Source organism: Anaerolineae bacterium, from assembly GCA_013178015.1.
Classification (GTDB): Bacteria; Chloroflexota; Anaerolineae; order DRVO01; family DRVO01; genus Ch71.
Window position 1 is genome coordinate 1 of record JABLXR010000012.1, and the last position, 57,671, is coordinate 57,671.

The following is a 57,671-nucleotide window of genomic DNA, read 5'->3' on the forward strand; positions in this document are numbered from 1 at the left end:
CAGCTCAGGATCGGGGGGACACATGCCGACCAGCGCCGTCGCTGCGCTCGGATTAGGCGAGCCAGCCCCGACTGCACCGCAGGTACACCTTCCTTGGAGGAGTGCGCGCGCCCACGCGCGCTGTCCCTCCAAGTGCCTACCGCGCCTGGGGGCGCGGACTCCTCAGGAGGAGGCTGGAACCTGCCAGGATGCTGGCGCTTTGTCCTCCTAGCCGGCCGAAGAGCCTGCCGCGAAAGCCTGTCAGGAAACCACCTGCGTGTGACTGCCGGCTGAACACACTCGTCCCCCCGATCCTGAGTTCTTGCGTCGGGCTTTGTGAGCCCCCACGAGACCAGTGTATCATGGCTTGTGGGCGCAGCCCGGCCAGGACCGGATCACGGCCCGTCTCGTTTGGCACCCTGGTGCAACGCCGGTTCTGCTCCGATCGGGAAAGTAGGGTCGCCCTCTCAAAGCGACCGCGCGGTTCCGCCGGGCAGCGATCCGCCTGCGTCTCCGCCTAGCACCAAGTATGGTCTGGGAGGCAAGCATGGTAGGCGACGCGGGTCGCTCCGGCGGGTCGGAGGTCGTGACCTATGCCGAATCACATAGAGCGTGACAGCGCACCGCTCCCTGGCACGCGACCTTCGCGTCCCAGAGCGACGGGAAGCTCCGGCTACAGGGCCTTCGACTTCATCATGGCCCTGTTTGTGGCCGTCTTGCTCATCAGCAACGTGGCCTCCAGCAAGATACTGCGATTGGGGCCATTCTCGTTCGATGGCGGCACCCTCCTCTTCCCCGTCAGCTACATCTTCGGGGACATTCTAACCGAGGTATACGGCTATGCTCGCTCTCGCCGGGTAATATGGGCCGGTTTCTTCGCCGCGCTGCTCATGGGAGCCACCCTAGCCATGGTCGGCTGGCTTCCCCCGGCCCAGGGCTGGGAGCACCAGGAGGCGTACCTGGCCATCCTAGGACAGACTCCGAGGATCGTGGTCGGTTCGGTGATCGCCTACTTCGCTGGCGAGTTCTCTAACTCCTACACTCTGGCCCGCCTGAAGCTCGTCACCCGTGGCCGGTTCCTGTGGCTGCGCACCATCGGCTCCACCGTGGTGGGCGAGGGCGTGGACACGGTGCTCTTCGTGCTGATTGCTTTCGCCGGCGTGCTGCCAGCTCCGCTCCTCACCGCCGTGATGGCCAGCAACTATGCTTTCAAGGTCGGCATAGAAGTGCTCGCCACTCCGGCTACCTACCGCCTGGTCAATTACCTCAAGCGTATCGAGGGCGAGGATTACTACGACTGGGATACGGACTTCAGCCCCTTCACCCTGGCAGGCGCGTAGATGGGCCGACGCCCAGATTCGGACCCGCTCAACATGGCCGTAGAGCCGACCACGGAGTGGCCCGAGGGGCACCGCTCCGGATACGTGGCCGTGGTGGGAGCACCCAACGTCGGCAAGTCCACCCTGATCAACGCCATCCTGGGGCAGAAGCTGACTATCGTATCGCCTAAGCCTCAGACTACTCGCCACCGCATTCTCGGCATCCTCACCCGCGACCGATATCAAGTCCTGCTCATGGACACCCCCGGCTTACACCGTCCCCGCAGTCGCTTCGGTGAGTACATGGTGGGCACGGCCGAAGAGGCTCTAGAGGAGGCCGACATCATCCTCTGGCTGGTGGACATCACCCGGGACCCCGATGACGATGACCGCCGGGTGGCGGAGTCGCTTGCGGCCGCCGCGGGGGGCACTGCCCGCGAGGGGCGTGTCACCGTGGCGCTCGTCCTCAACAAGACGGATGCGGTTGACGAGAGCACACGCAGAGCCAGGCAGGCCCTCTACGCCGAGCTGGCTCCCGCAGCCAGCGCAAGCTTCCGGGTCTCAGCCCTCACCGGTGAAGGGGTGGATCGCCTGCTCGACTGGCTGGTGGAGGAGCTACCTGAAGGGCCTCGCCTCTTCCCCGAGGAGCAAGTGACTGATCGGGAGGAGCGCTTCCTGGCAGCCGAGCTCATACGGGAACAGGTGCTCCTGCACCTTCGGGAGGAAGTCCCTCACGCCGTCGCCGTGAGTGTGGACGATTTCATCGAGCGGACCCAGGGCAAGACCTACATCCGCGCCACCCTCTACGTGGAGAAGGAGTCGCAGAAGGGCATCGTCATCGGAGCAAGAGGCGGCACCTTACGTCGCATCAGCACGGCCGCCCGGCAGGAAATCGAGAGGATGCTGGCGAAGCCAGTATACCTGGAGCTCTGGGTCAAGGTGCGACCCAACTGGCGCCGGAACGAGGCCTATCTACGCGAGTTGGGCTTCCCGGTCCCGCGCCGACCGGGGGGCGCGAGTAACCGGGCCGGCTAGGAGGCTCAGAGCAAGGTATGGAGGGGACTCATGCTTGTCGGTGACCGCATGACGAGGGAAGTCATCGTGCTTGCAGCCGGCGCCACTGTCGCCGAAGGTCTTGGCCTCATGAACGAGCGCGGCGTCCACCGTCTCCCCGTGGTGGATGCCGAGGGCGACCTTCAGGGCATCGTATCCGATATGGACCTTCGCATTGCCGAAGCCGCCGGGCGACTCGCCGATCCCGTGAGCTCGATAATGACCAGACGAGTGGTCACGGTGGGCGAGTACTGCCCCCTGGAGGAGGCAGCCACGCTTATGCGACGCAAGGGCGTGGGCGGGCTCCCCGTGGTGCGGGGTAACCGCATCATCGGCATCATAACCGACGGAGATATCTTCGACGTCTTCGCTCACCTCCTGGGCGTCGGTGAGCCAGGCGTGCGCCTGACCGTCGCCGTGTCAGCGGCTCGCTCCACCTTGATGACCCTGCTGAACGAGTTGGTGGAGCGCGGGGGAGACATCGTCGGCCTTGGCACTGTCCGCGAGAAAGACCAACGCCTGCTGGTGGTTAAGGTTGGGGGGCTGACTCCAACTCAAGCGCAGCAAGCCGTCGAAGTGGCCGGAGCTGAGCTGCTGGACCTTCTGGAGGAGGGCTGATCGTGGCCTTCTCCTGCCCTACCATCCCCTGCCTCCGCTGCCGCACCAAGATCGTCTGTACCCTTGGCCCTTCCACCGACGCACCTGGGGTGGTGGAACAGATGGTGGAGGAGGGCATGGCCGTGGCCAGGATCAACTTCTCCCACGGCACGGCGGAGGAGAACATCCGACGCATCCGGCAGGCCAGGCAAGCGGCCGCTCGTTATTCCATGCCCATAGGTATTCTCGCAGACCTCCAGGGACCGAAACTACGCGTCGGTAGCTTCCGCCAGGGCAAGGTGGACCTGACGGTGGGGCAGGAGTTCCAGTTGCTCTACCAGCCCGCTGAAGGAGACGCGACCCGGGTGCACGTCCCGCACCCAGAGGTGCTGGACGCCATCGCCGAGGGAGCGCGCATACTCCTGGGCGACGGGGACATCGAGTTGGTCGCCCGACACCGCACCGCCGAGGGCATCGTGTGTGAGGTCGTGGTAGGAGGATCCCTGGCCTCGCGCAAGGGCATAACCGTTCCCGGCGTCAGAGTTCATCTTCCCGTGGTCACTGAGAAGGACCGTGCCGATCTGCTGGTGGCTCTGAGGGAGAAGGCAGACTACGTCGCCATCTCTTTCGTCCAGGAGGCCGCGGACATAGAGGTGTTGCGGCGGATAATGCACGAAGCCGGGGCCGAGGTTCCCATTGTGGCCAAGATCGAGCGGCGCAGCGCTATCGAGGGGTTCGACCCGGTGCTGGAGGCCGCCGACGCCATCATGGTGGCCCGGGGCGACCTCGGACTCGAGGTACCGGCGGAGGAAGTGCCGGTGTACCAGAAGATGCTCATAGCCAGGAGCAGGGCTGCCGGCAAGCCGGTGATAACGGCCACCCAGATGCTCGAATCCATGATGACCAACCCGCGCCCGACTCGGGCGGAGGCCAGCGACGTGGCTAACGCCATCGTGGACGGCACCGACGCCGTGATGCTGTCGGGCGAGACCGCGGCCGGACGATACCCGGTGGAGGCCGTCCGTATGATGCGCCGTATCGCCAGCTTCACCGAGGCCAACCTCCCCAACCGTCAGCCGCCCCGGTCTCCGGCCGACGCGCCGTCCTCGGTCACCGAGGCTATCAGCCAGGCCACCTGCCACATAGCGCAGCAGGTGGGGGCCCGGGCCATAGTTGCAGCTACCATGTCCGGCTGGACGGCGCGGATGGTGGCCAAAGAGCGGCCAGAGGTGCCCATCGTGGCCGTGACCCCGAGCCCTGAAGTGGTGGGCCGCCTCACCCTGGTCTGGGGGGTGGCGCCGGTGCTGGTAGAGACGTACGAGAGCACCGACGCGGTTACGTCCGCCTCGCTAGAGGTGGCCCAACTCCTCAACTTGGTGAAGAAGGACGATCTCGTAGTGCTCACGGCCGGGATGCCTCTCGGCGGTCCAGGCCGCACCAACATGATTCGGGTACACCGCCCCTTCGAGGTGATCCAGAGGGAAGGAGGCAGCTAGGCCGCCGACCGACCGCGGCTACCGTTGCGGCTCCAGTTCCGGCCGTGGCTGCGCTCCCTCGCGCCGGGCCAGCGGTGCCTGTACGTCGGTGGCGCAGTAGGGGCAGACCGTCCACCGCAAGTCGAGAAGCCGGGCGCACTTCGGACACTTGCGCCGCAGCCGCGACTGGCATTCGGGGCATATGACGAACTCCCGCTCCACCGGCGCCCGACAGCTGGGACAGGTCAGCCGCTCTTCCACGTCCCGCAGAAGGGCCTCCTCCTCCAGTGCCCGCTCGTAAGCCTGCGCCAGGGTCTCCTTGGGCCTGAGGATCAGGTAGAGGAGCAGCCCCGGTAGGTTGAAGACCACTACCAGCAGAGTGGCCAGGAGTTGGGCAAACACGTCTCGGGTACGGGAGCGGATGTCCCGGAAGGTCCAGATCACCAGGCTTAGGTAGAGCGAGATGAAGAACGCACTCAGAAAGCCTATCGTGATCTGGAGGATGCTGTTGAGGTTCAGCTCGGTGCCCGGCATTGGCCAGCAGACTCCCCGGTTGGCGTTGGGAAAGCAGCGCGATTATACCACCCGCCTCCGCCCCTGTCACCTCGGCGACATAACCGGGTAGGGCTTTCTCAAAGTCGGGGAGGTGAGCGGAGCAAGGGGTGAGCCGGAGGGGATGCGAAGCGAGCCTCACTTGGTTATTGTAAAGCTGAGAAGCAAGCACTAACCAAGGAGGCTCAAGGTGCAGTATAGCACACTCTCCTCTGATCAGATGACAGCGGTGGGTCCGGTGGTAGGGCTTTCTCAAAGTCGAACCAGCGTTGGGCGAGCTGCCACGTGGCCTGGCCAGCAACCACGGCCGGCCAGCGAGCAGGCGAGGAACAGAGGCGATGCAGCATCCGATAGCGCCCAGACTGGCTCTGATAGGCATCTCTGGTCGCTTGCCATAGGACTTTGAGAAAGCCCTGCATAACCGGGTGCACCTCCCGTCCTAACCCGGAGTGCCTAGGCAACCCACCCAGGAGGCCGAGCGCACCCCATGCGCCCCGACACACGCCGCCCGTGCACAGCGGCCCTAGAAAAGGGGTGGCTGCGCGGCCCCGCTGTCCTTAGGCACCGGAAGGCCGAGATGGTTGTACGCCAGCGCGGTAGCCACCCGGCCCCGGGGAGTGCGGTGTATCAGGCCTTGCTGCAGGAGGTACGGCTCACACACGTCCATGATGGTATCCGGCTCCTCCGAGACCGCAGCCGCCAGCGTCTCCAGACCAACTGGACCGCCCGAGAACTTCTCCACCAGAGCCCTCAGCACCCGCCGGTCCAGGTCGTCCAGCCCCGACTCGTCCACCTCTAGCAGCTCCAGCGCCTGAGCCGCCACCTCACGGGTAACCTTTCCCTCGGCCCTCACCAGAGCGTAGTCGCACACTCGTCGCAATAGGCGGTTCGCTACCCTGGGGGTGCCCCGCGACCGACGGGCGATCTCTGTCACTCCCTCTTCATCGGCCTCGATACCCATGATACGGGCCGAGCGAATCACGATGCAGCGCATGGCCTCCTGATCGTAGAAGTCCAGCCGCTGCACTGCCCCGAACCGAGACCGCAAGGGCGAACTGACTAGGGCAAGCCTGGTGGTGGCTCCTATCACGCTGAACCGTGGCAGGGAGAGGCGTATGCTTCGAGCCGCCGGCCCCTTGCCAATCACGATGTCCAGGGCAAAGTCCTCCATGGCCGGGTATAGCACCTCTTCCACTACCTTGCCCAGCCGATGGATCTCGTCAATGAAAAGAATGTCGCCCCGATGCAGGTTGGTCAGGATGGCGGCCAGGTCCCCGGGCCTTTCGATGGCGGGGCCCGAAGTCACCTTTATGTTGACTTCCATCTCATTGGCTACCACATGCGCTAAAGTCGTCTTCCCCAGACCGGGGGGCCCGTACAACAGCAGGTGATCGAGAGGCTCCCCCCGAGCTCGGGCCGCCTCCACCAGGACGCGCAGGTTCTCGACCACCTTGCTCTGCCCGATGTATTCATCTAGCATCCGGGGGCGCAAGCTGCCCTCGGACAGGCTTTCCGCTTCTCGCGCCTTCGGCGATACAATGCGCTCGTTCACATTCCTTGCCTCTATCGGAGTATATCAGAGGCTACCCGAGCGGGCTATCGGGGCCCACGGCATGTCATTGGGAGATGCATCGGTGAGCGCGATGTCCACCGGTTGGGACTTCCAGAAGCTGGCGAAGGCAGCCGGCCTGCCATCCCAGGGCCTTCCCAGACAGCCCATTCGCGACCTACAGACGGACTCCCGTCGGGTATGCCCCGGCTCCCTATTCATCGCCTACCGTGGGCTCCAGGCCGACGGTCACGACTACATCGCTGCGGCGGTGCGAGCGGGAGCGGTAGCCGTGGTGGCCGAGCGCACGCCTCCTGAGGCCCCCAATGTGCCGCTCCTCCTCGTGCCCGACGGGCGGATAGCCTGGGCCCACTTGGAGGCAGCCTGGCACGGGTTTCCCTCCCGCGAGCTGCGCCTGGCCGGCGTCACCGGCACAGATGGTAAGACCACCACCACCACCCTCCTGCATCACATCCTCACCCAGTGCGGCGTGCCCACCGGCCTCATCAGCACCGTAGAGGCGCACTTGGGCCAGCGAGTGGTGGACACGGGGCTGCACACCAGTACCCCACCCCCGTCCCAGGTGCAGCCATTGCTGAGGGAGATGGTGGACGCCGGCTGCCGCGCCGCGGTCTTGGAGGCCACCAGCGAAGGGCTGGCACAACGCCGACTCGAGGCTTGCGAGTTCGACTTGGCCATCATCACCAACATCACTCATGACCACCTGTACTTTCACCGCACCCTCGAATCCTACCGCGAGGCCAAAGCTCTCCTTTTCCACTACCTCTCGGCAGGCGCCCGCAAGCCCGGCGTCACCAAGACGGCAGTGCTCAATCGCGATGACTCGTCCTACCAGTACCTGCGCGCCATCGAGACTGACAGACACCTCTCGTACGGTGCCTCGCGGGCCGACACCATCATTGAACAGGCTCGAGACCGCGCCGGTGGGCTGAGCCTAGCCCTTAGCACTCCCTGGGGCCGAACCGAGCTCGACGTGCCTCTTCTGGGTCAATACAACGCCTGGAACGTTGCCGCCGCCCTCACGGCGGCCTGTGCCTGGGGCATTCCCCTACAGAGGGCAGCCCACGCCTGTTCCACCTTCCCGGGCGTCCCCGGCCGGATGCAGTTCATCCAGGAGGGCCAGCCTTTTAGCGTCATAGTGGACTTCGCCCACACCGCCAATGCCCTGGAACAAGCCCTGCGTGCCGTCCGTCCTATAACGAGAGGGAGGCTGATCGTCGTCTTTGGCTGCGCCGGAGAGAGAGACGTGCTCAAGCGAGGTCCGATGGCCACCGCAGCCATCCGGCTGGCGGACTACGCCGTCTTCACCGCCGAGGACCCGCGACGCGAGGATCTCGATAGCATCCTGGCCCAGATGGAGAGCGCAGCTCTGGCCGCAGGCGGCAGGCCCGGGGTGAACTACAGCCTCGTGCCCGACCGGGGAGAAGCCATTGGCCATGCCATCTCGGAGGCCCGGCCCGGGGACACTGTCATCATATGTGGCAAGGGGCACGAGCAGTCCATGTGCTTCGGGTGCGAGGAGCGCCCGTGGGACGACCGAACCGCCGCCCGCGCCGCCCTGCGAGCGCGCGGGCACATTAGCATCTGATGAATTCTTTATCCTCTTACGCAGTACTGCTATACTGCTGGCGATTGGGGACCATCCACAAGCCGTGGCATAGCTGCAGGAGATGACGCTGTGAGACGCAGAGCTTTCCTGGCCCTGGTGTTGGCGCTGTCGCTGGCGCCCGCTGCAGGGCCGTTGTTGGCCCAGGAACGGGAGACGTCGCCCGACTGGTACGTGGGCAGGATCCTATTCAAGTCCGACCGCGAGGGCCAGGAGGCCTTCTTCGCCGTCAACCCCGACGGCTCCGGCCTGGTGCGGGTGGACGACCCTAACGTGGGCTTCTACTACGCCGAGGCCCGCTCCCGCGACCTTACCTCCGCCGACGGCCGCTACCGCCTCTTCGTCCGCCAGGTCGGCAACGACCTCCAAGTCTGGCAGCAAGATACCCAAACCGGCGATATCTCCTACGTCGCCGGCGGCGGCCCCGGAGCCGATTACGAACCCGCCTGGGCCCCCGATACCCGCTTCGTGGCCTACGTCTCCCAGGTCGACGGCAACGACGAAATCCACCTCTACGACCGCCAGACCAACACCGACCACCGCCTCACTAGCAATACTTGGGAGTGGGACAAGCACCCCTCCTTTGGCCCCGATGGCTCCCAGATCGCCTTCTGGTCCAACCGCCAAAGCCGCTTCAAGCACATCTGGATCATGAACTCCGACGGCTCCAACCCCCACAACATCAGCGGCTGGGGCTCCTACAACGACTGGGACCCCGTCTGGGTCAAACACCTGCCCTCGGCACCGTGACGCCCGGGGGGCAGAGACTAGTGTTCACTTCCGGGCGCGCCCGGAAGCGGCACGAGGAGGCCTGAATGTGAAAGAGAAGGCGAGTCACCTGCCCAGGTGGCGACAAGGGAGAGCGTCGCGCTGGCTGCGGGGGGCTGCAGCGGCTGCCCTGCTGCTGGCGTTCCTCCTGCCCCAGGCTGCAGCCGCCGAGCCCTCCTACGTCGTCCAGAGCGGCGATACGCTGACTCAGGTGGCGATGACCTACGGCACTACGGTGGAGGAGCTGGCGCTCCTCAACTCCCTTAGCGACCCTGACTTCATCTACATCGGGCAGGTGCTCCGCCTGCCCGATCCGCGCCCGGCCGCACCCCCTGCCGGAGTGGCGGAGCCTCCCTCGGAGCCTCCGGCGGAGGCTGCCACCGAGACCGGCGATTCCAGCTGCTCCGAGCTGGTGCATGTGGTCTCGGCGGGCGAGACCCTGGGAGGCATCGCGCTTCGCTACGGCGTCAGCGTGGCTGAGCTGGCCGCCTTCAACGGGGTGATCAACCCGTCCCTGATTCACGTCAATCAGGTGCTGCGAGTGCCAGGGGCGGCATGTCCTCAGCCCCTGGTCCTTAACGAGCCCTTCGTCTCCATCTCCTGGACGCCTGAGACACCCCACCAGGGCGACACAGTCAAGCTGGTGGTCGAGACGCGCTCCGCCCTGAAGGGCTTGACGGGCACCCTAGGCGAGGCTCGCATCAGATTCATTTCCGATGGCGCCACCCACACGGCCTATGTGGGCATCCCCGCCTTGGCGCAGCCAGGGTACCGGCAAGCTCAGCTCCTGATAGAGGGACGCCCGGCTCAGGTCTTGGCCATCCCCGTGCTCCCGTGGGAATACGACGTGGAGCGCCTGCAGCTCACTCCGGAGACCACTCGGCTTCTGGCGCCTGAGATCGTCCAACGGGAGAACGATTTGCTCGCCCGCGTCTCCAGCGGCTTCACGGCCCAGTGGTACTGGGACGGCACGCTGTCCCTGCCTCTGTCCGGGGATCCTCGGGTGACTTCGGCCTTCGGCACCCGGCGGGCCTATAACGACGGGCCCGTGGCCTCATACCACGGTGGAGCGGACTTCCCAGCCGAGGAGGGGACCCCGGTCATGGCGGGCGCCGCAGGAGTAGTCGTCCTGGCGCAGCCCCTGGACGTGCGTGGCAACGCCGTGATCGTGGACCACGGCGGCGGGGTGTTCACCATGTACTGCCACTTGAGCGAGATTCTGGCCGCCACTGGTGACACGGTGAACCCGGGTGATGTGGTGGGCCTGATAGGGAGCACCGGCCTGTCCACCGGCCCTCATCTGCACTGGGAAATGCGAGTTCAGGGCGAGCGGGTGGATCCCATGCGCCTCGTCAGCGGTCCGTATGGATGAGTTGTCCCGGGCAAGCCACGCACCCTAGACAGCCGGAGGGCCGGCCTCGACCCGCCCTCCGGTCCGCCTGAGCACTCGGCTCGCTAGTCCTCTTCCTCGCCTTTCTCGCGTGCCTGAGCCCCGGCTCGCTGGGCATGCCGGGCCTCGGCCCTGTCCGCCGAGATGACCTCAACCTCCTCCAGCTCGGGAAGGAGTCCCTCCCCCACTTCCTCCTCTTCCTCGGGCCGCTCGGCCACCACTCGCGCCACCATCGCCTCGGCTGGCGTAATGACCTCGACTCCCTCGGGCACAGCTAGGTCGCGGACATGAATGCTATCGTTGAGATGGGCGAGCGAGGTTACGTCAACCTCGATCTCGGTCGGTATGTCAGTGGGCAAGCACTCGACCTCCAAGGCGTCCAGCCCCTGGATCACCACTCCGGGAGGAGGCGCCTCCTCGTCCCCGACCGCAGCCTGGGGGAGCGCAGCAGGGGCTTCGCCCACCAGCACGAGGGGCACGCTGATGCGAACCCTCTCGGTGAGGTCCACCTGCAGGAAGTCAATGTGCTCCACGCGCTGTGTCAGCACGTGCCGCTGAACGTCTCGGATGATGGCGGGCCGGGGGGCGTCCTCCCCCCTAATCGCCACCTCGATAAGAGAGGAAGCACTGGCCCGGGAGAGGAAACGCCCGAGAGTATGCTCATCCACCTGCACGGCACGGACCTCGGCCCTGTGCCCGTACACCACCCCCGGGACGATACCGTCACGGCGAAGTGCCTTGACCTTCTTGCCGACGACCTCCCGAGGCTCTACTTCAAGGGAAAGCATTTCGGGCATCGTAAGTTCGCTCCTTGCACGCTGGCTAACGGCCCGACATTATAGCCACCGACTAGGCGGCGCAGCAAGAACCAGGCCGGGGTTCACCCGGTTCTTGGGGTTGCACTTTGCCCAGCAAGACCTTGTAGGATATGATAATGATGCAATTCTCGCGGAACGGCCGCTCTTCCCAGAGAAGCCGGACTTGACGACCGCGCAGATGTAGTTGCCGGTTCGGAGTGGGCCCAGGTCCTTCTTGTCGCCCTCGCTCTCGTCGAACAGCAGCCTCAGGGCAGGCCGGTTGGCCCGGTGGGCTCACGTGGCAGAGTCAGCACACCGCCGGCCGTCGCCAACTCAGGGTTCTGGTTGATCAGCCCTTCGTCCGTGGAGTCAGGACGCAAGGCTCATGCTGACGGGGGGATCCCCGTCGCACATGGGCAGCAAAGGTGTGGCAGACGTGCTGAAGGCCGGCTTGCTGATATGTCCGCTGTGATTGCCGAACTCCGACCGCGAGCAGCACTTGTTACTGAAGCAGGCTTAGGCCTGGGGTCTGTTTCGTGAACCAGCTGGGAGGCCGGGCTCGGCCTCCCAGCATGCTACACGGGACGGGAATGGGGGATGCTCGCCGCAGGGCCGATGGCCTGCACGCTGGTGTTCCCCTCTACTCTCATAGGGTAACATAGCCCTAGGCAAGGAATCATCCCGAGTCCAGACGCGAGAGAGCGAGGTATAGATGCTGGAGTACATCGGACGACGTCTGCTCCTGATGGTCATGACGCTGATCGTCATCTCAGTCCTCTCCTTCGCCATCATTCAGTTGCCTCCCGGCGACTTCCTCACCGCCTACATCGAACGGCTGGAGGAGAGCGGGCTCACCCGAGATCAGGCCGTCATCGAGAGCCTGAAGAAGCGCTACGGGCTGGACCAGCCCATATACGTGCAGTACGGCAAGTGGGTTTGGGGAATGCTTCACGGCGATTTCGGTCAGTCGTTCCTCTTCAACCGCCCGGTTGGCGAGTTGATTTGGGAGCGCCTCGGGCTGACTATGGCCGTCTCCTTCGCCGCCATGGTGTTCAACTGGGTTGTGGCGCTTCCCATCGGGATCTACTCGGCCGTCAGGCAGTACTCCATTGGGGACTACGTGGCCACCTTCATTGGCTTCATCGGGCTGGCAATACCCAACTTCATGCTCGCCCTGATATTGATGTGGCTGGCTTTCAGCCTCTTTGGCGCCAACGTGGGAGGCCTCTTCTCCGCCGAATACGCCGACGCGCCCTGGACCTGGGCCAAAGTGGTGGACATGCTCAAGCACCTGTGGCTGCCCATGGTGGTCTTGGGGATGGCAGGAACCGCTGGCCTCATCCGTATCATGCGCGCCAACCTGCTAGACGAGCTCCGGCGGCCTTATGTGATCACTGCACGGGCCAAGGGGCTCCCGGAGACTAGGCTGATCCTGAAGTACCCCGTCCGGGTGGCTCTGAATCCCTTCGTAAGCACCATCGGCTGGTCCCTCGCAGGGCTGGTGGCCGGCGAGACCATAGTCTCCATCGTGCTGGGCCTTCCTACCACCGGTCCCCTTCTGTTCCGCGCCTTGATGATGCAGGACATGTATCTGGCCGGCACCTTCATCATGATGGTCAGCGCCCTCACGGTCATTGGGACGCTGATCTCCGACATCCTTCTGGCCTGGATAGACCCGAGGATCCGCCAGTCCATCTAGCGCGAACAGCTAGCTCAGACGCCGGCCGACCGCGGGACCTTAGTGTGAATAACCTGGAGTGACGGGCCAATATGGCGGAAGATACCAAGACTACTCTTGAGCAGGTTCCAGAGAAGGAGCCGGAGGTAGCGCCCGAGGAGGCCGAGCGCCTGTTCGTGGCTTCGCAGTGGCAGCTGATGTGGTGGCGCTTTCGCCGTCACAAACTGGCGCTCGTCAGCGTCGTGGTGGTGGTCCTGCTTTACTTGATAGCCATCTTCGTCGAGTTCCTGGCCACCTACGACCCTTACCGTCACCAGACCCAGTGGGTCTTTGCCCCGCCGCAGGTCCCCCGGGTGGGAATGGTGGACGGGCGCCTGTCCGTCTACGTTCTCGGGCTCGACCTTGAGCGGGACCCGGTCACCCTGAGGCCGGTCTACACCGCCGACCCTGAACGCCGCTATCCGGTCAAGTTCTTCGTGGAGGGCCGCGAGTACAAGCTGCTGGGCCTGTTCCCCACCAACATCCATCTCTTCGGCCTGGAGCCGGGCAGCGACGGGACCTTCTACCTGCTGGGGACGGACCGCTTGGGCCGCGACATGTGGTCTCGGATCATGTACGGCACCCGTATCTCGACCTCTATCGGGCTGGTGGGGGTGTCCCTGAGCTTCATATTGGGCCTGATCCTCGGCGGCTTCTCCGGCCTCTACGGCGGCGTCTTCGACACCATCGTCCAACGTGTGATCGAGGTGCTGCGATCCATCCCCACTGTTCCCTTGTGGCTCGGGTTGAGCGCCGCCATCCCCAAAGACTGGCCCCAGGTCAGGGTCTACTTTGCCATCACCATCATCCTGTCCCTGGTCGGCTGGACCGGGCTGGCCCGCGTAGTGCGGGGGCGCTTCCTGTCCCTCAGGGAGGAGGACTTCGTCATGGCAGCCCGGGTCTCAGGTGCTGGGGACGGGCGCATCGTGTTCACTCACCTCATCCCCTCCATCCTCAGTCACATCATTGCTTCCATCACCATCAGCATCCCCGGCATGATACTGGCCGAGACGGGCCTCTCCTTCCTTGGCTTGGGGTTGAGGCCGCCGACTATCAGTTGGGGCGTCCTCCTTCAGGAGGCGCAGAATGTGCGCACGGTTGCGCTGGCCCCCTGGCTCATGATACCTGGCTTCTTCGTCATCATCACCGTGTTATGCTTCAACTTCATGGGCGACGGGCTGCGAGACGCAGCTGACCCCTACTCTCGCTAGACTCGCTTCCAGGCGCATCTCTGGAGGAGGGCACTGCCTGTAGTGCCCTCCCTTGATTCCCGTGGCGTTCCCGACCGGCCAGAGAGCGTCACGGCCATGACACCGGAGGCAAGCAGTGATAGCCCGCGATCGGACGCTGACGCTGTCCGCCTTGGCGGATCGTTTGATCGAGGCCTGCGCCGACCCTAGGTATGTCGAGCGCAAGGCGATGTGGACGAGGCATCAGCACCTGCAGAAGGTGGAGAAGGTGCCGGTCCACGTACACCTCCCCGTCAACGGTGGATACTCCACCGTATGGCAGGAGATCATCCCCGCCGAGGAGCTGACCTACTCGGAGGGGTTGGCCCGCAGCGTGGAGCTGCAACTCCGTCAGCGCCTCTACAAGCACGAGATGATCCCAGATGATGATGTGATCCTGCCCGTGATCAGCGTGTCCGCCGTGTTCCGGACGCCCGTGGACGAGATGTGGGGAGTGCCGCTGCGGCGCCGCGAGGCGGACATGAGCTATGCCGTCGGAGGCGCCTACAAGCCCGTTCCCATCATCGAGACCGAGGCCGACCTGTATCGGCTGAGCTATCCCCCGGTGGATATTGACTTCGACGAGACCCGGCGCCGGGTAGAGGAGGCCCAGGAACTGGTGGATGGCAAGCTCCCGGTCATCGTCTCTGCCAACCGCGTCGGGGCTAGCCCCTTCGAGGTGGTGGTGCGGCTCCGGGGGATGGATAGCCTGCTCTTCGACTTCGTGGACAACCCCAGCCTAGTGCACCGGCTCATGGACCTCGTCACCACCGGCATGGAGAAGTTCCTGCTGGAAGTGGACCGGATGAGACTCTTCGACGTACCGGCCTCCTGGCTTGGATGCCGGGTGCACTACGAGGAGCTCGGGCCTGAAGTCCTGCAGAGCTCGAGTGGGATAGACAAGGCCTGGGTGTACATCTCGGCGCAGAGCGCTGCTTCCATCTCTCCAGCCATGTTCGATGAGTTCCTGCAGCCCTACCACGAACGCCTCGCCCGCCTCTACACCCCCGGCCGCGTCTACTTCCACGGCTGCGAGGACCTGACCCACAAGTACAGGGTGGTCAAGAAGACGCCGGGCCTGCGCCGCTTCCACGTGTCACCTTGGTCAGACTTCGCTTCGCTGGGCCCCGAGATCGGCCGCGACTGCGTCATCGAGAAGCACGTACACCCGGCGGATAACATCCTCACCTTCACCGAGGAGCAGATGCGAGCCGAGCTGGAGGCGCTCATGCAGGTGGGCGCTGGCCTCATCATGGACGTCAACTTGAGCGACATCCATACCGTGGGCCACCGGCCCGAGCGCCTCGCCCTCTGGGCCCGAGTGGCCCAGGAGGTCACGCAGAAGTACGCCCGGTAGTGACGCGGAGAGGGGGAGAGGGGGAGACACGGAGACAGGGAGAGGGGGAGACAGGGCCGGGAGCGATGCCAGGGCACACAGGCGGTTGCCCGCCGGTTGTCCTTGATGCCCACTACCACAGGCTGTGCCTCTGCTCGAGCTTCGCCCTGTCCGCGCCTACCTCCCTGTCTCTCACCCCCTCTCCCCGTCTCCCTGTCTCCCCCTCTCCCTTGATGCCACTCACCATCTGCGCTAACCTGCGCCCAGTCTCTCCGCGGCGATGAGACTCATCTGCTCCTAGGAGTATCAGCAATGGTTCGCATCGGTATCGTCGGTTCCGACAACTCCCACGCCATCGCCTTCTCCAAGCTCTTCAACCTCTCTCCCCCCGGCAGCGAGGTTGCGCCCGAGGACTTCCGCGTGGTCGCCCTCTACGGGACGGACGCCGCCCGCAATCAGGAGGTGGCGGAGGCCGGCGCCATCGAGACCATCGTAGATAAGCCGGAAGACATGTTGGGAATGGTGGACGCGGTGATGGTGGTCTGGCGACATGGCGACTTGCATGCCCAGTACGCCCTGCCCTTCATCAACGCCGGCATCCCCACCTGGGTAGACAAGCCCTTCGCTATCAAAGTAGAAGACGCCAAAGCCATGATCGAGGCCGCAGAGCGGAGGAACACCCCCCTGAGCGGCGGCAGTACCCTCAAGCACTCGCTGGACATGATGGCCTTCCGGGCACGGCTGTCGGCGGAGGGCGGGCGCTCCATCAAGCCCATCGTCGCTGGCACCATCAACTACTACGCCGCCCTGGAGAACGAGTACGGTGGCATTTACTTCTACGGGTCGCACCTAGCCGAGATGACCATGGCCATCTTCGGCTACGATGCCCGCTCGGTGACCGCGGTGGAGCACAAGGGCAACGTGGCTGCCGTAGTCAAGTACGACGACTACCACGTGGTGATGAACTTCCTGGAGAAGGCTAAGAGCATTCCCTACGTGCTCGTCTTCGGCGAGAACGGCACCCTGGTGCACGAGCTGGACGGCACCACTGGCTACCAGATGGGCGTGGCCAACTTCGTCAAGATGGTGCAGAACAAGCGCGCGCCCTTCCCCCTGGACCACCTGCTTCAGCCTGTGGCGCTCCTGCAGGCGGTGGACGTCTCCATGCGCGAGAAGCGCGAGGTGGCCCTGAGCGAGCTCGTCTAGGGCCGAGCCGTCGCCCGCGGGCCATGGTGAATGCCCGCGGGCGATCCTCCGTCCGGCAATCATTTGACGCGCTGACTGCGCATTGCTAGAATGGGGTTGTCAGTGGCCCCACCTGCCGAGGTAGCTCAGTTGGTAGAGCACTTGACTGAAAATCAGGGGGTCCCCAGTTCAAGTCTGGGCCTCGGCACCACACAGACGGCCGACTCCGCGTCGGCCGTCTTGTCTTGCTACCTCGGGCGCGCCAACATGACCCTGTGAGGCACTACCCATGACCCAGCCCGTCACCCTCACCGTCGGCCCCCGGAGCGCCGACCTCTGCGGCTCCGATCACCGCGCCCTCCAGGCCGCCGTGGACTACGTCGCCGGCTTCGGCGGCGGCCTCGTCCGCGTCCTCCCCGGCACCTATCTCATGCGCGACTCCCTCCACCTGCGCTCCGGCGTCCGGGTGGAGGGCAGCGGCGAGGACACCATCCTCCTCAAGGATGCCTCCCGCACCTCCCCTCTCTACCTGGACGGCGACTACGGCGAGGAGCAGATCACCCTGGTGGACGCCACCGGCTTCGAGCCGGGCATTAGTGTCACGGTCACGGACGATCGCAGCGGCGGGTTCCATGTCACCGTTGCCCGCGTCACCGGCCGCGAGGGGAACACGCTCCTCATCGACAGACCCCTCCAGGCCGACTACCTGGTCTCGGCCGGGGCCGTGGCCCACACTACCTTCCCCGTCATCAGCGGCTACCATATCCGTGGCGCCTCGGTAGCCCACCTGACCGTGGACGGCAACCGGGAGGCCAACGTCCCTCTCACCGGCTGCCGCGGGGCGGGCATCTTCCTCTATCGGGCCCATGGGACGGTGATCGAGGGCTGCGCCGTCCGTCGCTACAACGGGGACGGCATTAGCTTCCAGCAGTCCAACGATGTAATCGTGCGCGACTGCGAGTGCGCCCACAATGCCGAGCTGGGCCTTCACCCGGGCAGCGGCTCCCAGCGGCCGGTCATCTCCGGCTGCCGCTCCCATCACAACGGGCGCATCGGCCTGTTCCTCTGCTGGCGCGTGCGCCACGGCAGGTTCACTGGCAACGTCCTTGAGGCCAACGGCCAGTACGGCATATCTATCGGCCACAAGGACACAGACAACCTCTTCGAAGACTGCACCGTGGTGGGCAACGGGCGACATGGCATCTACTTCCGCCCCGAATCCGAGCCCATGGCCGGCCACCGCAACACCTTCGTACGCTGCACCATCCTGGGAAACGGCCCCGAAGACGCAGGCGGAGGGGCCGGCGTGCGCGTGGAAGGCTTCACCCGAGGGATCGTCCTACGGGACTGCGTCATCGGCGATGATGGCAGCGGCAGGCAGCACTACGGAGTGAGCGTCGGGCCAGACGCGGAGCCGGTGGCCCTGGAGTCAGTCACCTTCCGAGGTAACCTAGTGGCCGAGATCCACCACGAGGGCAGCCAACGAACCTCGCGCGCGAACTCGGCCTAGAGCGCACAAGGGGGGCGGCTCTCGGCCGCCCCCCTTGTGCTGATGGCAGCCGGCATCACCAAGTGCGCTGGAAGATCACCTCGTAGCTGTAGTGGTAGAGGGAGTTGGCCACCGGGTTGCCCGTCTCCTCGCACTTCTGGTCCTCCCCGATGTCCACCGTGAGCGGCGGAGTGGTGTCGCTGGTGCCCTCGTTCACCCTCACCCAGTAGGTCCCCCGGTACATGTCGAATACGGCCCACCCAGGACCTAGCTCCGGCTTCCCCCCAGTCGTGATCACCGCCCCATCCGGCCCTCCCCAGTGCACGTGGAGCGGCACCCCGGGGATGCCGTTCCCGGCCGGGTCCAACACGTTGATGAAGATGTTGTGCATTCCGTGGTTCTCGCAAGGCGTGAGTTGCCGCCACGACACCAACCGGTAGTCCACGCCCGCTCTGGCCGGGACCGGAGTGTCCGTCGGAGCCGGAGCCGCCGCATCCTGGGACGCCGCCGGCGCCGCGGGCGGGGCCGGAGTGGACGTGGGGGGCACGGGCGTATCCGTAGGCACCGCAGTCTCAGTAGGCACCGGCGTCGCCGTGGGTGGCACGGGAGTGTCCGTCGGCACCGGGGTGCTGGTCGCCGCAGGCGTGGGCGAAGGGGCAAACGTCGGCGTGGAAGTGACGTCCTGGGCCAGCACCATCGGCGTCAGCGCCCTAGCCGTGGCCTGTAACTCCACGTAGCCAGCCCACCCTCCACCCACCGAGGCCATCACTCCCACCGACCGCAGCAGCCCCACAACCCCCGAGAGCAGAACCCAGAGCACCAGGAGGGCGGCCAGAGCCAGGCGCACCCGCCCCCCGACCGACAGCCTGGGGCCAGTGGACGCCGCTCCCGAACGGCCCCGGGCGCGAGCAGCCCGCTCCGGCACCGCCGCCTCGAGCACGGGCTCATCTACGCAGGCGCCCCCGAGCCCGACACTCTCCTCCACCGGCTCCGTCGCTTCCACAAGCTCTCGCAGGACGCTCAGCCCTTCCGCCTGCAGGCGGGCACAAGTGCCCGCCGGAAGGTACCAGGCCATTGTCGGCGCCACTGCCTTGGCCCCCTGGGAAGGCATCCCACCGGAAAGCAGGCTCCGGTCCACGTACAGGAAGCAGCCTTCGCGGATCGCCGGCCGATCCAGCTCGTCCCTGAGCTCGATCGAGCCCTGCTCGATGATGGCAAAGCCGGACTCGCTCCGCAGGGAGATATCCTCTCCCGGCTCTAGCCATGCCGGTTCCAGGTGGCCGGCCAGCCGGCGCAAGTCAGCACGGCTGACGCCCTCGAATTCCGCCATTCCTGCCAGCCAGTCGGCGAAACCTTCGGCTGCCACCTCGGAGCGAAAGCCCAGGGCCGAGTCTAGCGCGATGAGCGAGGCCGGGAACTGGCGCACCATCTCCTGGATGTTCGACACGCTCAGGGTCCAGGCGCGCACCTGCGTCACCGCCTCGGCCTGTACCGAGTACGTCTGGCCGCTCAGGGCGTCCGCCTCACCTACCACGCTTCCCGGCCCCAGGCGGGCCAACTCGTGACCACCGCTGCTGAGCAGCCGCACCCATCCCCGCGCCAGGATGAACACGCGATCCGCCTTCGACCCGGACTGCACTAGCGTGGCCCCGGGATCGAGCCTCACCTCTTCCAGGCGATCCTCGAGGAAGGCGCGGTCTCCCGGGTTAAAACCGCTGAACAGCGGCACGTTGCTGAGGCTGGGTCTCTCCACTTGGCGACCTCCGTTAGCTCACCGGGTGTGGCTTAGGTGGTGGGCGGAGTGGCCTCACCGCTCAGGCGGGTGAGGTCAATTAGCCAGACGGCCCACTCATCCCCACCACAGCCGGCCGCGGCCACCGACAGCTCCACTGCGCGACTCACCGCCTCCCCCCCAGCTCCCACAGCGTACAGCCGGTAGACCGCGCCCGGACTCAAGCGGAAGTCGGCGTAGCCCGGTTGCCCAGGCTCCTTTAGGCCCGTAACGGCCACCTGCGAACCCCTCTGCCACTCCAGGCGGATTCTCTGCCCGGCCACGCCCTCGCCCTGAGGCCCGAACACCCGTACCTGAACTGCGTCCTCCCGCGCTGACCTGTCGCAGGCGGACTGAAGCCGCGTGACAACGTAGAACGGCTGACCAGCGCCAGAACGTGGGGTAGCCTCGGAGACCGAAGGGACAGCCGTGTCCTCTGCTTGCACCTGCGATAGGGCCTCCAGAGTCGCGGCGTATACTAGCAGATCGGGCCGCTGCCGGCCAAACACCGAGGCCAGGCTTACCAGAGCCCGGCCCGTCGTCCGATCCCCGGCCGCCATGGCCTGCGCCGCTGCTTCCTCCGCCATCGTGGCAATCGCCAGATCGTCCAGCTCGGGAAACGCACACCGCGCCTCCTCCCGGGTGGTCGGACGGGCCAACGCCACGCACCCCAGATACTCCCATAGGTATGGCGGAGACATCTCCCCAAGGTCGCAGCCGCCCGGGCCTATCTGCCAGGCCCATCCCAGCAGCAGCCCCGCGGCAAGCCCCGCAGCCAGGTAGGCAACCGCGAGCACGCTGAACAGCCTGCGACTCATGGGGATCGATCACTCCTCACATCTGATCCCCAACGCCCGAGCCAGCTCCGCCCCGGCGGTTGCCTGATCTGGCCGGCAGGTAGGACAGCGTCCGGTCGCCAGGGCGCAGAGCGTGTCGGGCAGCTCCTCGCCGAGCAGGACCACGCGACCTCTGGCGCGATTGAGGTCTTGGTCCTTGACGTAAGCATCGGCAGACCAGGCTATCCAGAGGCATCGAGAGCGCTGGCTGAGCTCGTGGGGTAGAGCGTAGCTGCAGGTAGCGGGCCAGGCCTCAAGCGACAAGAAGACACCCAGACCCACCCCTCCCAGGAGCACCAGAGTCAAAGCCACGGTCTGGAGGACAGCACGAAGGGACATCTACAAGCACCGGCCGGAGGTGGATCGTCATCCGGCGCCAAGTTTGACAGAAGACAGGCCACCCGGCAAACTGATGCCGACGGGTCCCTGCGCCACCAGCCAGCCCAAACGACAACGGGTCCTGCGCGATAGCTGATCAGGACCCGGTACCAGTTGCCGCCGATATGCCGAAGGTGGGATTCGAACCCACATGGGGTATGATCCCCAACGGTTTTTGAGACCGCCGCGTCTGCCATTCCGCCACTTCGGCCGACCTCATTCGATCAAGTATAGTGAGCGTGTCTATCCCGGTCAAATCAACTTCGTCTGATCCTGACCTGGCCTCGCTGGCACAGCAGGGCGACCTGGCGGCCTTCAACGTCCTGGTTCAGAGGTACCAGTCTCTGGCCTACAACGTCACCTACCGCATCACTGGCGACGCCGACCTGGCCAGTGACGCTACCCAGGAAGCTCTCATCTTGGCATATCGCAAGATCGGGCAGTTCCGTGGCGGCTCCTTCCGGGCCTGGCTGGCCCGCATCGCCACCAACTGCGCTTACGATCAGCTGCGCTCCCGTCAGCGCCACCGCGCCTCCTCCATCGAGGACCTGGTCGAGGAACACGATAGGGTGGCAGAGCTGGTGGACGACCGGGTCTCGCCCGAGGATGCTGCCCTGGGCGCCGAGCTCTCGCGCGCCATCGCCGCTGCTGTCCTCAAGCTTCCTCCGGACCAGAGGTCGGTGATCGTCCTGGTGGACTTCAACCAGTTCAACTACGACGAGGCGGCGGACGCCCTGGGCCTATCCCTCGGCACTGTCAAGTCTCGCCTCAGCCGCGCCCGAGGTAGGGTGCGCGAGATGCTGCTCGAGCACCCGGAACTACTCCCTGCCGGACTACGTCCTTAGGTTGTGATGGCTAATACCCGACGCTTCCCTACGCCAGACGCCCAGCACGTAAGTCACCTGCTCTCTTCGTACCTGGACGGCCAGGTGGAGGAGGGCGAACGAGTGCTGGTCGAGCGACACTTGGCCACGTGCCCAGTCTGCCGCCTCGAGCTCGAGCAGCTGCAGCTGATCGTGAATACCATGCGGGCTACTCCCCTCGCTGAACCGACACGCTCATTCGCCCTGACTCCTGACATGGTTAGGCGCCGTTCCTGGCTCAGCCTCTGGACCAGGTATTCCCCGGCCGTGGCCGCCATCGCCGCCATGCTGCTCGTCGCCCTCCTGTCCGTGGACTTGCTCCTGGTGCAAGGCTTTCGCGGCGCTCCGGTCCCGAAAGCGTCCACCGCCGGGGCGGTGGCGCTCCCCCAGCTCGCTCCGTCCGAGCCCGTCACCGTCCTGGAGGCTGAGCCCGCCGACCGGCTGCGACCGGAGGCCACCGCCGTGCCCGCACCTCCCCTGCCGCCTGAGCCCACCGTGGCCGCAGCCGCGGCTGAGCTGCCCGCCGAGCCCGCCCCCGAGTCGGCACCGCTGGCCGCCTCGGAGTCTCCTGTCGAGGAGGCTGCGCCGTATTCCAGCGCCGAGGCCGAGGTAGCCGGTCTGGCGGCGGCCCCGCTTCCTGCAGGCTCTCCGGCCCTGACCAACACCTACGAGCCAAGCAAGCGCGGGCTCGGCGGGCCACCTCCAGAGGCCACGGCCACGCCTGCTGCCGCCTTCGGGCTGGCGGTGCCCCCTACCCCCGAGGACCTCGCCGCCGCGGCCGAGCCCCTGGCAGCCGAAGGCGCGCCGGAGGACGTCACCGCGCAACCGAGGCACGAGGCCCCGCAGATAGCGGTGGAGGAAAGGCAAGACACCCAGCCGGCGGACAGCGCAGCCGAAGCTCACGAGCAAGGGATGGCGGAGGGCGCCCCCGAGGCGCAGGTGCGCACCGAAGGCCGGCCCCTGGAGCGGACCCTCCGCATTGCCGAGGTCGGCCTGGCGGCCATCCTGGCCGTCTCCCTGGCGACCTGGGCGTTAGCGATCGGCCTCCGCCGGCGATCTGCCCACGTCTAGCTAAGGGCCCCGGATGCCCAGCATCCGGGCGTCTTGCTTCGCAGCTCGACTTGCACCATGATGTGTCCTGCCATCTGGGTCCAAGCCCCGGGTGGCGCCCAACGACAGACCCGACTAAGCGGGGAGAGCAGAGGAGGCAGAGGTCAATGGCAAGCCAGCTGGCGTTATTGGGTGGTCCCAAGTCGGTCAAGAGCGACCCAGGGGACATGTTCACCTGGCCCATCGTCACTCCGGACATAGAGGAGGCAGTCCTAGAGGTGCTCCGCCGAGGTGCTATGTCCGGGTGGGACGTCACCAAGCAGCTTGAGCAGGAGTTCGCCGCCTGGCACGGCATGGAGTTCTGTCTCGGGCACAACACCGGCACCCAGGCGATACAGGCCGCTATGTACGGCGTGGGCGTAGGCAAGGGCGACGAGATCATCTGCCCCAGCGTGACCTACTGGGCCTCCTGTCTCCAGGTGTACAGCCTGGGCGGCACCGTCGTCTTTGCCGATGTAGACCCCGACACCGTCAACATAGATCCCAACGACATCGAGCACCGCATCACCGAGCGCACCAAAGCCATCGTGGCCGTGCATTACACCGGCTATCCCGCCGACATGGACCCCATCATGGACATCGCTCGCCGCCACAACCTCAAGGTGATCGAGGACTGCTCGCATGCCCACGGCGCCCTCTACAAGGGCCGTATGGTGGGCACCATTGGAGACGTGGGTGGGTTCTCGATCATGTCCGGCAAGTCCTTCGCCGCCGGAGAGGGCGGGCTGCTTCTCACCAACGACCGCGAGATCTACGAGCGCGCCCTCGTGTTCGGCCACTACGCCCGTCACAGCGAGCTCACCCTGCCCCAGTATGTGGCCGGCGCGGGGCTGCCTTGGGGCGGATACAAGAACCGCATGAACCAGCTCACCTCAGCCATGGCTAGGGTGCAGCTCAAGAAGTACCCGGCCGAGATGGAAGACATTGATCGTGCCATGAACTTCTTCTGGGACGAGATCGGCGACCAGCCGGGCATTCGCTCGCACCGCCCTGCCAAAGGTAGCAACTGCACCAAAGGCGGATGGTATGCCCCCCACGGGCTCTACCGCCCCGAGGAGCTGGGTGGGCTGTCGGTTCACCGATTCTGCGAGGCTCTGCGCGCCGAAGGGGTGCCCACCTCGCCCGGCTGCAACAAAGCCCTGCACACCCATCCACTGTTCAACACCATTGACGTCTACCATGCTGGCCGGCCCACTCGCGTGGCCAACCTGCCTGAGGGAGTGGAGATCGCTCAGCCTGCCGGAAGCTTGCCGGTCTCGGAGGGTATCCAGGAGCGCATCTACAGCATCCCCTGGTTCAAACACTATCGCCCGGACATCATCTCCGAGTATTCCGCCGCCTTCCGCAAGGTGATCGAGCACTACGAAGAGCTCCTGCCCGGTGATCCTGGCAACCCCGAGGACGCCGGCGGCTGGGGCCTCACCCGGCGAATCGCGGCCAGGTAGCCCGCGCCACTCGCATCCACAGACGGGCGGGCCCCCGCTCCCTCTGATGCGGCGGCCCGCCCACTGTCTCGCTCTGCCCCTTACCCGGCCGCAGCCCTTCCCGCCAGTGCCCCGCTGGTGAAGGCGAACTGAAGGTTGAACCCGCCACACGGCCCGACGACGTCCATCACTTCGCCGGCCAGATGCAACCCACGTGCTTTCCTTGACTCCATCGTATCGGCGTCAACCTCGGTCACCGGCACCCCACCCGCTGAGAGCTGGGCCTGGTCGAACCCCCTGGTTCCGGTGACTCTCACCCGCAGGTCACGTAGGTGTCCCAGCACGCGTGCCAGTGCCTCTCCGTCCACCTCGGTCAGGCGAGCCTCCCGCGGCACTCCCGCCAGTTCCATGATCACTGGGGGCACCTTGGGCGGCACCACCGACCCGAGCAGTACCCGTAACGGCACTGGCCGCCCCTGCTGCTCGTGAAGCAACTGCATCAGCTCATGCCGGTGCGTCGGCACCAGGTCTATGGAAGCCTCCAGCCCCTTCCTGCCGTCGCTACCCACGAGATAGCTCAGGTTCATGGGGGCGGGACCGCTGAGGCCGGACTGAGTGAACATGAGGTTCCCGAACTCCTCACCCAAGACCTCGTCCCCCGCCAGCAGTCGCACGCGCACGTCTAGTCGAACGCCCTGGAGCTTGTGCAGGTGACGCACGTCCCCCACCAGGGGCACCAGGGCCGGCCGCAGGGGTATCACCGTGTGGCCCAGCCCTTCCAGCACCGGGAACATGCTCCCCTTGGACCCCAACGCCGGGGCGGCCATTCCCCCTGTGGCCACCACCACGCGGTCCACCGGGATCTTGCTGGAGCCGCCTCCCGCCCACAGCTCCCAGCCGGCCCCTCGCGGACGGAGGTCGTCTACCTTGGTAAGCAGCCGAACCTCGACGCCAGCCGCATCCAGGGCCGTCGCCAGAGCCTCCACTACCGTTGCCGCCGAGCCCGAGACGGGGTAGTACCAGCCGTCGTGGGTGGCGTAGGTGAGCACGCCCACTCTCCTCAGGTAGGTCAGCAGATCGTCGCGCCCGAACGCGGACAGCGCCCGCTCGAGGAAGGAGCGGTCAGCGCAGTGATAGGCGTCCACCCCGACTGCGGCGTTAGTGAGGTTGCCCCGCCCGTTGCCGGTGACCGCCAGTTTGCGGCCCACGGTGCGGTTGCTGTCGAAGAGGATCACCCGGGCCCCTCGCTCCGCTGCCTGCAGCGCCGCCATTATGCCGCTGGGCCCGGCACCTACGATGCCAACCGTGCTCACGAAGTGCGTCTCCCTACCAGGGTGTGGGACTCCCGCGAGGAGCCGGAGTGCAGGGTCGCCACACGCCCGGAAGAAGCCGGTAATGGGTCCGCCGGGCGTACTCGGCATACCCCGGTAGCTCGCCCATCAGAGTCGTGTCCTCCAGGGCAGTGCGCCGAACGTACAGCGCCGTGGCCATACCCGCTGGCATCAGCGCCCACACGGATCCCAGCAACAGAGGGATGCCCAGGAACGAGAGGATACCTCCCGCGTACCCCGGGTGTCGTACGTAACGGTAGGGACCTCCCGTGGCCACGGTGTGCCCCCGCTCCCCTTGAATGCGCACCCCTTCGGCGAAGAAGGCGTTGGATGCCATCGCCCAGAGAAACAGGCCGTAGCCCAGCGCCGCCAGAGCCAGACCGCCGACGTGATAGAGAGTCGGCATCGGCCCCGTCCATCCGAAGCGGGTGTCCAGCCCCGCCACCGCCCACGACAGCAGCATGGAGCCTCCGGCCAGGGCGACCAACCGCCTGTCCCAGGCTGCCACCCGAGGATCGCGCAAGCCTCTCTGCCGCTCTGCCAGCAGGCCTGGGTTGATGCGCAAGAGGATCAGCGGATGGGCGGCCAACACCAGGCCAAACAGGGCCAGAGCTACCCACCCCCAGAACCAGTCCAGCCGCCCCGCGGACAGAAAGAGAATGAAGCCATACCCTACCAGGCCAGCGGCGGCCTCGATAAGCCACCTGGCGATGGCCCGTCGCTCCTCCGGAGACGCTCCCCAACCCACGCCGTGGCTCTCCCCGTCGCTGTCGACCTTCAGCACCCTATCATACCCGTTCGCCGCGCCCGTACAAGGCATAGGCACCGATTCGGACCTCTCGGTAGGGAGGGCGGGCCCGACCCCTGACGCTAGAAAGCCCCGCGAGCGCTGCCCGCGAGGCTGCTGTGGCCATGCTGTGCTGCTGAGTCGGGGCGAGAGGATTTGAACCTCCGACCTCACGGACCCGAACCGTGCGCGCTACCGAGCTGCGCTACGCCCCGTACCACTTCATTATATCTCCGACCGCCAGCGTAGCCAAAACGGATCGTGCGCAAGCGGAACCCAGGCCGCATCGACCCTGGGGAGCGCATCTTGCTCGCCCCGGCGCCGGGCTCGCCTTCACCCCGACGCCTCTCCGCTGGTGGTCTCGCCTATCCTAGAATGGTATACTCCCTATCAAGGCAGATGCTGGAGGGCTCCTTGAGCACAACCCTGGTCGAGATCGTGCGTGCGGCCGCGAGAGAGGGGGCACGCCTCACCTGTAGCAGCGCCATGACGCTAGCAACGGAAGCGGGCGCGTCCCCCGAGGAAGTGGGACAAGCTGCCAATGAAGCTGGCGTGAAACTGACCCGCTGTCAGCTGGGTCTCTTCGGTTACGGGCGGTCCCACACGCCTGACGACAAGCGGCTGCAGCCTGCTGGTGCTTTGCCACAAGCGCTTCTCGACAGGCTGGCCAGTGAGGAGACGGGAGAGATCACCTGTGCTGAGGCCTGGGCTCTCGCGGACGGGTTCGGCGTCACCCGTCTTCTGGTGGGGCAAACAGCGGAATGCGTGGGCCTCCGCGTTCGCTCCTGTCAGTTGGGGTGCTTCTAGCCATGGCTGGTGCCCCGGCACCCACACCCGTCCCGATAGTGACTGCCGAGGATGGGCACTGGTGGTTCCACTCTCGCACCCAGGCTCTCATCGCCATCCTGGATCCGCTGGTCCGGGGCAAGGGCCGGGTGCTCGATGTCGGCAGCGGTGCTGGCAACATGGTCCATCACCTGGCGCGCTACGGCAGTGTGATTGGCGTAGACAATGCCTGGGCACCACTGACCGTGGCCTGGCAGCGAGGATACCGCTCTCTGCCGGCCGAGGCTACGGCCCTTCCCTTCGCTCCGGAGAGCTTCGACCTAGTGGCCCTCCTGGACGTGATCGAGCACTCACCGGATGATAGGGGCATGGTCGCGGAGGCGTACCGGGTGTGTCGTCCTGGTGGTCTGGTAGTGGTGACCACTCCGGCCCACGGGTGGCTCTGGAGCCACAACGACGTGATCAACCACCACTACCGCCGCTACACGGCGTCGGGTCTCAGGGAGATCTTGGAGAGCACTGGCTTTGCCATCCGCCGGCTTTCCTACACTTACTTCCTGGTCTTCCCGGCAGCGGCGGGCCTGATACTGGCCCGCCGGGCCCTGGGCGCCAAACCCGATCTCACCACTCCCGATGACGGCGCCTACCAGGTAGAGATGGAACCTACGCCGGAGCCGTTCAACTCCATCCTGACCACCGTGGGGAGCTGGGAAGCCCAGCTGCTGCGTCGTATGGACTTGCCCCTGGGCACGGCCCTGCTGGCCGTGGCCGAGCGACGAGCCGGATCAAGTGGTGTTACTGGAGGTGACTTGTGAGCGAGAGCAAGAAGGACTTCGACTTCAGCGAATGGCTGGCTCAAGGCATCGAGGGCCTGGTCGGCACCCGCCCTCGAGTGACGCCGCCGCTTCCTGAGGAATTCCGCAGCCACACCCGGGCCGCCTTCCGGGAGATGCTCTTGGCCTATCGCAGCCTCCTCGATGCCGCCATCGAGAAGACGGAGAAGCCGCCGGAGCAGCCCACTACCAGGATCAAGATAGACTGACACGTCCGGCCTCCGGGCTGGAGTCCTGCCCGACCAGCCGACGCACCTGCCGCCAACCCTCATCGGTCCAGGCAGGCCTCCAGCTTGGATGCCAGCCCTTTCACCCCATCCTGTGGCTGGACGCGGATGCGGCTGAGGGTCCAGAGCGTCGCCTCAGAGTGCCGGCACCCTGACTCGATCGTCACCGCTCCCCAGAACCCGGCCGAGCGCACCACCCGCACCACGTTCTCGTCGTAAGCGCCGCTCGGGTAGGCCAGGAAACGGACCGGCTCCTCGATGCGCTCCTCGATGGCTTCCTTACTCCCCACTATCTGCCAGACCAGATAGTCGGTGGACTGCCCGCGCAGGTCCGGGTGGGTGTAGGAGTGTGCCCCCATCTCTATGCCGGCCGAGTGCATCTCACGAACCTGGTCCCAGGTCACGAACTCGTGCGAGCCCTCGTCAATCGGTGCCGTCACCAGGAACAGGGTGGCCACGAACCCGTATTCCTTCAACACGGGAAAGGCGACATCGTAGGCATCTCGGTAGCCGTCGTCCAGCGTTATGATCACCGGCCGCTCCGGAAGCGGCGCGCCCACGGCCAGGTGCTGCACGAGGGCGGCCAGGGTCACCGGTTCGTACCCCGAGTCCCTGAGATAGGCCATCTGAGCTCGAAAGTTGCTCTCCGAGACGGTGAGCCCCCGGCGGATTGAGTCTGCACCGGCCGGCACATCGCCGACGTGGTGGTACATCAGGATGGGCAGGTCCACGGTCCGCACCACCCCGTCCGGCGTCGGACCCACCGCCACGGTTGGCGGCACAGTCGTCGGCCCGATGGCGAGAAGCTGCGGAAGGGGGCTGCGACCGGCCCGGAAGATGACTGGAAGGTGGAGCTGCCGTCGCTGCCCTTCCCCGGGGCAGAGGGCGACGCCCGCTCCTCGCCGGCTCGTCGCCCTCGACGCCAGCATGCAGCGGCCGGAGACAGGAGCCCGCACCACCCCGCTGTAGCCGCTCACCTCCAGCGCCGGCGCTCTGCTCACCGGCGCCACGGCCGGCCGGCCGTACACCGCCGCTCCTGCCACGGGCAAGGGCGCGGACAGTACAGCGACGATGGTCAGCAAGGCAAACAGCCAGGGCCGTCCTCGACGCCACCAGGTGCCCCGGCTGTGACTCATACGGGTCATCATGGCGCCCAGAGGTTATGCCACCGGAGTGGCCGGCGCAACCTGGCCCACCGTCAACGTGGGATCCGTGTGCCTCTCCTCCAGGAATGGACCACTCCGGTCTATCCTCGCCTTCTTGGCGCCTGGTACGGTTCTCGCATGCGTCCCTGAAGTACATTCCGGGCGCCTCGTGCGGCCCGGCTCCTGGATCAGCATGAATCGCCACACCGATCTGGCCAACTCACCGAAGCTGTGCCGCGACCTCCGCGCGCGCCTGGTCTCTGCCTCGGACGAGGCCGCCGTTCCCGTGATCGTCAGGTACCATCCAGGCGCTCCGCCCAAGCTGCCCAAAGGCACCGACTTTCGCCTCAAGCGGACCTTCGCGACAATCCCCGCCCTGGCTGCCCGCCTCCCAGCGGAGGGCGTAGCCGCCCTGGTGAACGACGAGGCGGTCGAGCGAGTCTGGCTCGATTTCCGCGTTCATGCCCTTCTGGACCGCAGCGTCGGTCCTGTGCGCGCCGACGTCGCCTGGGAGGCAGGGCTGACAGGAGAGGGGGTCAGAGTCGCCATCCTCGACACTGGTATAGACCCCGATCACCCCGACTTTGGCGACCGCGTGCTGGCAGCGGTGTCCTACCCTCAGACCGGAGGCGAACCCAAACCCTGGTCTCGGCGGCGTCGCCTGTCCCTCTCCACCACAGACGCCAACGGACATGGGACTCATGTCGCCGGCATCGCCGCCGGCAGCGGCGCCGCCAGCCAGGGGCGATTCCGCGGTATCGCCCCCGAGGCGGGGCTTCTGGTGGCCAAGGTGCTGGCCGACGATGGGTCGGGGGATGCCAGCGACGTCATCGCCGGGCTGGAGTGGGCCCTAGAAAACGGCGCTCAGGTGGCCTGTCTGTCACTGGGGGGCTCACAGGCCGGCGACGGCACCGACGCCCTCTCCGTGATGTGCGATGAGCTGGCAGAACAAGGGCTGATCATCTGCGTGGCAGCGGGGAACGCGGGACCCAGACCCTACACCATCGGCCCTCCCGGGTGCGCGCGGGAGGTGATCACGGTGGGCGCAGCCGATATCACCCACGCCCACGAAGGAACCGCCGGAGTTGCGCCCTTCTCCTCTCGAGGGCCCACTACGGATCGTAGGGCGAAGCCCGACATTCTCTTCCCCGGGGTGGGCATCGCCTCCTGCCGCTCTGCTGCGGGCACCATGGGCGATCCCGTCCCCGGTTTCGAGGAGTACTACGTGCGCTCGTCGGGCAGCAGCATGGCTGCCCCTTTCGCTGCCGGAGCCTCAGCTCTCATACTCCAGGCTCGCCCCGAAGCCACCCCACGGCAGGTGAAGGAGATGCTCTGTGCCGGTGCCCGCGACCTGGGCCTGGACGCCAACGCTCAGGGAAGTGGGCTGGGCGACATCGCCCATAGCCTGGAGGTCCTGCCGCCCGAAGAGCTCCTGGGCCCCGCCCCGGTGCCCGCCCGTTCCGGCTGCCTGCTGGCGGGCTGGCCCGCGCTTGTGGGCCGGCTCTCCGACCTGAGGCTGGCCCGCGCGGGCAGCTAATGCCGCCCGGACCTCATGCTCCGCCGTTGGCGAGACTGTCACTGGGCGCACTAGCCCCTGCCTGCGTAACCGGCTATCATGGGGTAGGCCCTTGGCACAGGAGGAACGCAGGTTGCAGTCCGTGAGCGCAAAGAGTCATCCCGTCGTGGTCCTGGATTTCGGCTCCCAGTACAGCCAGTTGATCGTCCGGCGTATACGTGAGCAGAAGGTCTATAGCCTGCTTGTGCCCTATACCGCCGCTGAGGACGAAGTGATGGGCCTCAACCCGGCCGCTTTCATCCTGTCGGGCGGGCCGGCCAGCGTCTACGACCAGGATGCCCCCTCCCTCCCGCCCTACGTGCTGGCCAGCGGCAAGCCAGTGCTCGGCATCTGTTACGGCATGCACCTCATCGCGACCGTCGCCGGCGGCCGAGTCTTGCCGGCGGACCGACGGGAGTATGGGCCAGCCACCGTCCGGCTTGAGAAGTCCTCGCCGCTGACGGCAGACCTCCCTTCCGAGCTGGACGTGTGGATGAGCCACGGGGATCAAGTGGAGGCTCTTCCTCCCCACTTCCAGGCGCTCGGCAGCAGCAGCAACTGCCCCATTGCCGCCATGGGCAACGATCGCCTTCGCCTGTATGGCCTTCAGTTCCATCCCGAGGTAGCTCACACCCCTCTGGGCAGCCGCATACTAGCAGACTTCCTCTTCCGAGTCTGCAACCTAGAGCCCAACTGGACGGTGGAATCCATCATCGAGGAGGCGGTGCAGGACATCCGCGGCCGCGTCGGAGGAGAGAAGGTGGTCTGCGCCCTGAGCGGCGGTGTAGATTCGTCCGTCACCGCCGCCATCCTCTATCGCGCCATCGGGGACCAGCTGACCTGCATCTTCGTGGATACCGGACTGATGCGTAAGGGCGAAGCAGCGCAGGTGGTGGAGACGTTCGGGCGGCGGTTCGGTGTCAACCTAATTGCCCTGGACGAAAGCAGGACCTTCTTCGCCCGGCTGCGAGGCGTGGAAGACCCTGAAGTCAAGCGCAGGATCATCGGAGAAACCTTCATCCGAGTGTTCGAGCGCGAGGCCCGAGCATTAGGGGACGTGCGGTTCCTCGGTCAGGGGACTCTCTACCCCGACGTCATCGAGAGCCAGGGACCGGATCGAGCTGTGGCCGCCCGCATCAAGACTCACCACAACGTGGGCGGTCTGCCCGAAGACATGAAGCTGGAGCTGGTCGAGCCGCTCCGCTACCTCTTCAAGGACGAGGTGCGCCAGGTAGGCCTAGAGCTGGGCCTTCCCGATGAGATCGTCTGGAGGCACCCGTTCCCCGGGCCGGGCTTGGCCGTAAGGGTGATCGGAGAAGTCACGCCGGAGCGAGTGGCCCTTTTGCAGGAGGCCGACGCCATCTTCGTCGAGGAGATCAGGGCAGCAGGCCTTTACCGCGAGACGTCCCAGGCGTTCACCGTCCTCCTTCCCGAGTGCTCCGTAGGAGTGATGGGCGACCACCGCACCTACGGCAATGTCGTTGCTCTGCGGGCCGTGACCACGCAGGACTTCATGACGGCGGACTGGGCTCGGTTGCCTTACGACTTGCTGGCGCGCCTATCCACCCGCATCGTGAACGAGGTACCTGGCATCAACCGGGTGGTCTACGACATCACCAGTAAGCCACCTGCCACCATCGAATGGGAGTAGCCGCCCACCTTCACTCTAGGCCAGGCGACAACGGTGGGTAGCAGAAGAGCTCTGTCGCCGCTCCCGGCGGTACCAACACCTTCAGGCATCTGGGCCTCACGGTTATGTCTATCGGAGTGGTGCCGCACGCCTCGCTGTCCGCGTGCACTGCCTGCGACGGCATTGAGGCCACGCTCAGCCGGTCCACCTGGGCCACCTCGACTAGAGGCTCCTGGCGGTGGCGCCCGGCGAGCACAGCGGTGACGTGCCTCACAGTTGTGCCCACACCCTCGCCCTTGAACACCGATACGTCCAGGAGTCCGTCATCCAGGCGCGCCTCGGGAGCCAAGCGGAGGACCCCGCCGTACAGCTGGGCGTTGGCCGCCAGCACCATCAGCACCTCGTCTTCCAGCTGCCGGTCGCCCAGAGACACCAGCATGCGGGCAGCACTGTACTCCATCGCCACGGACACGGTAGAGGCCAGATAGGCGAAGACCCCGTAGCGGCGCTTGTCCTCCGGCACTACCTGCTCCGTGACTCGAGCGTCAAACCCGACGCCACACCACATTACGAAGTAGCGCCCGTCCACCACACCCAAGTCGACCGCCCGCACCTCGGAGCGCAGAAGCACGGCGAAAGCGTCGGCAAGCCAGGAGGGAACGTTGGTGGGGCGATGCCAGCCGAGCTCCTCCAGGTCAAACAGCACCCGGTCAACCACCTTGCGCGGGTGCCACGGGGGAAGGCTGGGAATCCCCAACTGCAGAGCCCAGACGTTGGTGGTCCCGGTGGGGATCACGCCCATGGTCGTGCTTGAGCCAGCCAGGCCGTTCGCCACCTCGCTCACTGTGCCGTCGCCGCCCACCGCCACCACCAGCTGGTGCCCGGCAACCACCGCAGCCCGCGCTATCTCGGTCGCGTGTCGAGGGAACTGGGTCGAGACCAGGTCCGCCGACCACCCGTACCGGTCCAGGCTCCGCACACACTGCTCCAGCTCTCGCGTCACGCTGCCCTGGCCGGAGGCAGGGTTATAGACGAAGAGGGCTCTCAATGATAGGGGTCCTCAGTCGGCCGCGGTCACCGACCTCGAGGTTCGCGCTCGTCGGCTTCGATCCGCTTGATGGCCTGATAGTTCACCATCAGCATGCGAACGTTGATGGTGCTCACTATGGCCATGAGCGCGGTCAAGATGTTGGCCACTCCAAAGGCAAACAGCATCAAGAGAAGCCCAAACCCGAGCACCACGTTGACCTTGTTCCAGGTCCCGGGCGAGAAGAACGCTGCCCACCCACCGCTTCGCTCCTCCTCATCCGGTGGAGCCAGCTCGCGGTAGCGCCCCGTGTTGCCGTACTTCCGCCGCAGACGGATGCGCTCCCACTGCAGCTTCTGCTTGGGCACCACGAACACCTGAGCGATAGCCAGCCCCAGGATGATACCGAACACCAGCCCCACGACGTTCTCGAAGAGGCCGAAGAACTCCGAAGTGAGCCCAAACGTCACCCACAGCGTAGCTACCACCGATACCAGTGCCAGGACATACGGCGCCTTAGGTCCCTTGAGCGTCACCACTCCACCTCGCTTCCAGGAGTCCCGTCTCTACCGTTTCTCGCCGGTGGCCACCGCCTGAAAGTCGGCCCACCCCGTCATCCTGCTCTTGGCTATGGACACGGAGAAGGGAGTGGCCTCGCCCGGCTCTAGCCGGTCCAGAGCGGTGTAGGCCACGTTGCTGCTCAGATACTCACCCCCGGCCCTCCTGAGAGTCAACACGACCCGGGGATAGGCGATCAGCGCCGTCGTGGCATTGCGAAGCATGCCCCGCAGCTCCCAGTCTCCCGCCTCCGTCACTCCTATGGCGGTGTCCTCCATCACCAGCCGCACTGGCTCTCGTTCGGTCTGAACGGCAACGGTCGCCAGGTCGACCGTCGCCGCCTCACAGCTGAGCGCCAGAGTACCGCTGAAGGGCCATGACTCTCCAGGCAGCAGCACCACCTCCGCCTTGCCCAGGAGGGGCAAAACCCCCCGCCCACAACTGCCGCCCCCGTTGCGTCCCTCCACCAGCACGCGTACTCCCTGCACGGCGACGGGACCGTCGTTCCTCACCTCCCCCTCCACGTCCAAAGCGAAGCCGTCAGAACTGGAGCGCTGAGAGGTCATGCTGTACGCCACCACAACCGCATCTGTAAGAGGAGATGGTGTAGGGTCGCCCGGCCTTCGTGTGGGCGTAGGAGTCGGCTCTAGCGGAAGGCCATGCAGGACTAGAGGAACGTATAGCATCGGTCCAGAGGTGGGGCCAAGAGTAGGCGTGGCCGCCACCGTGGTACTCAGGGCGCGAACCTGTTCCGACGCCTCGGCATCGCTGGGAGGGATGCCGGCGCAACTTGTCAAAACGACTGCAGAGAGCGTCAGGACCAATAGCGCCCCTGCCCACCGCCAGGGTACCGTCACCGCTACCTCACCAGTTCGACGCTGCCACAAGCACTCGGGGCAGCATGGGGCCACCTGCTCGCCGACAGAAGACGCTGACTCGCCGGAACGACCATGGGGCTCCTCCGATACGCTCAGCGTAGCGCATGGCTCATCCAACGTCAATACCGCGGCAGCACCCACAGCGGCGAGCTCCCCCTCCTCACGCAAGTAGTCGCACCTAGTTGACATAGAACGGTTGTTCTACTACAATGGCCCTGCAAGCCATGGGAGGAGACTTGGCAGCCGCGTATTCACGGTATGAGGAGGAAGGCCGTGGCCCTTTCTGAGAGGCAAAGAGACATACTTCAGGCGATACGCCGATCGGTGAGCCTCCGCGGCTACCCGCCCACTGTGCGCGAGATATGCGCCGAAGCTGGTATCTCGTCCACATCGGTGGTCAACTACAACCTCAAGCGCCTTGAGGAGAAGGGTTACCTTGAGCGCAACCCCGACACCTCGCGGGGCATAAGGCTCCTCCATTCTGACCAATCGGGACCGGCCAGCGCTCTAGTCAGCGTGCCCATCCTGGGTAGGATCGCCGCAGGCAATCCTCTGCCCGTTCCGGACAGCGACTTCCCCCTGTTCGCGGAGGAGTCCATTGCCCTCACCCGCGACCTTCTTCCTGACGAGGAAGACATCTACGCCCTGGAGGTGCGAGGCAACTCCATGGTCGATGCCCTCATCAACGATGGGGACATCGTCATCATGCGTCACCAGACGGTGGCCGAAAACGGCGACCTGGTCGCCGTGTGGCTGAGGGAAGAGCGAGAGACCACCCTCAAGCGCTTCTACCACGAGGGCAACAGAGTTCGGCTACAACCGGCTAATCCCGCCATGCAGCCGATCTACGTCCACCCGTCCAACGTAGAGGTACAGGGCAAGGTAGTGCTCGTCATCAGGCAGCCAGGCCGCCGGGGACTCGCTCGGGCTACGGCCTGACGCCGCCCTTTGCCAGGGTCCTAGGGCTCCCGGCCCGACCTTGCCTCCGGGCCGGCGAATCGATAACCCAGCAGTCGCGCACTCACAATGAGGCCCGGCTCCCCCAGCAACCGCTCGAGCTTACAGCGCAGCCAGGACATGTGGGTGTAGAGCACCCTCCTGTCCTGTCGGGCATGCGTCCCCCACACCCTTTCGGCCAGCTCGGCGGAGCCAACGAACTGCCCCCGGGCTGCCATCAGCTCGCTCAGGATGGCTGTCTCGATAGGAGTCAGGCTGGCGGAGCGCTGCCCCTGGGTCAAGGTCCGTGATCCCCGATCCAGCACAAAACCGAAGGCACTGACCAGTGCCCGCTCTCGAGCGATGGCGGATCGTATGGCGTGCGAGAGCTGGTCCGACGTCACCGGATAGTAGAGCACTGCCGCGAAGCGATCGTCCCATCCGGTCACCCCGCCATCGCACACTACGACGAAAGGCGCCCCGCCTGCCGCTCTCCGGAGGTAACGTTCCCCTCCCCGCCCTCCTAGGCGTCGCCAGTCGGTCAGCACTACAGCATGCGGGCGCAGCGCCGCCAGGCTTGCCCGCGCCTCCCGCCAACCAGCAAAGCGAGCGACCTCGAACTGGGCCTCACTCAGCAACCGTTCCAGTTCCTCTCCCGTCTCGAGGTTGGCATCCACAACTGCCACCGTGTACACGGATCAGGCTCCAAGCTTGAGGCTCTGTCGGCCAAGGTGGTCTGCGTTCCCGATAGTTGCATCGGGCGCGGCCCCCAGCCGCCTTCCCAAGCGACTATAGCCTATCCTCGGGGCCCCCTCAAAGCCTGACCGGCGCCACCAGCCGGCGGCGAAGCCTGGCCTGGTTCCAGCTGCCGCGACTGCTCCGGTCTCTCGCGAGCTTCGGTACTTGAGGCAGGGGTACTGGCTGCTGTCGGCATCGGATGCTAGAATCGGCCACACCCATGAGGCTGAGGTTTTGCCATGCTCACCGACGATGTAGCCCGAGTCTTGATCAGCGAGGAGAGCATCCAGAAGCGGGTGCGCGAGCTGGGTGCGCAAGTGTCTGCCGACTATCGGGGCCAGGACCTGCTCCTGCTGTGCATCCTCAAAGGCGGCATCGTCTTTCTTACCGACCTGATGCGGCACATCGAGATCCCCCATGGCATCGAGTTCATGGCCATCTCCAGCTACGGAGCGGCCACCGAGAGCTCGGGCATCGTCCGGATAGTGATGGACCTCGAGACGTCCATCCTGGACCGCAACGTGCTCATCGTCGAGGACATCGTGGACACCGGCAACACCCTGGCGTACGTGAAGAGCATGCTGCAGACGCGAGGGCCCCGCAGCCTCAGAGTGTGTTCCCTGCTGAGCAAGCCCGACAGGCGGGAAGTGGAAGTAGAGCTGGATTACGTGGGGTTCGACATCCCCAATGAGTTCGTGGTCGGGTACGGACTGGACTACAACGAGAGGTACCGCAACCTGCGCTTCATCGGCGTCCTCAAGCCCGAGCTCTACCGCTCGGAGGCCTGATCAGCCTTCGGGTCTACCCTCGCCGGCGGTCTCCCTGGGCTTCTCCACCACCGACACGAACCCACCGAAAAGGCGGTATTCGTCCATGCGGCAGGAGTTGATGAGCTTGCCGTCGTATACCGTCATGTCCGGACAGCTATCGCACATATCGGCCCTTCCATCGGGCTGCAGGTCCGGCGCCTGGATCACCGATATACTCTGCACGTACACCGGCTCTAGCAGTCGACCCGGGCGGGCGAGGATGCCCCGCCACCACCTGGCCGCCGCTGGCCTCAGCACGGGATCCCACGCCGCCAGCAGGAACACCTTGGCCCCCACCCGAGCTGTGGAGGGATAGGCGACGTAGGTGCCCTGCCACAGATGGTGAGCCACTTGGGCCACCTCCATGCTTCGAGGGCCAAGCGACCCATACACCTCGTCGCCGCTCCCCACCATCGCGCCTGTCAGCCACTTGAGGGAGTCGTGTCTGATGCTGCCTCCCAGATAGGCCGATGCCTCGTACTCCGGCAGTTCGCCCTTTACCACCCGGTAGACATCGGGAGAGGCGACGAACTCCTCGTCGAACGACTCCGTCACGTAGCTTAGCCGCGAGATATCCACCTCGCGATCGGCGGAATCACGCGCCTCGGCCGTATCGCTGGCAGCGGTCCGGTAGGTGATGAACACCAGGCCATGCACCCGGCCGAGGTTGCTCCGTCCCCAGCGCACCACGTCAGGAATGGAGTCCAAGGTATCGGCGTACACGGTCGAGTTGAACACCAGGTAGAGCCCCCCGGTCGCCGACACCATGTCGGTAAGCTGCTGCCGCAGCTCGTTGAGCTCAGCCTCGCTCTTGCCTCGCCAGCCAGGGCGGTCCTGGTGGCTGTCGACGTGTATGGTGAAGCCGGCCAGGCCGGCCCGCTTGAGGTCTTGAAGCAATTCGGGGGTGAGAGCCTTGCCATTGGTGAGAAGGATGGGCTTGATGCCGCTCTCGGCGATGAGAGCCACTACGTCAAGGATGCGGGGATGGAGCAGAGGCTCGCCCCCGGCGATAGAGACGTTATCCGGGTTGCGCCACCGCCGGAAGAACCGGAGCTCCTCGTCAATCTGCTCCAGAGGCTTGTGGCCCGTGAGCCTCTGCCGGTAGCAGCCCTCACAGTGAATGTTGCAGATGTCGGTGACCTCGAGCCACGCGATGGGGTTGTCGTTCATCGACCAGGGCAGCCGGTAGAGATTGCGTTTGTCCAGGGTCATGGTGCCTCCTCCCAGCAACGACCTGGCCTATCCTGGGTCTCAGGGCACTGAGCGACGCGCCGGCAGCAGAGGCCTCGACGACCCATGGAAGGCGCCCCCCTAGCGGAGGGCATCCCCAACCAGTGGCGGGCCGACGTCGAGCATCTCACATCCAGTCTCGACCATGGCTCGATTCTGGCGGGGATTATCGCCGCTCCCACCCGATCGGTCAACCGGCAATCCGCACCAACAGAGAGCCCTCCCCCGTGTTCCGGGAGAGGGCTCCTGGGATCGGGCCTGGTACCCCAGGAGGGATTCGAACCCCCGGCCCACTGCTTAGAAGGCAGTTGCTCTGTCCAGCTGAGCTACTGGGGCACTATGCAAGCATAATATCACGACCGGGAACGGTCGGTCAATCGCCGTCCCGACAGAGGTACACCGCCAACCCGCTCGACTCGCCCCGCAGGCCGCACAGGCTCATCCCTTCGCCCTGCAGCTGGCGAGTCAGCACCGCTTGGCCCGCCTGCGCGAGAGGCACACCTATCCGTTCCCGCCACGGCTCCGGCAGCCAGCTCAGCGGCAACCTCAGCTGCCCGAAGAGTACCCCAGCCGGGCGCAGATCGGCCGCACCCTGCCTCGCCTCAAGCTCTAGGCCGAGCCTGGGTAGCCGCATACCGCCGATCCAGTCGGCCCACACCAGGATGCTCCCGCACTCCCCGGGCCCCACCTCGCGGAGCCTCAACCTGCCGCCGGCCAACGGCACGGCGACGGACGACACCTCCCGGCTTACTCCGCCCCAGGGGACCTCCGCCCGGATGAGCCAGCCTGTGGGCGCGTCCTCTCCACAGATGTCCTCCGTGCCCCCCACTAGTGACACCACCGCCAGGGCAGAGAAGGACAATGCCGCCCCGATCACGAGGCCGGCGACCACTCCCATGCCTACCCTCATGGCTCTGCCTCCGGCCCTACCAGCACGAGCACCACCGAGTCCGCCTCAGTGCGAATCTCCTCCATGCACCAGCCGGAACCAAGTGCTCGCTCCAACTCAACCTGTAAGCTCCCAGCCAGGCGCGCTAGCAGCGGGTGCGTCATCGCTGTAGCTTCAGTCGCGTCCATTCCGCCAGGCAGCTCGCTGCTCAGCAGCCGGAACTCCAGGTTGCCATCCCGCACTGTCACCCCAAGTCGAAATGACACCGGGAGCCCCAGCTCCCGACCTAGAACGGTCATCGTCGCCTGCCCGCGGATCACGAGCTCGTTGCCGGGCATGGCCTCTACCTCGATGCCCTGCAGCGGACCACCGGCTAGGGAGGCCGATACTAGCCGCCCGAGGTACTCCTCCGACAAGGCGACGCTCACTCGGTCCTCGGCGATCGTCGCCCGGTCAGCGCCCACGGGGGACGGTTCTCGAGCCACCAGGCCCACCAGGACGTACACCACCACTCCCAGGAGCAGACCTGGGAGCAGGGCACAGCCGCATCCGAGAGCCCCGGAGCGCTCGTTGTCCACCGTATCCTCCACGCCCGCCTGTTTCATGAACGAGGCAAGAGTATCCGCTATCCCAGAGAACAGTCAATGACTGTCACACCGGCTGCGCCCTCGGTACGCCGCCAGTCCTCTCCGCGTGCGTCTGCTCACCGTCACCGGTCCGATGCTATAATGGCAGGATGATAAGTGAGCCAGACCCACAGCCTTCTGATGCCATACTGCTGCACGTATGCTGCGCTCCCTGTGCCACCTATCCCCTCGAGCGCCTGCGCGACGCGGGGCTGCAGGTGCGCGGCTACTGGTACAACCCCAACATCCACCCCTGGAAGGAGCACGAAGCCCGCCGCGAAAGCCTGGTCCAGTACTCAGCTGAGGTGGCCCTGCCCGTCGAATGGGAGCCAGGGTACAACGCTGTCGCCTTTCTGCGCGCTGTCGCCGGCCGCGAAGATGCCCGAGACCGGTGCCGTATCTGCTATGCCCTGCGCTTGCAGGCGACGGCCGCCCGGGCCAGGCTGCTAGGCATACGCCTCTTCAGCACCACGCTCCTCATCAGCCCTTATCAGGATCAGGACCTGATTCGCGCCGCGGGCGAGGAGGCAGCAGCCGCCCACGGGGTGGAGTTCCGCTTCGAGGACTTCCGCCCGGGATGGTCGGTGAGGGGACAGCGCCTGCGTCAGCACGGCCTCTACCGCCAACAATACTGCGGCTGCCTTTTCAGCGAGTTCGAGCGCTACACCGGGCTTCCCATAGCGCGGGCAGCGGAGATGCCCCTTGAAGACGTCTGAGTTCGACTACGACCTCCCCCCTGACCTTATCGCTCAGACTCCCATAGAGCCCCGCGACGCCGCCCGCATGCTCGTGTTGTGCCGCGACACCGGGGAGGTCAGGCACGACCGCTTCGCCGATTTCCCTACCTACCTTCACCCCGGCGACGTCCTCGTCCTCAACCGCACCAGGGTCCTCCCTGCCCGCCTCTGGGCCCGGAAGATACCCGCCGGCGGCCGAGTGGAGCTTCTCCTGCTGAGCCGCACCACAGACTCTACCTGGGAGGCTCTCGTCCGCGGCCGCAGGGTGCCTGTCGGGACGGAGCTGGAGGTGACCGGGCCATCCGAGTCCGAGCCCGGCCCGCGTGCGTGCGTGACTGGTGTCAGCCCCTCCGGCGGCCGGCTGATCCGCTTTGAGGAGCCCCCCGAGACCTGGCTGGAGCGGTACGGGCGCGTGCCCCTCCCTCCCTACATCCACCGGCATCTAGAGGACCCGGAGCGGTATCAGACTGTGTACTCCGACACTCCAGGCTCAGTGGCCGCCCCCACCGCCGGCCTCCACTTCACCCCCGCCATGCTCGACAGGTTAAGGGCGACCGGGGTGCACGTGGAGTACGTGACGCTGCACGTGGGCCTGGACACGTTCCGCCCCGTGACCGAGGAACAAGTGGAAGACCACACCATCCACTCGGAATGGTGCGAGGTCACCCCCGAGGTCAGCGCCCGCTTGACCCGGGCCAAGGAGGAGGGCCGACGCATAGTGGCAGTGGGGACCACCGTGGTCAGGACCTTGGAGACCTCAGCGGCGCAAGCCGCAGCCGCGGGGGCAGATGACGTACTGGTCCCTTTCGCCGGGCGAACGTCGCTGTTCATCCTGCCGGGCTTCCGCTTCCGGGCCGTGGACGTCCTGCTGACCAACTTCCACCTGCCTCGCTCGCCACTCCTGCTGCTGGTGTCGGCGTTTGCTGGCCGGGAGCGCATCTTGGCCGCCTACCGGGAGGCAGTGTGCCTGCGGTATCGTTTCTTCAGCTTCGGCGATTGCATGCTGATTATGTAGTGCCCGGCGGTCAGTACGCAGCGGCCGTCGCACGGCGCGGAATGCGGGTCGCCTCTAGCCGCCGGGTGCTGTGCCCTAGCTCCCCAGCCGGACCTTGAACGTCCGTATCTGGTAGGGCAGGTAGTGGAAGCTCAGCTCCTGCCCGTCGATCGAGACAGGCTGCTCTCCATCTTCGATCAGGTTGCATTCGTGCGCTTCCTCGATGGGCAAGCCGAAGCGAAGGCGTCCGTTTCCTCTTCTGCCGTGAGCCTCGTACACTCTGACCACCAGCCGGTCGTCGTCCTCCGCTTTCTTCACCGTCTCCACCACCAAGTTGCCGGAGCTCGCCCACACCAACGACCACGTCGGAGGGAGGTCACCCGAGTGTCCGGCCTCCAGCCGGCCGATCAGGGGCAGGTTGAGGTCCGCCGCCTGCTCCAGCGTTCCCGGGCGCCAGTCCCCGGCGTGAGGATACAGGGAATAGGTGAAACGATGCTCCCCCTGGTCGGCTTCCGGGTCCGGAGAGGTAGCGCTCTTAAGGAGAGAGAGACGCATCACGTGGTCGTGGATGTCGTATCCGTACTTGCAGTCGTTGAGCAGGCTGACGCCGTAATCCCCCTCCGACAGATCGGCCCAGCGCTGAGCCGGCACCTCGAAGCGGGCGTAGTCCCAGCTGGTGTTGCGGTGAGTGGGACGCTCGATGTTGCCGAACTGGATCTCGTAGGTCGCCCGCGGGCTGAGGACGGCCACCGGGAAGGCTACCTTGAGGAGGAGGTGCCGCTCGTGCCAGTCCACCCACGTCTCGAAGTCTACCCGGGGTACATCGGCGTAGACGTACGCCCTCTGGACCAGGGCGGAGTGCAGGAACTGCCGGCGGAACTCCAGCCCGGCCCGAACCGGGCCTTCTTCGATCACGGTGACCTCGGCGGGCCCGTCCACCTCCCACATCTTCTCCTCGTAGAACACGTCTATGTTCCAGGCATCGTTGTTGAGGGGCTTGTCCTCGAATAGCAGCAGGCGGTTGCCCTTCTCGCCTTGGGCCATGACTTCGCGCCCGCGGCGCTTGTCCACCAGCGACCAGATGCGGCCGGCCTCGTCAAACTGCACCCGCAGGTGAGGGCTCTCGAGCAGTCCAACAGCGGCTGCCACCGGCGAGCCGCCGGAGAGGAGCTGGTCGGTCACTAGCAGGCGCTTCCAACCGTAGGCTGGCACTCCGCGTACCGAGGCCAGAGCCCTGCCGTCCGACAGGTGCTGCACCAGCACCGGGGTGCCGTCTTCGTCGGTCAGGCCGATGTGGCCGCTGCCTTCCGGCAGGTCCACCGCAGCCACCCCGCTGCGCTCGAAACCCAGACCGTTGTACACCAGTACCGAGTCCTGCTCCGTCCGCACCCGTCCTGCCAGGGCCCCCAGTGCCTCCTCCGCGATCTGCCCCGTCGTCTCCAGCACTCGACCATACTGCTGGGCCGATTCCGCGTACACCTCGCCGATGGAAGACCCGGGCAGAATGTCGTGGAACTGGTTGAGCAGGACCGTCTGCCAGCTGCGGTTAAGAGCCTCCGAGGGATAGCCGCCTCCGTACAGGTGATGGGTAGCGGCCAGGGCCTCAGCCTGATGCAGGCCCAGCTCGGCCTTGCGATTCAGCCGTTTGGTGCGCGCCTGGGAGGTATAGGTGCCGCGATGGAACTCCAGGTACAGCTCTCCGTTCCATACCGGCGCCGACGCCCGCACTGCCTCAAGCCCGCGGAAGAACTCGTCCGCCCGACCGATGCGGTACCGGGGCAGGCCTGGCATGTTCCGCAGCCGCCTGGCCGTCTCCAGCATGTCTGCCGACGGACCTCCCCCGCCGTCCCCGTAGCCGAAGGCGTGTAGCAGCGAGGCGTTGAGTCGCTTCTGCTGATAGGCGTCCCACGTGCCTTTCACCTCCTCCGCGGTGAGCCTGCCGTTGTAGGTGGCGAACCAGGACTGTGAAGGAGTGGTGATGAAGTGCGCCAGCACCTGCGTCCCGTCCAGCCCCTGCCAGCGGAATGTGTCATAGGGGAACCGGTTGAACTCGTTCCAGCTTATCTTGGTGGTCATGAAGTACTTGATGCCGCTTCGGGCCATGATCTGGGGGAGCGCCCAGGTGTAGCCGAACACGTCCGGCAGCCACAGAAGCTCGGATTCCACCCCGAACTCGCGCCTCAGGAAGCGCTTCCCGAAGAGCACCTGCCGCACCAGGGATTCCCCTCCAGTTATGTTGAGATCGGCCTCCAACCACATTGCCCCGGTGGCCTCCCAGCGTCCCTCGGCCACACGGCGCTTGACTTCCTCGTACTCCTCCGGGAAGTCCTTCCGGAAGAAGGCATACAGCTGGGGCTGCGACTGGAGGAACCGGTACTCGGGGTACTGCTCCATCAGCCGTAGGACGGTCAGGAAGGTCCGGCCTGTCTTCTTGCGTGTGTGTAGGAGCGTCCAGAGCCAGGCTACGTCTATGTGAGCGTGACCCACTCCGACCACCTCGGGCCTGTCCACCGCGCCGGGCCGATCGTAGAGTCGCTCTCTCAGGGCCTCTCGCGCCCGTTTCGCCGACTCCCCAAAGGCCTCACCCAGCGGCTCCCGGAAGTCCAGAGCTCGGATGGCCTCCTCCAGGGCGTTGATTATCTGCACTCGCTCGTAGGAATCCTCCGAGAGCAGCCGGGCGCTATCCAGCGCCACCCGAGCGTCGTAGTAGAACCCGCGCACGTCCTCATCTATCATGACCAACTCGATGCCACCAAATCGGTGGAGGTCCGGCCGGGTGCCGCTGTAGGCCTCGAGCGCCAGGACGTGCTCTCCTGACCTCATCGCCGGCGGAAGCAGCACCTCCTTGTGGTACACGTCCACCCCCTGCCGGGGCACACCATCGAGGTAAGCGGTGGCGTCGGGCCCGGAGACGTGCATGCCCTCCGAGAGTTCGACCCGAAGCGCGACAGGCTGATCCCCCCAGTCAGGGGGAACGCGAAAGCGAGCCCGAATGGTCACCGCGACATCCCGGCCGCCCCAGAAGTGCGGGAGGGTCACGGCCTCCCAGTTTGAGTCGTCGTGGTCCGCCCGCAGCGCCTCAGGGCACCAGTCCGTCTGCCACCGCACCGGCTCCAGCCGAATGCGGCGACGGTACACCTGGCCCAGCGTCTCGGCGATGCGCTGCTCCAGCTTGGCGATGGTGAAGCGCTCCACCGTACCTCCCTCCGTTCTCGTGTGAGCTGCGACGAATGTTACCCGCCGGTGTCAATCGTGTCCATGGTGCCCGGTACCGAGCTTCATGCCACCTCGGCCAATATGTAAACTGGCATCTAACCTGCAATACATAACGCTGCTGGTGGTAGCCGTGGCCACGGCAGCCGCGTCAGCCCGCAGGAGGGCGTGGGCGCCTGGCCAGGGGGGTGTACCGGCCAACGCCTTGCGCGCTACGGGTGAGTCTGCGCTCAAGCAGAGGACAACCGGCGAGGCGGACACACCGGCCGCCATGACGCAGCACATGAGGGGAAGAAGGAGCCGGGAATGCAGAAGGAAGTCGAGCAGTTTCTGCGCTACCTGAAGGAGCGCAAGAAGTACTCCGACAACACCATCGCGGCCTACCGCAACGACCTGACCCAGTTGAGCGAGTACCTAGCCTCCCGCAAGATCAGGGAATGGAGCCGGCTCTCCCGGCAGGACATCGTGGCCTTTGGCAACCACCTCAGGGAAAGGGACTACGCCCAGAGCACCATCGCCCGGAAGCTAGCGAGCATACGGTCCTTCTGCCACTTTCTGACCGGCGGCGGAGTTCTGCCACAGGACCCGGCTCAGGGCTTGGGCTCGCCTCAAGTGGCCCGCCGCACTCCGCGGACGCTTACCGACCAGGAGATATCGGCTCTCCTCGAGCTGCCCGGCCGCAGCCATACCCCGAAGGGGCGGCGCGACCGCGCTATCCTGGAGTTGCTGTACGCCACGGGCATGCGCGTCAGCGAACTCACCGCCCTCGATGTGGCCGACGTAGACCTCGATGCTGGCACGGTCTGCTGCGGAAACCGGCCGGCCACCCGAAGGGTGGTCGCCCTCGGCCGATCTGCCCGCGAGGCGCTGGGGTCCTACCTGGGTGAGGCGCGCCCGGCTCTGCTAGAAGGACGCAGGGAACAAGCGCTCTTCGTCAACCACCGCGGCGAGCGGCTCAGCCGGCAGGGTCTGTGGCTGGTCATCAAGCAGTACGCCGACCAACTGGGCCTGAAGGGAAGCATCACGCCCCACACTCTGCGGCACTCGGCCGCCGCCAACAAGCTGCGACGGGGAGCGAACCTCTCGGAGGTTCAGCAGCTTCTCGGCCACGCCAGCGCCACCAGCACCCAGGTCTATGCTCGGATCGCTAGGAGCCACCGCCAGCGGGAACTGAGCGGCGAGTGACTCCTGCACCAGACCCGAAAGACTGTCCGCTGTCGGCCGCCCTGGGCCGTCCAGCCCAGGTAGCCCTCAGCCTGGGAAGTGGGCTGGCCGCGACCGCACGGCACCTGGGCCTGGAGCCGGTGGCTACCTTCGCCGACGTCGGCCTGCCCCCGGTCGGCGTCGCCGGCCATGAGGGACGGGTGTCCGCGGGACAGGTCTCCGGAGTCGGGGTGGTGGCCTTCGAGGGGCGGCTGCACCTCTACGAGGGTCATTCCCTGTCCACCGTCACCGGCTGGGTCCGGCTAGCCCGGTCCGCCGGTGCGAGTGCTTTCGTCCTGACCAATGCCGCCGGCGGTCTGGCTCCGGGCCTACGTCCGGGAGACCTCATGCTGGTTACCGACCATATCAGTCTGCCCGGCCTGGTTGGGTACCCGGTAGGCCCCGGCACGCCCGACTATCCCTGGCCGCGCTTCATGGGACAGGACAGGCTATACGATGCCGGGCTGGCCGAGGCGGTGCGTCAGGCAGCGCTGGGACTGGGTCTGCCCTTAGCCGAGGGCGTCTATGCCATGGTGCACGGCCCCGCCTATGAGACGCCTGCGGAACGTCTGGCCCTGGTGCGCCTGGGCGCCGATGCAGTGGGCATGTCCACTGCCCCCGAAGCCCTGGCGGCCTTCGCCATCGGAGGCCGGGTGCTGGCCCTCTCGGTCATCACGAACGTGGCCCATGCCCCTGCGCCACCCACACATGAGGAGGTGACTCGGGTGAGTCAGGCCGCCTCGGAGAAGCTAGCGGCCCTCCTCCGCGCCGTGATGCCGTCCCTCGGCTGAGAAGCTCACCAACACCGCCGGTGGGCAGATCCCACTCGGTCGCCTGAAGCCCCAGATTGCCCCGGCTGCGAACGGTCGGTTAGACTACCCGCACTCGTCTCGGGTGGTCCCCATGGTCGTATTCATCCGGAGTGTCTCAGACAACTGGCTCTGGCTGGCCCTGGGCTTGCTCCTCCTGAGCCTCTGGTCGCTCCGGCAGGCTGCCCTCGCTCATCGCGAGTGCCGCTTCTCGATCTTCGGCCTGGAGAAGGAGCAAGCGCGTCGGCGCGTCTTCCGCTCCCTTCGGCGGTCCTTCGCGCTCCTCCTGATCATCGGAGGGCTCTATCTGGCCAACCTGCATCTGGTGCCCCTCCTGCCCGAGCCCGAGGACCGCAGCGCCGATGCCGCCGCCTTGGTCGTCCCGACTATCACCTCCACACCTACGAGCACCCCCTGGGTCTCCCAGCCGGCAGTGGCCTGGCCCACCTCTTCGGCAGGAGGCGGAGGCACTCCTACACCCACGCCCACCCGCACGGTGACGCCCACGCCGGAGACCACCCCTACACCTACTCCGACGCCCGCGCCTGCGGTTCCATCCACCTCCGGCTGCGGCCATCCCGGGGTCCAGATAACCTCACCATCCCCCGGTGCGACCGTATCCGGCGTGGTCACCATCTCGGGGGTAGCCAACATCGAGGGCTTCCAGTTCTACAAAGTGGAGGTGGGCCAGGGCGACAACCCGGCGGCGTGGGCCGTGATCAGCGACGTGCGCCGGCAACCTGTGGACGGAGGGCAGCTTGAGAGCTGGAACACTGCTCCCTACCCGGCTGGCCCATACTGGCTACGCCTGGTAGTGGTGGACCAGACGGGCAACTATCCCTCGCCGTGTGCCGTGAGAGTAGTGGTGGCGAAGTAGGGACGGCACCCATGGCCGCCTAACGATCCTGGGGGCGAACACGAGGTTCGTCCCCAGGACGTGCCTATCGTTGCGTCCAGGCTTGGCGCCCCCCTGCGTGGCTGGTGCTCTAGCGGCCGGCCAGCCCCGTCAGCGCGATGCCCCGCATGAAGTACCTCTGGGCGGAGAAGAAGAGGATAATGACCGGAATCACCATCACGGTGGCTGCGGCCATGATCTGGTTCCACTCCCCGCCGTACATCCCCTGCATAGCCCGCAGCCCGATGGCCATGGTGAACTTCTCCCGCGTGTTCAGGTAGATGAGCGGAGCCAGGAACTCATTCCAGTGCGACTGGAAGGAGAAGATGGCCATGGCCGCGATCACCGGCCCCGACAGGGGCAGCATGACGTTCCACCAGATGCGGAACGAAGAAGCCCCATCCAACCTAGCCGCCTCCTCCAACTCGTAGGGAAGGCCCATGAAGAACTGGCGGGTCAGGAATATGAAGAAGGCTCCACCTCCGAAGAAGGCGGGCACGGTCAAGGGGAAGAAGGTATCCACCAGCTTCAGCTGAGACCACAGCAAGTAAGTGGGGATAAGGGTCACGATCCCCGGCAGCATCATCGTGCTGATGCACAGGCCGAAGAAGAAATCGCGCCCCGGGTAGCGCAGCCGGGCGAAGGAGTAGGCCACGAGCGTGGCCGTGGTCAAGCCGCCGATCATGTTCACGATCACGATGAAGATAGTGTTGATCATGAAGCGGCCAAAGGGTAGCGCCGGTATCTGGAAGATCTTGACGTAGTTCTCCCACGCCACCGGCTTCGGGATCCACTGGGGAGGGAAGGTGAACTCCTGCCCGGATACCTTCAGCGAAGTGGACACCAGCCACGCCAGGGGCATCATGAACACGACACACAGCCCCGCGATCACCACGTACATCACCGCTCGGAAGACCAGGTCTCGGAAGCTGGTTCGCTCCAGCAGACCCGGTTCGCGCCTAATGCTCGCGTCGGTCGCGGTTGCCAAAGCCTACCTCCTTCGTCAGGCTCTTGGGGTCTCGCCCTCGTAGTAGACCCAGACGTCGGCGAGCCGGAACTGAATGAGAGTGAGGGTGAGTATGATCAGAAACAGCACCCAGGCCATGGTGCAGGCGTAGCCCATGCGCCAGAACTCCCAGGCGTTGCGGTACAGGTACAGCACGTAGAACAGGCTCTCGTCTCGCGGTCCGCCATTAGTGGCGATGAAGGAGGCAGTGAACACCTGGAACGAGCCAATGATCCCCATGATCAAGTTGAAGAAGAGCGTGGGAGAGAGCATCGGGAGGGTGATCTTACGGAACATGGCCACCGCGTTGGCCCCATCTATCTTGGCTGCCTCGTACAGGTGCTCCGGGATGCCCTGCAGGCCGGCGAGGAAGATGATCATCTGCCCGCCCACGCCCCAGAGGGACATGATGATGAAGGTGTTCTTCACCATCTTGGGGTCGTAGAACCAGGCCTGCGAGCTCATGCCCACTCTCCTTAGGAGCGAGTTGGCCAATCCGAACTCCGGGTTGAATATCCACATCCACAGCAGGACGGAGGCTACGGTGGGGACGATGGAGGGCATGTAGAACATGGTTCGGAAGACGTTGATGAACCTGAGTTTCAGATTCATCATCAACGCCAGCATCAGGGCTACCGAAAGCTGCAGCGGAACGGCCAGGAAGGTGTAGTAAGCCGTGTTGCTCAGCGACTTGTAGAACAGGCTGTCTATGAGCAGCCGCTGGTAGTTCCTGGTTCCTACCCATTCGGGTGCCACCACGATCTCGTACCGCATAAACGAGAGCACCAGCGAAGCGATCATGGGCCCTGCGGTGAACAGCAGGAACCCAACGAGCCAGGGGCTCATAAAAAGGTACCCGTCTGCTACTTCCCGCCAGTGAAGGGTCGAGCCCAGGAAGCGCCTCCGCGGGGCCGCCTGCCTCACGGCCACGGTCTGTTGGCTCACTACCAGTCCTCCCACCAAATGCATCCGAGCCGACAGCGGCAACACATAGCCCCGGTTGAGGGGCTCGGAGGAAGGTGCCTGCCGATCCCCTCAACCGGCTACCACTAGTAGGTGGGCGGAAGTTCGCCCGTCTCCAGGAGCTGGTTGACTCCTGCCGCCATCCGTTTGAGAGCCTCCGGCACTGTTAGCTCGTCCTTGGTCTTGGGGTTGTAGAGGATATCGTAGTACTTGTTGAGGATCTGCCACATCTCCGCGTGGACCTTGGTGATCTGCTCCTGGTTGGCGTACTCCATTGACTGCACGAACACCTCTTCGTGCTCGGGAGTATCCGGCCGGACAAAGGCCTCCGAGTTCGCCACGCTGGGCCTGGTCGGCATGGCTCGCCCCAGTTGCGTGATGCGGCTCTGGCCGTCGTGGCTCAGCATGTACTTGATGAAACCCCAGGCCGGCTCTCGCTTGAACTCGGGCAAGATTGTGGGCATCGTCCAGCCATCGAAAGACTGCCGGGTGAGCCGCACACCGTTCGGGTGCCGGGGGAAGTGAAACACGTCCCAGTTGACCGATCGGTTGCCGTCGGCGTCAGTCGTCGCCCGCCTCACCTGAGGGAAGAACCAGGGCCCAGTCCGCTGCCCGCCGATCCTGCCTGAAACGAACTGATCTATGCCGCTGATGCCTACCATGTCCTGACCGGCCAAAGGACAGATGCGGTCCACGTGCATCCAGTTCCAGAAGATCTGGTGTACTTCCACCGACTCTGGAGTATCCAGGGCGCAGGCGCTCAGGTCCTCAGTCAGGTTGTTCACCCGCCCGCCCGACCAGGTCCACAGGATAGGCAGGCTCCCGGCGCCACCAGGCCAGGGGAATCCACCCCTCTCCATCGAGCCATCTGGTCTCAGCACCCGAATCGTGTCCATGGCCACGAAGAAGTCGTCAATGCTCCAATTTGCGCCATTGTCCTCCGGGATCTTGGCCCCAGCGGCCTCCCAGACGTCCAGGTTCAGAAACCAGAGAACCGGACCGCCCTCCGCGGGCATGGCGTAGCGCGTGCCCTGCATGAACCGCTGAGCTTCCTTGTCCCACTTGAAGTACTCTTGAGTCAGAGGGAAGAAGTCGTCCAGATTGAGCTCAGCAGCGTCCCTTTCCACCAACGGATCCATGTCCATGTACAGCCCCTTGTCCGCATACTTGGGCAAGGGCTCCTCCTGAATGAACATCACATCCGGAGGATCATTGGCAGCAAACATGGCCTGAATCTTGGTCTCGTACTGCTGAGGGATGTGCATGGTCACCACCGTCACACCCTCGTTGGCATCCGTGTACTCCTGCGCCAACTGCCGCCACAGCTCGGCCTCATCCGGATCCCCCCAGTGGCTGTAGCGCAGTATCACTCCCTCCCCCCTCTGCTGGGGCGCCCCCTGCTCTACTACCACCGTCTCCTTGACGACCACCGTCTCCTTCACGATCTGAGGAGTGCCCTCGACAATCTTGGTGACCTCCTTCTCCACCACCCGCTCGATCACCTGCGGCGTGGGCGTCGCCCCGCAAGCCGACAACACCGCTCCTCCCCCCACGCCCAGGCCCAGCAACCCCATGAACCGCCGTCTGCTCAAGTTCGCCATTCTCCCACCTCCCCTGTCGAAGGCGCCGGCCGTTGGCCGGCCAACTACGGATCGGTCTACATCTACGGAGCGCACCCTGCGATACTGGCCACGCAGGGGCACGAAAGCACTATAGCCTAATCTCACCCACGATTCCTGACTTCATTCTGACACGGTCTTGACATGCCGAGTACACTCGGGTTGCTGGCCAGAGCGGGCTGCCGTAAGCTCAATGGGTGGTACCGCCCCCTAGCCAGGCCAGAGGTCCATGGTATGCAGCCAGAAGATCTCAGAAGACAGCCACAGTCGGAACCTCAGGCGCCCGGAGCGGCAGACATCAGAGAGGCGCTCGAGCTGCTCTATGACAACGCAGCGCTGGCGGGCTGCAGCATGGCCCGCTACTGGCCGGCGATTTCCTCCATCGAATCCCCAACCGACAAGGCTCAGAGCCTCCGCTCCCTCCTCCTCGATGCCATCGAGTCCCTCCGCCCTGTTCGCCGGTCGCCGGCCTACTCGCGAGCCGAGCGCGACTATGAGGTGCTTTCTCTCCGCTACGCCTCTGGGCTGAGCATGGACCAGATCGCCGCTCAGTTGTGCGTGGGAGAGCGGCAGGTCTACCGAGACTTGCGCCGGGCAGAGGAGAAGCTCACCCAGATCCTCCAGGCGAGTGCACCGCCCCAGACCACCGAGACTGTCACTCTCCGCCGGGAGGCCATGCGTCAGGAACTCGCCCTCCTCAGACAGAGTCGCGAGACCGTGGACTGCGTGCAAGCGCTCCGCGCTGCCGCGGCCGCCGTAGAGCCTTTGGCCCAGAGTCGAGGGATAGATCTAGGGCTGCATCTTCCGCCAGGGCCGCTCTTGGCCCAGTGCAGTCCGGGCGTGCTGCGGACCACGCTCATCGGGGTGTTGAGCGGCGTGGTCCAATGCGCGTCTGCCGGCCGCGCCTCCGCGGGCCTGGCGCTGGAGGGAAGACAGCCAACCTTCTGGACTACCTTCAGCGCTTCTGGCTCCCGGGCCCTGGCGCACCTGGCGGAGGCAGTGGCTTCCGCTCGAGCCCTCGAGTTCGATTCCTCCCTGTCTGAGTTGTCAGCCGACGAATGGCGGCTGACGGTCTCCCTCCCTCCCCTGTCCCCGCGCCGGGTGTTGGTCGTCGAGGACAACCCCAGCGCCGCCGGTCTGTACGAACGGTATCTGGACGGAACCGGCTGGCAGGCACTTCGCCTGTCCGACCCGCTCCGGGCAGTGGAGGTGGCCATGACCGAGCGCCTGGATGCCATCATCCTAGACATCATGATGCCAAAGGTGGACGGCTGGACGGTGCTGCAGAACCTGCGTCTTACCCCTCAGACTGCCAGCATTCCGATTGTCGTGTGCTCGGTCATCCATGACCCTGCTCTGGGCGCGGCCCTGGGAGTCAGCGAGTACCTCACCAAGCCGGTGTCCCGTCTCGATCTTCTCTCAGCGCTGGCTCGCGTTGTTGGTCGCCAGGACTAGGCCCGAGGCACTGCAGCGTCGCCCGCAGGAGCGCCAGGACCTCCTGCTCGCGCAGCCCAGACGGTCGCGTGACATAGAACGAACTGCCGCTCAGCCTCTCTTGGTCTTCCCCAGGCTGAAGACCGCTCACCGCCAGAATCCTGACCGCCGAACCCTGGCATGCCGTGCGCATCATCTGCGCCAGGTGCCGGCCGTCCATGTCGGGCAGGGCAATGTCTAGCAAGAGGACGTCCCAGCCCTCCGCCGCCACGCGAGCTAAGGCTTCCTGAGCGCTGTTGGCCCAGCCCACGGTACAAGAAGGACGCAGGGCCTGAAGCATCCTGGCCGCCAACTGCACGAAGGCACGATCATCGTCCACCACCAGCACCTTGCTCCACGGTTTGCCTGTGCCGAGAGCTTCCTCCAGGCAAGCGGTCGAGATGGGCTTGACCAGCCAGGACTCAAAGAGCTCGTCATCCACGAGCCAAGCGCCACAAGGCAGCGCACACCGTATTACGGGTACCGTTCCGTTCAGGTCGGCGCCAACCGTGTCTCCTGCCTGGGTGCCGGGTGGCAAGTTGAGGACCACAGCAACAGCCTGCTTCTCCTTCACCAGGTTGACGGCCTGAGCCGAGTCCGCAGCCGCCCAAACATGGAATCCGTCCAGCCAGCGGTGGAGGTAGATGGCTGCCCGAGGGTCGGGGTCCACAACCACTAGCGAGGGCTCATCGGGGGACGCTGGAGGGGAGTGTAGATCGGGCAGCACAGAGGGCGACACCTGTTTTGACCTGAGGGGCAGAGTGAAGCGGAAGGTGCTCCCTTCTCCCAGCCGGCTATCCACCCAAATATGCCCGCCGTGCATCTGCACGAATCGCTGAGCAATGGCCAGCCCGAGGCCTGAACCCTGTTGGGAGTCGAGGTGCTCCCCCCCGGCCTGCCGGAACTCATCGAAGATAGTGTCCAGCTGATCGGTCGGTATCCCCGGGCCAGTATCGCTCACGTACACCTCTACCTCTTCGTCCTTGGCCCGTACGCCCATCCTGATGCTGCCTTGTTCGGTGAAACGGCTGGCGTTGGCCAGGAGATTCAGCAGAACCTGCCGCACTCGAGTACGGTCCACGAAAAGCTGGGGGACATCCTCATCGAGCTCCAGGTCTATCTGCACCGGTTTGCCCACCACCAGGCGACGCGCCAGCGCGGCCGCATCCTGCATAAGCTCCCCAAGATCCACCCACTCTCGGTGGATGGGCATGCGCAGCACCTGGATGCGAGCCAGATCCAGTACGTCGTCCACCAGGTCGGAGAGGTAGCGGGCACTGCGCTGGATCTCGGCGACGTCCTGCCGCAGCAGCGCCGGCCAGGACATCTCACCGTAGGTCTCCGGGAATCGCTGCATCACCTCGGCGAATCCCAGGATGATGTTGAGGGGGGTGCGCAGCTCATGGCTGACACAAGTTGCGAACCGCTCCTTGGCATGCCGGGCCTCCTCGGCCTCCTGCCTGGCCAAAGCTAGCTCGTAGTTGCTCCGCTTGAGCAGGTAGTTGGAGAGCTGCAGCGCCTTGTTGAGCTTGTTGACTTCCTCGCGCCGAGCGCGAACCTGCTCGGCTAGGCGAGCAGCCTCATTGCTGTGCTGCCAGGCACGGCGCAGCTCCTGCTGCAGCCCCCCTAAACAGACCGCCACCGATGCTCCCGGGGCAAGCACGTAGGCCACGACATCCAGCCGTGCCGGGGCGGCCAGGCCCCAGACCGGGGCCAACCAGGCGCAAGCCACGATGCCCAGCAGCACCAGCCACGACCCGGGGTGAGGCACCAGGAACGCGGCGGCCAGGGCCGGGGCCAGCAGTTGCCCGAGCCCGACCGGGTTACCATAGGCCGCCGCCGGTGCTAAGGCAGCCCCCAGGCTTCCACCGATCAGAAGGCCAGTGCTCAACAGCGGTCTTCGGTCTGCTCCGATGGCAGCCACATAGCCCGCCACCACCAGCAGCAGCAGCCAGACGCTCACACGCCCGACGCTGGCGTCGAGCCGCTCGACCTCCGTCCATGCCCGAAGCAGCGCCAGGGAACCGACGTATAGCGCCACCACCCGCACCAGCCTAGCATGTGTGTCCGGCCAGTTCGAGCTCCACAGTTCGCCCGCTGCCCCCATATGCACCCCTCCCGTGCCACGAGCGCTCCTACCAGGTAGGTGGCACCGGGTAGCAGAAGCCACCCCGTCGTCGGCTCCATTGGTTCCACCTCTCCGCCATCGCATCCAGGTCGCGCGTCGACCGATCGCGGAAGCCTCTCAACGCGGACGAGGGCACCCGCCCCGCCGCTGGCGTCGCCCTGCAGTAATTGTAGTAGTCCTGGAAACTCCGGTACGTGATATCCACGCCATAGGCGCCGGACTCCTCAGCCATCGGAGACAGCGGGTCAAGAGTATGAAACATGCTGATCATCTTCAGCAGCGTTGGCGGATACATCCCCGCGATTCGGTCTGCCAGAGAAAGCGTCTCCTCCAGCGTCTTCTCATTCTCGCCCGGCAAGTTCAGCGAGAAGTAGACGTAGATGGGCATGCCGATGCTTCTAAGCAGCTCCAGGAGCCGCAGAAAGTCACGGTTGCTGAAGTGCCGGCCGTTGCGTCGCCGTACTGCCTCGGAGCCCGAGAGAAGGGTGAAGCCGAGCTCGCTATAGGTGACGTCGGCCGTTTCCGCCAAGTCGCGCACAAACTCCCGCCCGGGCAGGGCGAAATGCTCGTTGTATAGGCCGATCATGATTCCAGCCTCACGCAGTCGCTTGAGTAGGGGCCGCCAGTACTGCGGCCCGGCCAGGCACGGGTCCAAGCTTAGTGACACCTGTCGCACCCCCAAGTCCGCCAGCCGGCCGATGTCGTTGGCTACCCGCTCCGGCGATCGCATGACCGCGGCTTCGCGCCCGAAGATGGCACGCTGGGCCTCTCGGCCGCCGCCACAGAAGGAGCACTTGAGGCTGCAGCCACGGCCGATGCACAGCCAGTGCCCAGTGTTCCTTTCATCGTCAGCAGTCAGGCCGGTGGCAGAGAACTGCATGCGGCGATACCAGTCCGGATGATCGAGGAAGCTTAGGTCCACGAAGTCGAGCCTATCCAGGAGTTCTGGCTGAGCGCAGAACGTCGGAGCGTGCACCACCACTTCTCCCCCGCGACGCAGAGCCAGGTTCGGCAGATTCTGCTCCGCAGGGTCTCGACCGGCGATCAGCGTCTGCACGAGAGGGACTAGTGTCGCCTCTGCGTCGCCCAGGACTACGCAATCCACGCTAGAATGGGACGCCAGGATCTCGCGGGCGTAGATAGTGGCCGTGATGCCTCCCAGGATCACCGCTACATCGGGCATCAAGCGCTTGCACAGGCGGGCTACGTCAATGGCTCCGAAGCAGTGCTCGTACCAGTGCAGGTCGATCAGGACTACCCTCGCTCCTCCGCCGGTCCCGATCGACGCCGCTAGATCGAAGTCGGGTTCCCGAGCCAATTCGGCCGGGTAGTTGATGCCCCGCACTGAGATGCCCTCGGACCTTAGCAGGTTGACCAATCCCACCACGCCCACGGGCATGAACGGATACGTGGTCCCCAAGCCGCGGAAGGACTTGGCCGTGCCGTGCTTGGCCGGGTGGACATACAGGACGTCTGCCATACGCTACCTCCGCGATCACGAGGAAGTCTACCACACCCGCGAGGTAAGCTACGCTTCGCCCCCCCTCGACTCGGAGGAGCCTCCCCGCTATCATGCCCTCGCAGCGTCTTCTTAGCCGCACGCACCCGAGGTGCCGCAACCGACAACTACCGCACCGGGAGATGACACCCATGAAGAAACAGACCCGCGACGTCCTGTACTACACCCACAGCCGCAACAACCGTCCTACTCTCACGGTGGAACCCGGCGAGAGCTTCCTGGTCGAGACCGAGCTCTGCTCCGGCGACTGGCTTCAAGACCTCTCCGACGCCTACCGACCGGGCATAGGCCGCGGCCCCAATCCCTCCAGCGGCTGCACCTACGTCCAAGGCGCCCGGCCCGGCGACATGCTCGCTGTCACGGTGGAGTCCATCGTGCCAGACAACCTGGGCTACACCGGCTTCGGCCCCGGCGCCAATCCCTTCCCCGACTGGATCCGCCAGAAGGAATGGGGCGTGGTCACCAAGACGGTGCGCATCCACGACGGTCTCGTGGAGTGGAGCGATCAGCTCAAGCTGCCCATCCGCCCCATGGTCGGCACTCTGGGCACGGCGCCCGAGTTCGAGGAATTCCTCAACAGCCGCAACGGCCCTTACGGAGGCAACCTCGACGCCCAGGAGGTCACCACCGGTGCCACGGTCTACCTTCCCGTATACGTCGAGGGCGGGCTGCTCCACGTGGGC

General features: G+C 65.5%; 51 protein-coding genes and 4 tRNA genes (1 of these 55 running past the window's edge). 30 read left to right on the top strand and 25 right to left on the bottom strand.

From position 1 onward, the window contains the following. Window positions 1–674: 674 nt before the first annotated feature. The 4 genes from HPY83_05950 to pyk are packed head-to-tail and all read left to right on the top strand — an operon-like array spanning window position 675 to window position 4,444. Window positions 675–1,319 carry a queuosine precursor transporter gene (locus tag HPY83_05950; GenBank protein ID NPV07495.1) on the top strand — a complete coding sequence of 215 codons (645 nt, stop codon included), beginning with the start codon at window positions 675–677 and terminating at the stop codon, window positions 1,317–1,319. A 33-nt stretch (window positions 1,320–1,352) separates the two neighbouring features. Continuing rightward, the gene (era, locus tag HPY83_05955; GenBank protein ID NPV07496.1) at window positions 1,353–2,333 is read left to right on the top strand and encodes a GTPase Era; all 981 of its coding nucleotides are present in this window, start codon (window positions 1,353–1,355) and stop codon (window positions 2,331–2,333) included. 30 nt (window positions 2,334–2,363) lie between these two features. Next, window positions 2,364–2,969, top strand: a complete 606-nt coding sequence (locus HPY83_05960; GenBank protein ID NPV07497.1) for a CBS domain-containing protein — start codon at window positions 2,364–2,366, stop codon at window positions 2,967–2,969. Window positions 2,970–2,971: 2 nt separating this feature from the next. After that, window positions 2,972–4,444, top strand: a complete 1,473-nt coding sequence (gene pyk / locus HPY83_05965; GenBank protein ID NPV07498.1) for a pyruvate kinase — start codon at window positions 2,972–2,974, stop codon at window positions 4,442–4,444. A gap of 18 nt (window positions 4,445–4,462) precedes the next feature. Here pyk and HPY83_05970 read toward each other — a convergent pair whose 3' ends face one another. Together HPY83_05970 and ruvB are read right to left on the bottom strand one after the other, a co-directional pair. Beyond that, complete coding sequence (locus HPY83_05970; protein NPV07499.1) at window positions 4,463–4,957, bottom strand: zinc ribbon domain-containing protein; 495 nt, start codon at window positions 4,955–4,957, stop codon at window positions 4,463–4,465. 541 nt (window positions 4,958–5,498) lie between these two features. Continuing rightward, entirely contained in the window at window positions 5,499–6,527 is a 1,029-nt protein-coding gene (gene ruvB / locus HPY83_05975; GenBank protein NPV07500.1) for a Holliday junction branch migration DNA helicase RuvB, read from the bottom strand. Between the two features lie 82 nt (window positions 6,528–6,609). Between ruvB and HPY83_05980 the strand changes: the two genes are divergently transcribed. The 3 genes from HPY83_05980 to HPY83_05990 all read left to right on the top strand — a co-directional run bounded on the left by HPY83_05980 (window position 6,610) and on the right by HPY83_05990 (window position 10,291). Then, window positions 6,610–8,133 (top strand): UDP-N-acetylmuramoyl-L-alanyl-D-glutamate--2,6-diaminopimelate ligase, encoded by a 1,524-nt coding sequence (locus tag HPY83_05980; GenBank protein ID NPV07501.1) that lies wholly within the window; start codon window positions 6,610–6,612, stop codon window positions 8,131–8,133. A 90-nt stretch (window positions 8,134–8,223) separates the two neighbouring features. After that, entirely contained in the window at window positions 8,224–8,901 is a 678-nt protein-coding gene (locus HPY83_05985) for a hypothetical protein (protein ID NPV07502.1), read from the top strand. Between the two features lie 67 nt (window positions 8,902–8,968). Then, window positions 8,969–10,291, top strand: a complete 1,323-nt coding sequence (locus HPY83_05990; GenBank protein NPV07503.1) for a LysM peptidoglycan-binding domain-containing M23 family metallopeptidase — start codon at window positions 8,969–8,971, stop codon at window positions 10,289–10,291. Window positions 10,292–10,374: 83 nt separating this feature from the next. Here HPY83_05990 and HPY83_05995 read toward each other — a convergent pair whose 3' ends face one another. Continuing rightward, window positions 10,375–11,106 carry a 50S ribosomal protein L25 gene (locus HPY83_05995; GenBank protein NPV07504.1) on the bottom strand — a complete coding sequence of 244 codons (732 nt, stop codon included), beginning with the start codon at window positions 11,104–11,106 and terminating at the stop codon, window positions 10,375–10,377. A 712-nt stretch (window positions 11,107–11,818) separates the two neighbouring features. On the opposite strand from HPY83_05995, the gene HPY83_06000 reads away from it, so the two are divergent. From HPY83_06000 to HPY83_06025, 6 genes are all read left to right on the top strand, one after another. Further along, window positions 11,819–12,805, top strand: a complete 987-nt coding sequence (locus tag HPY83_06000; protein NPV07505.1) for an ABC transporter permease — start codon at window positions 11,819–11,821, stop codon at window positions 12,803–12,805. Window positions 12,806–12,876: 71 nt separating this feature from the next. Continuing rightward, window positions 12,877–14,034 carry an ABC transporter permease gene (locus HPY83_06005; GenBank protein NPV07506.1) on the top strand — a complete coding sequence of 386 codons (1,158 nt, stop codon included), beginning with the start codon at window positions 12,877–12,879 and terminating at the stop codon, window positions 14,032–14,034. Between the two features lie 115 nt (window positions 14,035–14,149). After that, window positions 14,150–15,409: a hypothetical protein gene (locus HPY83_06010; protein NPV07507.1), complete on the top strand. Its 1,260-nt coding sequence runs from the start codon at window positions 14,150–14,152 to the stop codon at window positions 15,407–15,409. A 291-nt stretch (window positions 15,410–15,700) separates the two neighbouring features. Next, entirely contained in the window at window positions 15,701–16,594 is an 894-nt protein-coding gene (locus HPY83_06015; GenBank protein ID NPV07508.1) for a Gfo/Idh/MocA family oxidoreductase, read from the top strand. Window positions 16,595–16,708: 114 nt separating this feature from the next. After that, window positions 16,709–16,784, top strand: a tRNA-Phe gene (locus HPY83_06020). A gap of 78 nt (window positions 16,785–16,862) precedes the next feature. Next, on the top strand, window positions 16,863–18,083 hold the full coding sequence (locus tag HPY83_06025; protein NPV07509.1) for a right-handed parallel beta-helix repeat-containing protein: 1,221 nt from the start codon (window positions 16,863–16,865) through the stop codon (window positions 18,081–18,083). 55 nt (window positions 18,084–18,138) lie between these two features. Here the strand turns inward: HPY83_06025 and HPY83_06030 are convergent, their stop codons facing one another. The 4 genes from HPY83_06030 to HPY83_06045 all read right to left on the bottom strand — a co-directional run bounded on the left by HPY83_06030 (window position 18,139) and on the right by HPY83_06045 (window position 21,258). Beyond that, window positions 18,139–19,815: a cyclic nucleotide-binding domain-containing protein gene (locus tag HPY83_06030; protein NPV07510.1), complete on the bottom strand. Its 1,677-nt coding sequence runs from the start codon at window positions 19,813–19,815 to the stop codon at window positions 18,139–18,141. A 32-nt stretch (window positions 19,816–19,847) separates the two neighbouring features. Continuing rightward, complete coding sequence (locus HPY83_06035; GenBank protein ID NPV07511.1) at window positions 19,848–20,651, bottom strand: hypothetical protein; 804 nt, start codon at window positions 20,649–20,651, stop codon at window positions 19,848–19,850. Between the two features lie 9 nt (window positions 20,652–20,660). Then, a complete protein-coding gene (locus tag HPY83_06040; GenBank protein ID NPV07512.1) occupies window positions 20,661–21,008 on the bottom strand; it encodes a hypothetical protein in 348 nt (115 codons plus the stop codon). 165 nt (window positions 21,009–21,173) lie between these two features. Beyond that, window positions 21,174–21,258 (bottom strand) — tRNA-Leu (locus tag HPY83_06045). A gap of 67 nt (window positions 21,259–21,325) precedes the next feature. Between HPY83_06045 and HPY83_06050 the strand changes: the two genes are divergently transcribed. From HPY83_06050 to HPY83_06060, 3 genes are all read left to right on the top strand, one after another. Further along, window positions 21,326–21,892, top strand: a complete 567-nt coding sequence (locus HPY83_06050; GenBank protein ID NPV07513.1) for a sigma-70 family RNA polymerase sigma factor — start codon at window positions 21,326–21,328, stop codon at window positions 21,890–21,892. A 6-nt stretch (window positions 21,893–21,898) separates the two neighbouring features. Then, a complete protein-coding gene (locus HPY83_06055; GenBank protein ID NPV07514.1) occupies window positions 21,899–22,981 on the top strand; it encodes a zf-HC2 domain-containing protein in 1,083 nt (360 codons plus the stop codon). A gap of 146 nt (window positions 22,982–23,127) precedes the next feature. Continuing rightward, a complete protein-coding gene (locus tag HPY83_06060; protein ID NPV07515.1) occupies window positions 23,128–24,465 on the top strand; it encodes a DegT/DnrJ/EryC1/StrS family aminotransferase in 1,338 nt (445 codons plus the stop codon). 80 nt (window positions 24,466–24,545) lie between these two features. Here HPY83_06060 and HPY83_06065 read toward each other — a convergent pair whose 3' ends face one another. The 3 genes from HPY83_06065 to HPY83_06075 form a co-directional block, all read right to left on the bottom strand. Next, complete coding sequence (locus tag HPY83_06065; protein NPV07516.1) at window positions 24,546–25,757, bottom strand: aminoacetone oxidase family FAD-binding enzyme; 1,212 nt, start codon at window positions 25,755–25,757, stop codon at window positions 24,546–24,548. Between the two features lie 13 nt (window positions 25,758–25,770). Continuing rightward, on the bottom strand, window positions 25,771–26,559 hold the full coding sequence (locus HPY83_06070; protein ID NPV07517.1) for an isoprenylcysteine carboxylmethyltransferase family protein: 789 nt from the start codon (window positions 26,557–26,559) through the stop codon (window positions 25,771–25,773). 144 nt (window positions 26,560–26,703) lie between these two features. After that, window positions 26,704–26,777, bottom strand: a tRNA-Pro gene (locus tag HPY83_06075). A gap of 199 nt (window positions 26,778–26,976) precedes the next feature. Here HPY83_06075 and HPY83_06080 point away from each other — a divergent pair. Genes HPY83_06080 through HPY83_06090 form a run of 3 tightly spaced genes read left to right on the top strand, consistent with a single transcriptional unit; the run spans window position 26,977 to window position 28,390 of the window. After that, window positions 26,977–27,369 (top strand): hypothetical protein, encoded by a 393-nt coding sequence (locus HPY83_06080; GenBank protein ID NPV07518.1) that lies wholly within the window; start codon window positions 26,977–26,979, stop codon window positions 27,367–27,369. A 2-nt stretch (window positions 27,370–27,371) separates the two neighbouring features. After that, on the top strand, window positions 27,372–28,163 hold the full coding sequence (locus tag HPY83_06085; protein ID NPV07519.1) for a class I SAM-dependent methyltransferase: 792 nt from the start codon (window positions 27,372–27,374) through the stop codon (window positions 28,161–28,163). Then, window positions 28,160–28,390 carry a hypothetical protein gene (locus HPY83_06090; protein NPV07520.1) on the top strand — a complete coding sequence of 77 codons (231 nt, stop codon included), beginning with the start codon at window positions 28,160–28,162 and terminating at the stop codon, window positions 28,388–28,390. Before HPY83_06085 ends, HPY83_06090 begins: the two co-directional genes overlap by 4 nt. 59 nt (window positions 28,391–28,449) lie before the next feature. Here HPY83_06090 and HPY83_06095 read toward each other — a convergent pair whose 3' ends face one another. Continuing rightward, window positions 28,450–29,544, bottom strand: coding sequence for a polysaccharide deacetylase family protein (locus tag HPY83_06095; protein NPV07521.1), 1,095 nt, complete (start codon window positions 29,542–29,544; stop codon window positions 28,450–28,452). A 295-nt stretch (window positions 29,545–29,839) separates the two neighbouring features. Between HPY83_06095 and HPY83_06100 the strand changes: the two genes are divergently transcribed. Together HPY83_06100 and guaA are read left to right on the top strand one after the other, a co-directional pair. Further along, window positions 29,840–31,090: a S8 family serine peptidase gene (locus HPY83_06100; GenBank protein NPV07522.1), complete on the top strand. Its 1,251-nt coding sequence runs from the start codon at window positions 29,840–29,842 to the stop codon at window positions 31,088–31,090. Window positions 31,091–31,211: 121 nt separating this feature from the next. Continuing rightward, window positions 31,212–32,759 (top strand): glutamine-hydrolyzing GMP synthase, encoded by a 1,548-nt coding sequence (gene guaA, locus HPY83_06105; protein NPV07523.1) that lies wholly within the window; start codon window positions 31,212–31,214, stop codon window positions 32,757–32,759. Window positions 32,760–32,769: 10 nt separating this feature from the next. On the opposite strand, the gene HPY83_06110 is transcribed toward guaA, so the two are convergent. The 3 genes from HPY83_06110 to HPY83_06120 are packed head-to-tail and all read right to left on the bottom strand — an operon-like array spanning window position 32,770 to window position 34,835. Beyond that, window positions 32,770–33,786: a diacylglycerol kinase family lipid kinase gene (locus HPY83_06110; GenBank protein NPV07524.1), complete on the bottom strand. Its 1,017-nt coding sequence runs from the start codon at window positions 33,784–33,786 to the stop codon at window positions 32,770–32,772. A 26-nt stretch (window positions 33,787–33,812) separates the two neighbouring features. Further along, on the bottom strand, window positions 33,813–34,301 hold the full coding sequence (locus HPY83_06115) for a hypothetical protein (protein ID NPV07525.1): 489 nt from the start codon (window positions 34,299–34,301) through the stop codon (window positions 33,813–33,815). Window positions 34,302–34,331: 30 nt separating this feature from the next. Then, window positions 34,332–34,835, bottom strand: a complete 504-nt coding sequence (locus tag HPY83_06120) for a hypothetical protein (GenBank protein ID NPV07526.1) — start codon at window positions 34,833–34,835, stop codon at window positions 34,332–34,334. 624 nt (window positions 34,836–35,459) lie between these two features. Here HPY83_06120 and lexA point away from each other — a divergent pair. Continuing rightward, window positions 35,460–36,140 carry a repressor LexA gene (gene lexA, locus HPY83_06125; GenBank protein NPV07527.1) on the top strand — a complete coding sequence of 227 codons (681 nt, stop codon included), beginning with the start codon at window positions 35,460–35,462 and terminating at the stop codon, window positions 36,138–36,140. 20 nt (window positions 36,141–36,160) lie between these two features. Here lexA and HPY83_06130 read toward each other — a convergent pair whose 3' ends face one another. Further along, the gene (locus tag HPY83_06130) at window positions 36,161–36,832 is read right to left on the bottom strand and encodes a response regulator transcription factor (GenBank protein NPV07528.1); all 672 of its coding nucleotides are present in this window, start codon (window positions 36,830–36,832) and stop codon (window positions 36,161–36,163) included. Window positions 36,833–37,114: 282 nt separating this feature from the next. On the opposite strand from HPY83_06130, the gene hpt reads away from it, so the two are divergent. Further along, entirely contained in the window at window positions 37,115–37,663 is a 549-nt protein-coding gene (gene hpt, locus HPY83_06135) for a hypoxanthine phosphoribosyltransferase (protein ID NPV07529.1), read from the top strand. Here the strand turns inward: hpt and HPY83_06140 are convergent, their stop codons facing one another. The 4 genes from HPY83_06140 to HPY83_06155 all read right to left on the bottom strand — a co-directional run bounded on the left by HPY83_06140 (window position 37,664) and on the right by HPY83_06155 (window position 40,381). Then, a complete protein-coding gene (locus HPY83_06140; GenBank protein NPV07530.1) occupies window positions 37,664–38,896 on the bottom strand; it encodes a radical SAM protein in 1,233 nt (410 codons plus the stop codon). A 277-nt stretch (window positions 38,897–39,173) separates the two neighbouring features. Next, window positions 39,174–39,250, bottom strand: a tRNA-Arg gene (locus tag HPY83_06145). Window positions 39,251–39,287: 37 nt separating this feature from the next. Further along, entirely contained in the window at window positions 39,288–39,824 is a 537-nt protein-coding gene (locus tag HPY83_06150) for a hypothetical protein (GenBank protein NPV07531.1), read from the bottom strand. Beyond that, a complete protein-coding gene (locus HPY83_06155; protein ID NPV07532.1) occupies window positions 39,821–40,381 on the bottom strand; it encodes a hypothetical protein in 561 nt (186 codons plus the stop codon). The genes HPY83_06150 and HPY83_06155 overlap by 4 nt, the downstream gene beginning before the upstream one ends. 158 nt (window positions 40,382–40,539) lie before the next feature. On the opposite strand from HPY83_06155, the gene HPY83_06160 reads away from it, so the two are divergent. Then, window positions 40,540–41,145, top strand: coding sequence for an epoxyqueuosine reductase QueH (locus HPY83_06160; GenBank protein ID NPV07533.1), 606 nt, complete (start codon window positions 40,540–40,542; stop codon window positions 41,143–41,145). Next, window positions 41,132–42,181 (top strand): tRNA preQ1(34) S-adenosylmethionine ribosyltransferase-isomerase QueA, encoded by a 1,050-nt coding sequence (queA, locus tag HPY83_06165; GenBank protein ID NPV07534.1) that lies wholly within the window; start codon window positions 41,132–41,134, stop codon window positions 42,179–42,181. The genes HPY83_06160 and queA overlap by 14 nt, the downstream gene beginning before the upstream one ends. A gap of 75 nt (window positions 42,182–42,256) precedes the next feature. Here queA and HPY83_06170 read toward each other — a convergent pair whose 3' ends face one another. Continuing rightward, entirely contained in the window at window positions 42,257–45,355 is a 3,099-nt protein-coding gene (locus tag HPY83_06170) for an alpha-mannosidase (GenBank protein ID NPV07535.1), read from the bottom strand. 324 nt (window positions 45,356–45,679) lie between these two features. Between HPY83_06170 and HPY83_06175 the strand changes: the two genes are divergently transcribed. The 3 genes from HPY83_06175 to HPY83_06185 all read left to right on the top strand — a co-directional run bounded on the left by HPY83_06175 (window position 45,680) and on the right by HPY83_06185 (window position 48,262). Then, complete coding sequence (locus HPY83_06175; protein ID NPV07536.1) at window positions 45,680–46,558, top strand: tyrosine-type recombinase/integrase; 879 nt, start codon at window positions 45,680–45,682, stop codon at window positions 46,556–46,558. Then, window positions 46,555–47,367, top strand: a complete 813-nt coding sequence (locus tag HPY83_06180) for a purine-nucleoside phosphorylase (GenBank protein NPV07537.1) — start codon at window positions 46,555–46,557, stop codon at window positions 47,365–47,367. Before HPY83_06175 ends, HPY83_06180 begins: the two co-directional genes overlap by 4 nt. A 112-nt stretch (window positions 47,368–47,479) precedes the next feature. Then, entirely contained in the window at window positions 47,480–48,262 is a 783-nt protein-coding gene (locus HPY83_06185; GenBank protein NPV07538.1) for a hypothetical protein, read from the top strand. A 109-nt stretch (window positions 48,263–48,371) separates the two neighbouring features. Here the strand turns inward: HPY83_06185 and HPY83_06190 are convergent, their stop codons facing one another. The 3 genes from HPY83_06190 to HPY83_06200 all read right to left on the bottom strand — a co-directional run bounded on the left by HPY83_06190 (window position 48,372) and on the right by HPY83_06200 (window position 51,850). Next, window positions 48,372–49,181 carry a carbohydrate ABC transporter permease gene (locus HPY83_06190; protein NPV07539.1) on the bottom strand — a complete coding sequence of 270 codons (810 nt, stop codon included), beginning with the start codon at window positions 49,179–49,181 and terminating at the stop codon, window positions 48,372–48,374. Between the two features lie 102 nt (window positions 49,182–49,283). Then, complete coding sequence (locus HPY83_06195) at window positions 49,284–50,255, bottom strand: sugar ABC transporter permease (protein NPV07540.1); 972 nt, start codon at window positions 50,253–50,255, stop codon at window positions 49,284–49,286. A gap of 80 nt (window positions 50,256–50,335) precedes the next feature. Continuing rightward, a complete protein-coding gene (locus HPY83_06200; protein ID NPV07541.1) occupies window positions 50,336–51,850 on the bottom strand; it encodes an extracellular solute-binding protein in 1,515 nt (504 codons plus the stop codon). A 252-nt stretch (window positions 51,851–52,102) separates the two neighbouring features. Here HPY83_06200 and HPY83_06205 point away from each other — a divergent pair, with 252 nt between their 5' ends. Further along, window positions 52,103–53,323: a response regulator gene (locus HPY83_06205; protein NPV07542.1), complete on the top strand. Its 1,221-nt coding sequence runs from the start codon at window positions 52,103–52,105 to the stop codon at window positions 53,321–53,323. Here the strand turns inward: HPY83_06205 and HPY83_06210 are convergent. Together HPY83_06210 and HPY83_06215 are read right to left on the bottom strand one after the other, a co-directional pair. After that, on the bottom strand, window positions 53,256–55,448 hold the full coding sequence (locus HPY83_06210) for a hybrid sensor histidine kinase/response regulator (protein ID NPV07543.1): 2,193 nt from the start codon (window positions 55,446–55,448) through the stop codon (window positions 53,256–53,258). The two genes, HPY83_06205 and HPY83_06210, sit on opposite strands and share 68 nt — an antisense overlap. 28 nt (window positions 55,449–55,476) lie before the next feature. Continuing rightward, window positions 55,477–56,949 (bottom strand): radical SAM protein, encoded by a 1,473-nt coding sequence (locus tag HPY83_06215; protein ID NPV07544.1) that lies wholly within the window; start codon window positions 56,947–56,949, stop codon window positions 55,477–55,479. Between the two features lie 170 nt (window positions 56,950–57,119). Here HPY83_06215 and HPY83_06220 point away from each other — a divergent pair, with 170 nt between their 5' ends. Then, window positions 57,120–57,671, top strand: the 5' portion of a protein-coding gene (locus HPY83_06220) for an acetamidase (GenBank protein ID NPV07545.1). 372 nt of this gene lie beyond the right edge of the window; only the first 552 of its 924 coding nucleotides appear in the window; the start codon lies at window positions 57,120–57,122; the stop codon falls past the right edge of the window.

Coding starts and splice junctions, on each gene's coding strand:
- HPY83_06205 (NPV07542.1), top strand. CDS start 52,103: ATGCAGCCAGAAGATCTCAGAAGACAGCCACAGTCGGAACCTCAGGCG.
- HPY83_06025 (NPV07509.1), top strand. CDS start 16,863: ATGACCCAGCCCGTCACCCTCACCGTCGGCCCCCGGAGCGCCGACCTC.
- HPY83_06055 (NPV07514.1), top strand. CDS start 21,899: ATGGCTAATACCCGACGCTTCCCTACGCCAGACGCCCAGCACGTAAGT.
- era (NPV07496.1), top strand. CDS start 1,353: ATGGCCGTAGAGCCGACCACGGAGTGGCCCGAGGGGCACCGCTCCGGA.
- HPY83_06200 (NPV07541.1), bottom strand. CDS start 51,850: ATGGCGAACTTGAGCAGACGGCGGTTCATGGGGTTGCTGGGCCTGGGC.
- HPY83_06185 (NPV07538.1), top strand. CDS start 47,480: ATGGTCGTATTCATCCGGAGTGTCTCAGACAACTGGCTCTGGCTGGCC.
- HPY83_06005 (NPV07506.1), top strand. CDS start 12,877: ATGGCGGAAGATACCAAGACTACTCTTGAGCAGGTTCCAGAGAAGGAG.
- HPY83_06150 (NPV07531.1), bottom strand. CDS start 39,824: ATGAGGGTAGGCATGGGAGTGGTCGCCGGCCTCGTGATCGGGGCGGCA.
- HPY83_06195 (NPV07540.1), bottom strand. CDS start 50,255: ATGCATTTGGTGGGAGGACTGGTAGTGAGCCAACAGACCGTGGCCGTG.
- HPY83_06035 (NPV07511.1), bottom strand. CDS start 20,651: ATGAGTCGCAGGCTGTTCAGCGTGCTCGCGGTTGCCTACCTGGCTGCG.
- HPY83_05960 (NPV07497.1), top strand. CDS start 2,364: ATGCTTGTCGGTGACCGCATGACGAGGGAAGTCATCGTGCTTGCAGCC.
- HPY83_06175 (NPV07536.1), top strand. CDS start 45,680: ATGCAGAAGGAAGTCGAGCAGTTTCTGCGCTACCTGAAGGAGCGCAAG.
- HPY83_05970 (NPV07499.1), bottom strand. CDS start 4,957: ATGCCGGGCACCGAGCTGAACCTCAACAGCATCCTCCAGATCACGATA.
- HPY83_06040 (NPV07512.1), bottom strand. CDS start 21,008: ATGTCCCTTCGTGCTGTCCTCCAGACCGTGGCTTTGACTCTGGTGCTC.
- HPY83_05950 (NPV07495.1), top strand. CDS start 675: ATGGCCCTGTTTGTGGCCGTCTTGCTCATCAGCAACGTGGCCTCCAGC.
- HPY83_06085 (NPV07519.1), top strand. CDS start 27,372: ATGGCTGGTGCCCCGGCACCCACACCCGTCCCGATAGTGACTGCCGAG.
- HPY83_06060 (NPV07515.1), top strand. CDS start 23,128: ATGGCAAGCCAGCTGGCGTTATTGGGTGGTCCCAAGTCGGTCAAGAGC.
- lexA (NPV07527.1), top strand. CDS start 35,460: ATGAGGAGGAAGGCCGTGGCCCTTTCTGAGAGGCAAAGAGACATACTT.
- HPY83_06190 (NPV07539.1), bottom strand. CDS start 49,181: ATGTACGTGGTGATCGCGGGGCTGTGTGTCGTGTTCATGATGCCCCTG.
- HPY83_06160 (NPV07533.1), top strand. CDS start 40,540: ATGATAAGTGAGCCAGACCCACAGCCTTCTGATGCCATACTGCTGCAC.
- HPY83_06210 (NPV07543.1), bottom strand. CDS start 55,448: ATGGGGGCAGCGGGCGAACTGTGGAGCTCGAACTGGCCGGACACACAT.
- HPY83_06140 (NPV07530.1), bottom strand. CDS start 38,896: ATGACCCTGGACAAACGCAATCTCTACCGGCTGCCCTGGTCGATGAAC.
- HPY83_06015 (NPV07508.1), top strand. CDS start 15,701: ATGGTTCGCATCGGTATCGTCGGTTCCGACAACTCCCACGCCATCGCC.
- hpt (NPV07529.1), top strand. CDS start 37,115: ATGCTCACCGACGATGTAGCCCGAGTCTTGATCAGCGAGGAGAGCATC.
- HPY83_05995 (NPV07504.1), bottom strand. CDS start 11,106: ATGCCCGAAATGCTTTCCCTTGAAGTAGAGCCTCGGGAGGTCGTCGGC.
- HPY83_06000 (NPV07505.1), top strand. CDS start 11,819: ATGCTGGAGTACATCGGACGACGTCTGCTCCTGATGGTCATGACGCTG.
- HPY83_06095 (NPV07521.1), bottom strand. CDS start 29,544: ATGAGTCACAGCCGGGGCACCTGGTGGCGTCGAGGACGGCCCTGGCTG.
- HPY83_06215 (NPV07544.1), bottom strand. CDS start 56,949: ATGGCAGACGTCCTGTATGTCCACCCGGCCAAGCACGGCACGGCCAAG.